Source organism: Marinobacterium sp. MBR-109 (genome assembly GCF_040547565.1).
Taxonomy (GTDB): Bacteria; Pseudomonadota; Gammaproteobacteria; order Pseudomonadales; family Balneatricaceae; genus Marinobacterium.
The window spans coordinates 224,947-282,617 of sequence record NZ_JBEPPZ010000003.1; the positions used below are offsets into that span (position 1 = coordinate 224,947).

At 58.2% G+C, this 57,671-nt stretch carries 49 protein-coding genes and 1 pseudogene (2 of these 50 only partly in view); 16 read left to right on the plus strand and 34 right to left on the minus strand.

The window, feature by feature from the left end:
* The 6 genes from dsr2 to ABIE60_RS06040 all read right to left on the minus strand — a co-directional run.
* On the minus strand, positions 1 to 2,036 hold the 5' portion of the coding sequence (dsr2, locus tag ABIE60_RS06015; RefSeq protein WP_354468538.1) for an anti-phage defense-associated sirtuin Dsr2. 1,894 nt of this gene lie to the left of the window's left edge; the window shows 2,036 of its 3,930 coding nt (coding positions 1-2,036); its start codon is at positions 2,034 to 2,036; the stop codon falls past the left edge of the window.
* A 449-nt stretch (positions 2,037 to 2,485) separates the two neighbouring features.
* Complete coding sequence (locus ABIE60_RS06020) at positions 2,486 to 2,842, minus strand: cupin domain-containing protein (protein WP_354468539.1); 357 nt, start codon at positions 2,840 to 2,842, stop codon at positions 2,486 to 2,488.
* A 48-nt stretch (positions 2,843 to 2,890) separates the two neighbouring features.
* Positions 2,891 to 4,264 carry a trimethylamine monooxygenase gene (locus tag ABIE60_RS06025; protein WP_354468540.1) on the minus strand — a complete coding sequence of 458 codons (1,374 nt, stop codon included), beginning with the start codon at positions 4,262 to 4,264 and terminating at the stop codon, positions 2,891 to 2,893.
* 121 nt (positions 4,265 to 4,385) lie between these two features.
* Positions 4,386 to 5,174 carry a PAS domain-containing protein gene (locus tag ABIE60_RS06030; protein WP_354468541.1) on the minus strand — a complete coding sequence of 263 codons (789 nt, stop codon included), beginning with the start codon at positions 5,172 to 5,174 and terminating at the stop codon, positions 4,386 to 4,388.
* Positions 5,168 to 5,866 (minus strand): response regulator, encoded by a 699-nt coding sequence (locus ABIE60_RS06035; RefSeq protein ID WP_354468542.1) that lies wholly within the window; start codon positions 5,864 to 5,866, stop codon positions 5,168 to 5,170. The genes ABIE60_RS06030 and ABIE60_RS06035 overlap by 7 nt, the downstream gene beginning before the upstream one ends.
* Positions 5,863 to 6,999, minus strand: a complete 1,137-nt coding sequence (locus ABIE60_RS06040; protein WP_354468543.1) for a sensor histidine kinase — start codon at positions 6,997 to 6,999, stop codon at positions 5,863 to 5,865. The genes ABIE60_RS06035 and ABIE60_RS06040 overlap by 4 nt, the downstream gene beginning before the upstream one ends.
* A 262-nt stretch (positions 7,000 to 7,261) precedes the next feature.
* Between ABIE60_RS06040 and ABIE60_RS06045 the strand changes: the two genes are divergently transcribed.
* The 7 genes and pseudogenes from ABIE60_RS06045 to ABIE60_RS06075 all read left to right on the plus strand — a co-directional run.
* Positions 7,262 to 9,580 carry a DUF1989 domain-containing protein gene (locus ABIE60_RS06045; RefSeq protein WP_354468544.1) on the plus strand — a complete coding sequence of 773 codons (2,319 nt, stop codon included), beginning with the start codon at positions 7,262 to 7,264 and terminating at the stop codon, positions 9,578 to 9,580.
* A 366-nt stretch (positions 9,581 to 9,946) separates the two neighbouring features.
* A complete protein-coding gene (locus ABIE60_RS06050; RefSeq protein WP_354468545.1) occupies positions 9,947 to 11,281 on the plus strand; it encodes an ammonium transporter in 1,335 nt (444 codons plus the stop codon).
* 88 nt (positions 11,282 to 11,369) lie between these two features.
* On the plus strand, positions 11,370 to 11,537 hold the full coding sequence (locus ABIE60_RS06055) for a hypothetical protein (protein ID WP_354468546.1): 168 nt from the start codon (positions 11,370 to 11,372) through the stop codon (positions 11,535 to 11,537).
* Positions 11,538 to 11,634: 97 nt separating this feature from the next.
* Positions 11,635 to 13,020 carry an ethanolamine ammonia-lyase subunit EutB gene (locus ABIE60_RS06060; RefSeq protein WP_354468547.1) on the plus strand — a complete coding sequence of 462 codons (1,386 nt, stop codon included), beginning with the start codon at positions 11,635 to 11,637 and terminating at the stop codon, positions 13,018 to 13,020.
* Positions 13,021 to 13,032: 12 nt separating this feature from the next.
* Entirely contained in the window at positions 13,033 to 13,848 is an 816-nt protein-coding gene (gene eutC / locus ABIE60_RS06065) for an ethanolamine ammonia-lyase subunit EutC (RefSeq protein WP_354468548.1), read from the plus strand.
* A gap of 182 nt (positions 13,849 to 14,030) precedes the next feature.
* On the plus strand, positions 14,031 to 15,017 hold the full coding sequence (gene acuI / locus ABIE60_RS06070; protein ID WP_354468549.1) for an acrylyl-CoA reductase (NADPH): 987 nt from the start codon (positions 14,031 to 14,033) through the stop codon (positions 15,015 to 15,017).
* 39 nt (positions 15,018 to 15,056) lie between these two features.
* Positions 15,057 to 15,224 (plus strand): annotated as a pseudogene (locus ABIE60_RS06075) (peroxidase-related enzyme); the annotation flags it as partial.
* A 119-nt stretch (positions 15,225 to 15,343) separates the two neighbouring features.
* On the opposite strand, the gene acuR reads toward ABIE60_RS06075, so the two are convergent.
* From acuR to ABIE60_RS06130, 11 genes are all read right to left on the minus strand, one after another.
* A complete protein-coding gene (acuR, locus tag ABIE60_RS06080; RefSeq protein ID WP_354468550.1) occupies positions 15,344 to 15,988 on the minus strand; it encodes an acrylate utilization transcriptional regulator AcuR in 645 nt (214 codons plus the stop codon).
* Between the two features lie 69 nt (positions 15,989 to 16,057).
* On the minus strand, positions 16,058 to 16,582 hold the full coding sequence (locus ABIE60_RS06085) for a gamma carbonic anhydrase family protein (protein WP_354468551.1): 525 nt from the start codon (positions 16,580 to 16,582) through the stop codon (positions 16,058 to 16,060).
* A 148-nt stretch (positions 16,583 to 16,730) separates the two neighbouring features.
* On the minus strand, positions 16,731 to 17,615 hold the full coding sequence (locus tag ABIE60_RS06090; RefSeq protein ID WP_354468552.1) for a transglutaminase family protein: 885 nt from the start codon (positions 17,613 to 17,615) through the stop codon (positions 16,731 to 16,733).
* Positions 17,612 to 20,167, minus strand: a complete 2,556-nt coding sequence (locus tag ABIE60_RS06095; protein WP_354468553.1) for a circularly permuted type 2 ATP-grasp protein — start codon at positions 20,165 to 20,167, stop codon at positions 17,612 to 17,614. Before ABIE60_RS06095 ends, ABIE60_RS06090 begins: the two co-directional genes overlap by 4 nt.
* 57 nt (positions 20,168 to 20,224) lie before the next feature.
* Positions 20,225 to 23,560 carry a transglutaminase family protein gene (locus ABIE60_RS06100; RefSeq protein ID WP_354468554.1) on the minus strand — a complete coding sequence of 1,112 codons (3,336 nt, stop codon included), beginning with the start codon at positions 23,558 to 23,560 and terminating at the stop codon, positions 20,225 to 20,227.
* A 22-nt stretch (positions 23,561 to 23,582) separates the two neighbouring features.
* Entirely contained in the window at positions 23,583 to 24,509 is a 927-nt protein-coding gene (locus tag ABIE60_RS06105) for an alpha-E domain-containing protein (RefSeq protein WP_354468555.1), read from the minus strand.
* 3 nt (positions 24,510 to 24,512) lie between these two features.
* Positions 24,513 to 25,967 (minus strand): circularly permuted type 2 ATP-grasp protein, encoded by a 1,455-nt coding sequence (locus ABIE60_RS06110; protein WP_354468556.1) that lies wholly within the window; start codon positions 25,965 to 25,967, stop codon positions 24,513 to 24,515.
* A 242-nt stretch (positions 25,968 to 26,209) separates the two neighbouring features.
* Positions 26,210 to 27,043: an aldo/keto reductase gene (locus ABIE60_RS06115; RefSeq protein ID WP_354468557.1), complete on the minus strand. Its 834-nt coding sequence runs from the start codon at positions 27,041 to 27,043 to the stop codon at positions 26,210 to 26,212.
* Between the two features lie 13 nt (positions 27,044 to 27,056).
* Positions 27,057 to 27,719, minus strand: coding sequence for an anthranilate synthase component II (locus tag ABIE60_RS06120; protein WP_354468558.1), 663 nt, complete (start codon positions 27,717 to 27,719; stop codon positions 27,057 to 27,059).
* Entirely contained in the window at positions 27,716 to 29,107 is a 1,392-nt protein-coding gene (locus ABIE60_RS06125; RefSeq protein ID WP_354468559.1) for an anthranilate synthase component I family protein, read from the minus strand. Before ABIE60_RS06125 ends, ABIE60_RS06120 begins: the two co-directional genes overlap by 4 nt.
* Positions 29,104 to 29,358 carry a Trp family transcriptional regulator gene (locus ABIE60_RS06130; protein ID WP_354468560.1) on the minus strand — a complete coding sequence of 85 codons (255 nt, stop codon included), beginning with the start codon at positions 29,356 to 29,358 and terminating at the stop codon, positions 29,104 to 29,106. Before ABIE60_RS06130 ends, ABIE60_RS06125 begins: the two co-directional genes overlap by 4 nt.
* Before the next feature lie 120 nt (positions 29,359 to 29,478).
* On the opposite strand from ABIE60_RS06130, the gene ABIE60_RS06135 reads away from it, so the two are divergent.
* The gene (locus tag ABIE60_RS06135; RefSeq protein WP_354468561.1) at positions 29,479 to 30,537 is read left to right on the plus strand and encodes a sensor domain-containing diguanylate cyclase; all 1,059 of its coding nucleotides are present in this window, start codon (positions 29,479 to 29,481) and stop codon (positions 30,535 to 30,537) included.
* Here ABIE60_RS06135 and ABIE60_RS06140 read toward each other — a convergent pair whose 3' ends face one another.
* Positions 30,538 to 31,338: an AraC family transcriptional regulator gene (locus tag ABIE60_RS06140; protein WP_354468562.1), complete on the minus strand. Its 801-nt coding sequence runs from the start codon at positions 31,336 to 31,338 to the stop codon at positions 30,538 to 30,540.
* Between the two features lie 98 nt (positions 31,339 to 31,436).
* On the opposite strand from ABIE60_RS06140, the gene ABIE60_RS06145 reads away from it, so the two are divergent.
* On the plus strand, positions 31,437 to 32,822 hold the full coding sequence (locus ABIE60_RS06145; protein ID WP_354468563.1) for an SLC13 family permease: 1,386 nt from the start codon (positions 31,437 to 31,439) through the stop codon (positions 32,820 to 32,822).
* On the opposite strand, the gene ABIE60_RS06150 is transcribed toward ABIE60_RS06145, so the two are convergent.
* Positions 32,819 to 33,478, minus strand: coding sequence for a DUF2238 domain-containing protein (locus ABIE60_RS06150; protein ID WP_354468564.1), 660 nt, complete (start codon positions 33,476 to 33,478; stop codon positions 32,819 to 32,821). The genes ABIE60_RS06145 and ABIE60_RS06150 overlap by 4 nt on opposite strands.
* Positions 33,479 to 33,568: 90 nt before the next feature.
* Between ABIE60_RS06150 and grxB the strand changes: the two genes are divergently transcribed.
* Positions 33,569 to 34,225, plus strand: a complete 657-nt coding sequence (gene grxB / locus ABIE60_RS06155; protein ID WP_354468565.1) for a glutaredoxin 2 — start codon at positions 33,569 to 33,571, stop codon at positions 34,223 to 34,225.
* A gap of 74 nt (positions 34,226 to 34,299) precedes the next feature.
* Here the strand turns inward: grxB and ABIE60_RS06160 are convergent, their stop codons facing one another.
* From ABIE60_RS06160 to ABIE60_RS06180, 5 genes are all read right to left on the minus strand, one after another.
* Entirely contained in the window at positions 34,300 to 36,477 is a 2,178-nt protein-coding gene (locus ABIE60_RS06160; protein WP_354468645.1) for a malate synthase G, read from the minus strand.
* Between the two features lie 334 nt (positions 36,478 to 36,811).
* A complete protein-coding gene (locus ABIE60_RS06165; protein ID WP_354468566.1) occupies positions 36,812 to 40,054 on the minus strand; it encodes a mechanosensitive ion channel domain-containing protein in 3,243 nt (1,080 codons plus the stop codon).
* 191 nt (positions 40,055 to 40,245) lie between these two features.
* The gene (gene serA, locus ABIE60_RS06170; RefSeq protein ID WP_354468567.1) at positions 40,246 to 41,478 is read right to left on the minus strand and encodes a phosphoglycerate dehydrogenase; all 1,233 of its coding nucleotides are present in this window, start codon (positions 41,476 to 41,478) and stop codon (positions 40,246 to 40,248) included.
* A 180-nt stretch (positions 41,479 to 41,658) separates the two neighbouring features.
* On the minus strand, positions 41,659 to 41,940 hold the full coding sequence (ppnP, locus tag ABIE60_RS06175; protein WP_354468568.1) for a pyrimidine/purine nucleoside phosphorylase: 282 nt from the start codon (positions 41,938 to 41,940) through the stop codon (positions 41,659 to 41,661).
* 75 nt (positions 41,941 to 42,015) lie between these two features.
* Positions 42,016 to 42,894, minus strand: a complete 879-nt coding sequence (locus ABIE60_RS06180) for a LysR family transcriptional regulator (protein WP_354468569.1) — start codon at positions 42,892 to 42,894, stop codon at positions 42,016 to 42,018.
* 96 nt (positions 42,895 to 42,990) lie between these two features.
* Here ABIE60_RS06180 and ABIE60_RS06185 point away from each other — a divergent pair, with 96 nt between their 5' ends.
* The 3 genes from ABIE60_RS06185 to ABIE60_RS06195 are packed head-to-tail and all read left to right on the plus strand — an operon-like array spanning position 42,991 to position 45,364.
* Positions 42,991 to 44,229, plus strand: a complete 1,239-nt coding sequence (locus ABIE60_RS06185; protein WP_354468570.1) for an MFS transporter — start codon at positions 42,991 to 42,993, stop codon at positions 44,227 to 44,229.
* Positions 44,226 to 44,894 (plus strand): fumarylacetoacetate hydrolase family protein, encoded by a 669-nt coding sequence (locus ABIE60_RS06190; RefSeq protein WP_354468571.1) that lies wholly within the window; start codon positions 44,226 to 44,228, stop codon positions 44,892 to 44,894. Before ABIE60_RS06185 ends, ABIE60_RS06190 begins: the two co-directional genes overlap by 4 nt.
* 56 nt (positions 44,895 to 44,950) lie before the next feature.
* Positions 44,951 to 45,364 carry a CopD family protein gene (locus ABIE60_RS06195; RefSeq protein ID WP_091827221.1) on the plus strand — a complete coding sequence of 138 codons (414 nt, stop codon included), beginning with the start codon at positions 44,951 to 44,953 and terminating at the stop codon, positions 45,362 to 45,364.
* Here ABIE60_RS06195 and ABIE60_RS06200 read toward each other — a convergent pair.
* From ABIE60_RS06200 to ABIE60_RS06240, 9 genes are all read right to left on the minus strand, one after another.
* Positions 45,351 to 46,394, minus strand: coding sequence for an acyltransferase family protein (locus ABIE60_RS06200; protein ID WP_354468572.1), 1,044 nt, complete (start codon positions 46,392 to 46,394; stop codon positions 45,351 to 45,353). The two genes, ABIE60_RS06195 and ABIE60_RS06200, sit on opposite strands and share 14 nt — an antisense overlap.
* A 32-nt stretch (positions 46,395 to 46,426) precedes the next feature.
* A complete protein-coding gene (locus ABIE60_RS06205) occupies positions 46,427 to 47,053 on the minus strand; it encodes a ubiquinone biosynthesis accessory factor UbiJ (RefSeq protein ID WP_354468573.1) in 627 nt (208 codons plus the stop codon).
* Positions 47,054 to 47,067: 14 nt separating this feature from the next.
* Positions 47,068 to 47,826: a bifunctional demethylmenaquinone methyltransferase/2-methoxy-6-polyprenyl-1,4-benzoquinol methylase UbiE gene (gene ubiE / locus ABIE60_RS06210; RefSeq protein WP_354468574.1), complete on the minus strand. Its 759-nt coding sequence runs from the start codon at positions 47,824 to 47,826 to the stop codon at positions 47,068 to 47,070.
* Positions 47,827 to 47,902: 76 nt separating this feature from the next.
* The gene (locus ABIE60_RS06215) at positions 47,903 to 48,283 is read right to left on the minus strand and encodes a gamma-butyrobetaine hydroxylase family protein (RefSeq protein WP_354468575.1); all 381 of its coding nucleotides are present in this window, start codon (positions 48,281 to 48,283) and stop codon (positions 47,903 to 47,905) included.
* Between the two features lie 47 nt (positions 48,284 to 48,330).
* Complete coding sequence (hslU, locus tag ABIE60_RS06220; protein WP_354468576.1) at positions 48,331 to 49,668, minus strand: ATP-dependent protease ATPase subunit HslU; 1,338 nt, start codon at positions 49,666 to 49,668, stop codon at positions 48,331 to 48,333.
* A gap of 2 nt (positions 49,669 to 49,670) precedes the next feature.
* Positions 49,671 to 50,210 (minus strand): ATP-dependent protease subunit HslV, encoded by a 540-nt coding sequence (hslV, locus tag ABIE60_RS06225; protein ID WP_206836964.1) that lies wholly within the window; start codon positions 50,208 to 50,210, stop codon positions 49,671 to 49,673.
* A gap of 77 nt (positions 50,211 to 50,287) precedes the next feature.
* A complete protein-coding gene (locus tag ABIE60_RS06230; RefSeq protein WP_354468577.1) occupies positions 50,288 to 50,908 on the minus strand; it encodes an SPOR domain-containing protein in 621 nt (206 codons plus the stop codon).
* A 2-nt stretch (positions 50,909 to 50,910) separates the two neighbouring features.
* Positions 50,911 to 52,668, minus strand: coding sequence for an arginine--tRNA ligase (argS, locus tag ABIE60_RS06235; protein ID WP_354468578.1), 1,758 nt, complete (start codon positions 52,666 to 52,668; stop codon positions 50,911 to 50,913).
* 81 nt (positions 52,669 to 52,749) lie between these two features.
* Positions 52,750 to 54,948 (minus strand): primosomal protein N', encoded by a 2,199-nt coding sequence (locus ABIE60_RS06240; protein WP_354468579.1) that lies wholly within the window; start codon positions 54,946 to 54,948, stop codon positions 52,750 to 52,752.
* Between the two features lie 256 nt (positions 54,949 to 55,204).
* On the opposite strand from ABIE60_RS06240, the gene rpmE reads away from it, so the two are divergent.
* The 3 genes from rpmE to ABIE60_RS06255 all read left to right on the plus strand — a co-directional run bounded on the left by rpmE (position 55,205) and on the right by ABIE60_RS06255 (position 57,569).
* A complete protein-coding gene (rpmE, locus tag ABIE60_RS06245) occupies positions 55,205 to 55,420 on the plus strand; it encodes a 50S ribosomal protein L31 (protein WP_091827249.1) in 216 nt (71 codons plus the stop codon).
* On the plus strand, positions 55,404 to 56,207 hold the full coding sequence (locus ABIE60_RS06250; RefSeq protein ID WP_354468580.1) for a thermonuclease family protein: 804 nt from the start codon (positions 55,404 to 55,406) through the stop codon (positions 56,205 to 56,207). Before rpmE ends, ABIE60_RS06250 begins: the two co-directional genes overlap by 17 nt.
* A 99-nt stretch (positions 56,208 to 56,306) precedes the next feature.
* On the plus strand, positions 56,307 to 57,569 hold the full coding sequence (locus tag ABIE60_RS06255) for a malic enzyme-like NAD(P)-binding protein (RefSeq protein WP_354468581.1): 1,263 nt from the start codon (positions 56,307 to 56,309) through the stop codon (positions 57,567 to 57,569).
* Between the two features lie 75 nt (positions 57,570 to 57,644).
* Here ABIE60_RS06255 and ABIE60_RS06260 read toward each other — a convergent pair whose 3' ends face one another.
* Positions 57,645 to 57,671 carry the final stretch of a penicillin-binding protein 1A gene (locus ABIE60_RS06260; protein ID WP_354468582.1) on the minus strand. The gene runs 2,418 nt beyond the window's last position, so 27 of the gene's 2,445 nt are visible here — the last part of the coding sequence; the start codon falls outside the window, past its right edge — the gene reads right to left on this strand; its stop codon occupies positions 57,645 to 57,647.

Consider the following 57,671-nt stretch of genomic DNA (forward strand, 5'->3'; position numbering starts at 1 on the left):
TGAACAGACGGTCTATCCAGCTTTAGCTCGTACAACTTTAGTTCATTCCACGGATCGCAGCGGAAGGCTTTGAGTTCATCCCAACGGGCATTTTGTTGCTGCAATTCATTCCATCGCTGATTGTTCCGAATAGTTCTAAGGTGCTGATTCCATTCTGCTTTTCTGTCATTCAGACGTCTTGCATACAGGTCTTTCCAGTCTTCAATAGAGCTATTAAACCTTTCAGGAGACATAATCGTGCTATTTTCTTGGCGATCTGTCTCTGACTTTTTCTTATCTTGATTCCATTTTTCTTCAAGATAATCCTTTATTAGTTTTTCTTCTTCAGCTGTTGCAACTTTATCAACAAACCAATCACTGGCATCCCTGATATAACGAAAGAGAAGCATTTGATATGATTCATCGGATATTGACCGATAGCCTGCTGAAGTGTGTTCGTCGTTACTCTTTTTGCGGGACTCTACCAGCGCTAAGCGAATTTGATCATCTGTACCATTTATTTGGCCAATTTCAGCAAGACCGGCAGCACGCTTGGCTACCCAGTAAGGCTGCGCTTCATTGGGCCGCCAGTTTTCAAGCTGCTGTTTGGCTTTGGGTAGATCCAAGGTAAAAATGCTGAAGAGAAAGCCTTCGTAATTCAGAAACTCCTTTTGTTCCGCTGAAAGATGGTCGGAAAAGGTCTTGAGTCGAATTTCTGCTTCCTTCCATTTATCGAGGTATCCTTCCTCGCGATAGAAACGCAACATTGCCAACGCGATGGCCAGCCATGCCTGCCGAAGGTCATTCCAAGGAAGATCTTGGAATTTATTTCCCCCAGGGTGTATTTGGCAGTTTGCGGGAGGATTTCTGTTTTGAAATGGCCAATACTTTTTGAGGAGTTTTTCGCAGAACTCTGCGATGTTGTTGAAGACCGGCAGTAGGCATTTTTCAAGCCGCCAGATTAGCTCGAAAGCGTATTGGATATCCAATCCTGGGGGGGATTTTTCAGTGTCTAGAAGGTAATTAGCCCATTTCTCCGTATATACCCACAAGTTCTCACGGTTGCCATGAGGCAGAATCAGCCAGCCGGGATAGACCTGCCGCTGCCTTCGCCATTCTTCCGTGATTTTCTGAACCTCTTCGATACGATCCTCGTCGTGGTTAGGATGCATCGTTTTGGGACTGTAGGGCCAGTCAAGGGCATCTGGTTTTTTAAGCCGTATATAATCGAAAAACCTGCTCAGCGCATTTTTGTGGTCGTGTTTATTGATCCCGTAGCAACACGAAAGGTCAACGACAATAACCCCACGCTGCGCCAGGAGTTGCAGCCTGGCGGACGACAGATCAAACACCCCGACCAGATAGATTTTCTGCGTCTTGTCTTTACCGAGATTGTCGCGAATCCAGCCGATCCACTGAAGAAAATTGGGGTCATCCCCGGAAAATCCAATCAGACAGAAAGTGTTTTCAAGAAGCGCCTGCTGAACGGTATTGACGAAAGGGGCATTGTCATGCGGATAGCGCCTGTAATCCTCTTCGGTGATGATAAAGGGACGCTCCGAGGGAAAACTGCCGTGGAGCTTCACAATTCTGGGTTTAATAGCGTAGGGGATATCCTCTTTGTTGACCACCGGCTCATATCTCCGGGTCACAACCTTGGCGCTGGACCGCTCAAGCAAGGTATCGTAATTGGTGGTGAACACATCCACCCACGGCAGCTCAAGCAACTCGACATGGAGGTCGGAAGGTTCAATGTTCAGATCAGGGATGTTGGAGCGTAGCAAATTCTCCAACGCGGGCCGACCGATGGCCGCCTGCACCTCCTCGGCCAGCCGCAAGACATTCAGATATTTTTGTTGGGCTGGATCAGGCATAACCCCATGCGCTTTCTGATAAAAGAGGTCACCCAGTTGGCTCCAATCGGGGAACCCATTACCCGCGTTCTTGCTGAAGCCTGCGCCGACCATTACAGCGGCTCGCTCTGCCCACAAACGCTCCGCGATTTCGTTCAAATAGGGACGGATCGAATCTGGCACATTAGCTTCCATTGCATTCATTACATCTTCCTTCTTCGGCTAAAATCTATGGACGCCCCATTTTGCTGTGCCCAGTATCCCACAGCAGCCTTTACATCAGGACTTGATAATGGATCTATTCCCAAATAGTTACCAGTGGCAATTGAACATGAACATGTGCCAAAACGAGCATAGGAAAAGACTGATGATAAATATACTGCATGAAATTATAGGGAGATGATGAGAGTTATCCGCAATGACTAGGGGCTACTCCTGGTCGGTAGCTACAGTCAGCCCTGATCCCTTCTAACGTCTGCTCTGTGCGCAAAGCAGACTGTTTGCCAATAGCCTGTGTGGTCGCATGGGATCAAAACTGGAAGCACAGGGCTCTCAGCCAACCGACATACAAAAGAAGAGTATTGAAGTGTGAGGGTGCCCGGCAGAGGTGTGTGGGCCTGCTGCCGGGCGGTCGGGCTTTAACAGGTGAGTGTTTACTTCAGCTTGATCGCGAAGTGCTTCACGATCGGGGCGGTAATTTCCCAGGTACCGACGAAGTCTTTCTCGATGACGAAGGCGTCGCCGGGGCCCACTTCGACGGGCTCGCCGCCGTCTGGTGTGATGATTGCCGCGCCTTCCATCAGGTGAATAAACTCCCAGCTCTCATATTTCGCATGCCAGGTGCCGGGGGTGGCTTCCCACCAGCCGCTGATCATGCTGCCGTCATCGGCAGTGTACTCGATCCAGGTGGTCATGGTGGGTTCGCCGGCAACGACTGTCCAGCCCGGCAGGGCATCGGTCATGGGGGTGGCCTGGCGGTTGGGCAAACGGGTAACGGGGGTGTTGCTCATTTCAGAATCCTCTATACGGTGCCGGCCAGGCCGGCACCGGGTGGGTAATCAGCTGGCCTTGCGCGAGGCTTCCTGCAACGGAGCGTCGGCCAGGTAGGCTTCCATTGAGTCGTCCAGTGCATCCAGCCAGGGGGTATGGTGCGGGGGCGCCATGGTGCCGGTCATCAGCGAACGGTAGGAGTGGTCGCGGAAGGTCATGATGTTGTCCTTCTTGTGCTGCTTCCACTCCAGGAAGGTGCGGTTCACGCCATCAATGTCGAACGTCGGGTAGTCGGTCTGTTCGATCAGGTGGAGGATGTAGGCACCCTGGTATTCGTACATCTCCTGGGCAGTTTCCAGCGCCAGCTCCCGCTCGCGCCACGCCAGACTGTCGGCGGTCATGTCCTCTTTGGCGGGCAGTGGGATGCGGCCGAGGATAATGTCACGCACAAACCAGGCCTGAGCATCGAACATGTTGAAGGAGTACCACTGATCCTGCATGCCGACGTAGAAGAACTGCGGGTTGTCCTCCCACACCACGCCCTTGTAGAGGTTCAGCGGCCAGAGGCGGTTGTCGGTTTTCAGGCGCAGGTCGTCGGCGAGGAAGGGGAAGTGGTGCAGGTAGCCGGTACATAGGATGATGGCGTCGATCTTCTTGCTGCTGCCATCCTTGAAGTAGGCGGTGTCCACATCGACGTGGGTCAGCGCAGGCTTTTCGTCCCAGTTGGCGGGCCATTTGAAACCCATTGGCGCTGTGCGGTAGCAGCTGGTAATCGAGCGGGCACCGTACTTGTAGCATTGGGAGCCGATATCTTCGGCTGAATAGCTGGCGCCGACGATGAGGATATCCTTGTCCTTGAATTCCAGTGCATCGCGGAAGTCATGGGCATGCAGGACGCGGCCACCAAATGTTTCGAAGCCTTCGTATTCCGGCATCTTCGGCGTGGAAAAGTGCCCACTGGCACAGACCACGTAGTCGAAGGTCTCGCTGTAGGTGGTGTCGGTATTGTGATCATGGACAGCGACTGTGAACAGGCCGGTGCTGTCGTCATAGGTGACGTTGCGCACCGGGGTGTTGAAGCGGATGTATTGGCGTACATCGGCCTTTTCAACACGTCCCTTTATGTAGTCCCAGAGCACTTCGCGCGGCGGATAGGAGGCGATCTGACGTCCGAAGTGCTCCTCGAAGGTATAGTCGGCAAACTCAAGGCATTCCTTGGGGCCGTTGGACCAGAGGTAACGGTACATGCTGCCGTGGACCGGCTCGCCGTTTTCGTCCAGGCCGGTGCGCCAGGTGTAGTTCCACATGCCGCCCCAGTCAGCCTGCTTCTCGAAGCAGACCAGCTCGGGGATGTCGGCGCCCTTGGCTTCGGCTGACTGGAAGGCTCGCAGTTGGGCCAGACCGCTGGGACCGGCACCGATGATGGCTACTCGCTTGTTCATGGTTATCTCCACAGAATCCTGTTGTCGGGATCAGAGTGGCCACATGAGCGTGACCCTTGATAACCAAATTACCCGCGTGAAGCGTTGGGAAAAATTCCCCGTTGAAGGTACTCCTGCCGGGTTAAATTCGGGGGTAGTCCGGTGGGGTAGTAAGGGCCACGACAATGCCTTCAACGCCCAGTATGGCGCCATTGTCGGCATACAGGCCGCATCCTTTTTCGCTGACCGGTATCAGCCGCCCGTCGGCGTGCTGCAGGCGATAGTGCAGTTCAAAATCACTGTGTCGGCTCAGTGCATCCTGTACCTGCTCCCAGACTGAAACTGCATCGTCCGGGTGAATCAGGTCGCCATAATTGAGGCAGGACTGGTTGGTCAGTACTTCAGGGGGATAACCGGTCAGTTCAAGGCTGCCTGCACTGACGTATTCCATGGTCCAGTGGCGGTTATTGCGCCCGCGGTAGAGCATGGCGGGCAAGTGTTGTAACAGTTGTTGCAGACTGCGCCAGTGGGCTTCACGTTGGCGTGCTTCGTCCATGCGGCTGCTGATATCGATCAGCGTGATGGTGCGGGGCCAGCCGGAGTCCTTGTTCAGGGATGACAGCTTCAGCTCATACCAGCAGCTTGTGCACTGTTCTGTCGTCAGCAGGCGCAGGCAGACCGACTGATCCAGCCTGAGCATGGCCTGTTGCCACAGCGCACGGTCGCTGGGGTGAAGATATTCATGAAACAGCATGCTGAGGCGGCCACGGCTCAAGTGCTTCCAGCGTTGATTGGCGGTCATGATTCGGCCGTTTTCGTCGATCACCAGTATGGCGGTATCAAGGCTGTCGAATATCCGCTCGGGGTCAAGCTCACTGTCGCGCAAAGAGGGGTGCGGTGATCGTATCAGGCTCAGTACTTGATTCAGCATGAGGACGCCTCCGGCAGGGGGTGGGCGTGTACCCAGGCCGCCAGCTCCAGTCGTGAATGCAGGTTCAGCTTGCGCAGCAGACTTTTGACATACACTTTGACGGTGCTGTCGCTGATGCCCATTTCACGTGCGATCAGCTTGTTGCTCAGGCCGCGAGAGATCCAGATCAGGGTCTGACGCTCACGGTCCGTGAGTATTTCGTGCCAATGCTCGTCTCCCGAGGGTGGGCCTGAAACCGATGTGCGCCCCGTTTCAGCGCTGCTCTCCTGCTGACGCAGCCCTTCTCGCAACAACAGCAGCATCTCGTCATCCAGCCCCAGCTGTCCGTTCAGGATCGCCTCCAGCCGCTCCAGTATCCGCGCGGGTTCGGTATCCTTGAGCAGATAGCCTTCGGCACCGAGGCGCAGGGCATCCATCAGATGAACCGGGTCATCCGAGGCGGTCAGCATCACCACCTTTACTGCGCTCTGGGCCTGCTTGATCTGTTGCAGCAACTCAAGCCCGCTGCTGTCCGGCATGTGCAGGTCCATCAGAATCAGGTCGGGCGGGGTCCGGCTGACCTGCTCCAGTACATTCTGCGGGCTGTTGAACTCGGCAACGACATTAAACCGGTCACTGTCCTGCAGCAGTTCGGCAACGCCACGTCGAAACAGGGGGTGGTCGTCCACCAGCATTACGTTTACGCCTGTCATGGGCAAAGTTCCTCGGCAATCAATTCGATACAGGTGCCATTACCTGGTGTTGATGTCAGTTGGAAGCGAGCGCCAATGCGGCGTGCTCGTTCTTCCATAATGCCAAGCCCAAAACTGTCGGCGCTGCGCTGCGCGGGCAGCCCCTGCCCATCATCTTCGATGCGGACATGAAAGCCGTTGCCGTTATGCGGCAGGAGCTGAATGCAAATTCTGTGGGCGTGAGCATGCCGTACGGCGTTACTGAGTGCTTCGCGCACAATCAGCAGCAGTTCAACTGCAACGGGCTCGGGCAGGCTGGCTCCGGACAGACGGTTATCGAGTTCGAACATCAGGCTGGAGTGTTGCTCAAACTCTGCAATGGCGCGCAGCAGTTCCTGTTCAAGGCTGTGCTGAAGACGAATCCGGGCGCTGCTGATCAGTTCTCGGGTCTGGCGATAGGCCTGGCGGGTTTGGCAGCGAATATCCTGCAGCCGTGCCTGCAGCTGCTCTGGGGCAAGCTGCTCCGCCTGCTGCTCCAGACGTCCGGTTTGCAGGCAGAGGTAGCACAACTGCTGCGCGACCGAGTCATGCAGACTGGCCGCCAGTGTCTGCTGTATCTCCTGGCGCAGAGCGGTCTGCTGCTGTTCATGTGCCAGCCGAATATCCAGCCCTTCTCGCACGGCCTGTCCCATATCGCGCAGCAATTGTCGCCAGCACTCCATCGAAACCGGTTCGGGGCAGGGCGAGAGCAGCCAGAGCTGAAGACCGCTGTGGCCATCGGGTACGCGCAAGCCCATCACAGACTCCCTTGCCAGCGTGTCTTCCGGCTGCAACTGGTAACGGTTGCCGCGTGTGGCCAGGTCCAGTTGGTACTGCAACCGGGCGATTTCCAGTGTCGATGCCGAGCTGCCTGTGCCGTGCAGATTCCACGGGGTGTCAGGTGCCGTGCGCCAGGCGAGCCAGATGGGCATGGCGAGACCGGAAGCCAGCACGGCCTGACTGAGCAGGTCGGGTACGGTCTCTTCAAGGCTTGAGCAACGGATCAGCGTCAGACTGAGTCTGTGCAATAACTCCCGTTGCGGGTAATACCGCGAGGGCTCGGCTCGGGTGTCCACCTGCAAGCGTCCGAACCAGCGTGCAAAACTGACTGTCACGCCATCCTCCTGTTCGAATTGGGTGTTAACTGCAAGGAAAATGCAGGGATCATGCCAGCATGTTGAGGACTACCTCCGCAGGGGTAGCTCCTTTGATGAATTGATCATTAATTACTGTAAGTAAAGAATTTTTACTGAAAATAGATGTGGTCGTGCCGGCCTGTCCGGTTGTAAAAGAGGCCACACAACAGGGCATGGCGATTCCGTGTGCACCGGATAGTGGCGCGGGCCATGCGGATGACAGTTGCTGAGGGTGAACAGTATGAACACGCAATTATACGACCTGGTTGCAGGCGCTCCACCTGCTTCGCTTGGCAGGCGAGTGGCACCGCAACAGGCGATACGGGTCACGCTACTGCCGGGTGAACAGATGCAGATTGACAGTCCGGATGGGGAGCAGTGCTGTGAGCTGATCATGCTGGATGACAGTCGACACGCTCCCTGTGACCGGCTGGATCTGGCGCTGGCGGCAGCGGGTGCGCCGGTGATGCAGGCGCAACTGCAGCAGAACAGCGCTTCGGCCAGGCGTTTGCGTTCGCAGCTTAAGGGCTGGGGGGTTGCCGACGAACAGCTGCAGCAGGCGCTGCATCTGGATGCCGATCAGCTGCCCTGCATGATCTCGGCCACTGGGGAAACCGGTCCAATCAACCTGATTCTGGTGGCACCCGGCACTGACATGTTGCCGGAGCAGCAAGAGCCGTCGACCGAGCTGAATGTGTCACTCTGGCTGTTGCCGGATCGGGTACCCGAACTGCCGGACCCATTGGCAGAGACGCTGCAGGATATTCATATTCCCCACAGCAGTGCGCGCGTTTATCGGGTGAGGGCGGGTGAATGGATCCAGATCATCGATGTGGCGGGCAAGCAGTGCTCTGACTTCATCGCCTTCGATGCCGAGGCGCTGGAAAGAGGCGAAGAGGTCACTCTGGATGCGGTGGCGACGCGGACCCTGGCGGGACATGCCTTGCCACAGCCGGGTCTCTATTCGCGTTTTGCCGATAATCGCCTGCAGCCGATGCTTGAGCTGGTGCAGGACACGGTCGGACGGCATGACAGTTTTTTGCTGGCCTGTACGCCCAAGTATTACGAGGACAGTGGTTACTTCGGTCATGTCAGCTGTACGGATAACTTCAACCGTGCATTGAAGGACTATGGCGTGGCACCGCGTTCCGGCTGGCCCGCGATCAATTTCTTCTTCAACACAACAGTGCAACCCTGCGGCACCATGGGCATGGACGAGCCCTGGTCTCGTCCCGGTGACTACGTGTTGCTGCGGGCCAATCGCGACCTGATCTGTGCATCCTCGGCCTGCCCTGATGACATCGACCCGGCCAACGGCTGGACCCCTACCGACATTCATGTCCGCGTGTATGCGGCAGACAATACATTTGAACGTGCCATCGCCCACCGCGTGGTGCCTGAGGAGTTACCACGCATGACTCGACAGACCGCTTTTCACAGCCGTACTTCACAACTGACCAAACAGTTTGCCGAATATCGAGGCTACTGGGTGCCCACCGAGTTTGAAGGCTGGGGTGCCCGTGCCGAATATCTGGCCTGTCGCGAGTCCGTCGCCGTCATGGATCTGTCGCCCCTGCGCAAGTTTGAAGTCGTTGGCCCCGATGCCGAAGCCTTGCTGCAGTATGCCCTGACCCGCAATGTGCGCCGGCTCGCGGTGGGTGAAATCGTCTACTCGGCGGCCTGTTTTGAAACCGGTGGCATGGTGGATGATGGCACGCTGTTTCGCATGGGCGAGCAGGCATTTCGCTGGGTGTGCGGCGATGCCTGGAGCGGTACCTGGTTACGCGAACTGGCAGCGCAGCGCGGAGATCGGGTCAGTATTCGTGAGTCCACCGATCAGCTGCACAATCTGGCGCTGCAGGGGCCTCAAAGCCGCGCGTTGTTGTCTGAGCTGATCTGGCAGCCTGAAACCCGCACGTCGGTCAGTGAATTGAAGTGGTTCCACTTCACCATTGGGCGTCTGGGCGGGCCTGAAGGCATTCCGCTGATGGTATCCCGTACCGGCTATACCGGTGAATTGGGGTTTGAAGTCTGGTGCCATCCCGACAACGGTCCTGCGCTGTGGGATGCCATCTGGGACGCAGGGAAGTCCTATGGCCTGGCGCCGCTCGGCTTTGATGCACTGGACATGCTGCGAATTGAGGCGGGCCTGATCTTTGCCGAACACGAATTCTGTAACCAGACCAACCCCTATGAAGCGGGAATCGGGTTTACCGTGCCGATGAAAACCAAGGAGGAAGATTTCAGTGGACGGGCCGCCCTGCAGCGTCAGGCACCGGAAAGTCGGCAGAGGCTGGTCGGTCTGGTGCTGGATGGCAATGAGCCGGTGCATCATGGCGATCTGGTATACGACGGTCGCATGCCGGTTGGTCAGATAACCAGCGCAACGGCCTCGCCCCTGCTGGGCAAGATGATCGCCCTGTGTCGAGTGCAGCCGGCCTGGGCCGAGCCCGGTACCCGGCTTGAGGTGGGGCAGCTGGATGGATTGCAGAAGCGGTTGCCGGCTCAGATCCAGGCTCTGCCTTTCCATGATCCGGAGCGGATCAGGGTCAGGAGTTGAGAGTTTATTTCACTCTGCAGGAACGGCGTCCCAAGGGACGCTTTTTTTATGACTGGTTGTTTGGTGAACAATACAGGTGCACGCAGATGCAAAAAGGCTCATCTATAAAGCACGCGTGTATTTATGACCTGTGGATAACTTTAATTAGAGTTGTTGTTATTAATAAAGTTCAAAATAAAATTACAATGTAAAACATACAGATACGATTTATTTGCGGTTTTTAACAGGGTGTATTCAACGAGTTGGCACATGCATTGCTTTTTCTTATCAGGAAATAAATATCACTGAAGAGCAAGGATGCTCTGATCTTTTTGCTGCGATGCAGCATGAAGAAGGTGGATCTTTTGCACAGATGAGGACAAGCCCATGACTGTGGAAACCGTGGAGTCGCTCAAAGCGACCTTCGAAATGCATCAAGCGATGAATGTGGAAGTGTTCTACTGGTGGTGCACCGCCATCATGTTCATGATTCACGCCGGATTCCTCGCATACGAAATCGGCGCATCGCGCGTCAAGAATGCCCTGACGTCAGGGATGAAAAACATACTGACCCTGTCAGTCATCATTACAACCTTCTACTTCTTCGGCTGGTGGATCTACAACGCCTTCCCGAACGGCCTGATTCCGATCGATGCTTCTGCGGCGTTGCCCTGGAGTCTGAGCATGGGGCCTGATGTTCAGGATATGGGGACCGGTATCTTCTTCGCCGCGTTTGCACTTTTTGGTGCCACGACCGGCTCCATTCTGTCGGGTGCGGTGATCGAGCGTATCCGCCTGAGTGCCTTCCTGATTCTGGCGGCCATTCTCGGCTCCGCCGTCTGGATTCTGGCCGGCGCCTGGGGCTGGCACCCGGAAGGCTGGCTGCTGACCAAGCTGGGGTATCACGATGTGGGTGCATCCGGTGTGGTACATGCGGTGGCCGGCTTCTTCGCACTGGGTGTGTTGATGAACCTGGGCGCGCGCGTCGGCAAGTTCCAGAATGGTGTCGCGATGTATATCCCGCCACACAGCCTGCCGATGTCCCTGATCGGTCTGATGATGATCATCGTCGGTTTCTTTGGCTTTTTGGGTGGCTGCATCATCTTCAATGGTGGCGAAACCGGCTGGACCACGATCTATGGTAACCCGACCAACCTGTCGGCTTTCGGCTTTAACACCTTGATGGGCTTTGCCGGTGGTGTCATCGGTGCCTACCTGACCTCGCGTGAGCCATTCTGGACCATGTCCGGTGGCCTGGCCGGGATCATCACCGTGGCAGCGGGTCTGGATCTCTACTACCCGGGCCTGGCCTTTGTGATTGCCGCCAGTGGTGGTGCGCTGATGCCGGTGGTGGGTCGCATGATCGAAAAGATGGGTGTTGATGATGCCGTAGGTGCGGTTGCGGTGCATGGTTTCTGCGGCTTCTACGGTGTCGTGATGGTGGGCGTGTTCGCTTCGTCCTACCCGAACGTGGGCGATTTGCCGGACATCACGCTGAGCGGACAGCTGATCGGGGCCATCGTCATGGCGTTGACCGGCTTCATTCCGGGCTGGGGCATCTCCTATGTGTTGAAGAAACTGAATGCCCTGCGTGTACCGCCTCAGGTAGAGGTGCTCGGTCTGGATCTGGTCGAAATCCCGGCCAAGCCCTACCCGGAGTCGCTGCCGGCACAGGCGATTATTGAGAATACGCTGGAGCCGGGTCAGGAAAAACTGGTCTGAGCTTCATCTGAATCGGCGCTGCCCGGCAGCGCCTCGTTAAATTCAACATGACCCCAAAACGGGTGCACAATGCACCAAGGAGCACGATATGTTTTCAAGTCCCATTACCAGCTGGGAAAACGTAGCCGCCTATTTCACCTTCTCGGACAGCCCGACCGGCATTGCGATCAGTCTGGCTGCTGCTGTCGGTGTTTATCTGTTTCTGAACGCAAGCATCATGAAGCATGAGAAGGCATCCTTCGACAAGCATCTGTAAAACGTACCGGGATGGCCGCTGGCCATCCCGTTTCCCTTCCAGTATCTGTGCCACACTTCTTACACCTGTCGATCAGACCAGCTGCAGGGTGAAATGAATGAGCGATCACATCGACATCGGCCAGACCCGTTACCGCTTCAACGACCTGAAAACCCTGATGGCCAAGGCGACGCCCCTGCGCTCCGGCGATTGTCTGGCCGGCGTTGCGGCCGAGAACGCGACCGAGCGAGTGGCGGCCCAGCGCTGTCTGGCTGAAGTACCGCTGAAACGTTTTCTCAATGAGGCACTGATCCCCTATGAGCGGGACGAAGTGACCCGGCTGATTCTCGACAGCCATGATGCCGCAGCCTTTGCGCCGGTTGCCCACCTGACGGTGGGCGATTTCCGAGACTGGCTGCTGTCTGACCATGCCAGCCGCGATACGCTGCGGGCACTGGCACCTGGCCTGACACCTGAAATGGTGGCCGCCGTGTCCAAGATCATGCGGATACAGGACCTGATTCTGGTGGCGCGGAAAACCGAGGTGGTGACCCGCTTTCGCAACACCATCGGCCTGAGCGGCAGAATGTCCACGCGGCTGCAGCCCAATCACCCCACCGATGACCCGGCCGGTGTCGCCGCCAGCGTGCTGGACGGTCTGCTTTATGCCAATGGCGATGCGGTGATCGGCATCAACCCGGCCACCGACAATTACCATGCGGTGACTCGGCTGATGCAGCTGCTCGATGAGGTGATCCAGCGCTACGAAATCCCGACCCAATCCTGCGTGCTGACCCACGTCACCACCCATCTGGAAGCGATCAACCGGGGCGCGCCGGTAGACCTGGTGTTCCAGTCGATCGCAGGTACTCAGGCGGCCAACGATAGCTTCGGCATCAACCTGTCGATTCTGGACGAGGCGCACAGGGCGGCGCTGGAGCTGGGTCGCGGCACGGTGGGCCAGAACGTCATGTATTTCGAAACCGGGCAGGGCAGTGCACTGTCGGCCAATGCCCATCATGGCGTTGACCAGCAAACCTGCGAAGCCCGCGCCTATGCCGTGGCGCGCCGTTTTGATCCGCTGCTGGTGAACACTGTGGTCGGCTTTATCGGCCCCGAGTATCTGTATGACGGCAAGCAGATTATCCGCGCCGGTCTGGAGGATCACTTCTGCGGCAAATTGCTGGGCCTGCCGATGGGCTGTGACATCTGCTACACCAACCACGCCGAAGCGGATCAGGATGACATGGACATGCTGCTGACCCAGCTGGGCGTGGCCGGGATCAACTTCATCATGGGGATTCCCGGCTCCGATGACATCATGCTCAACTACCAGACCACCTCCTTTCACGATGCCCTTTATGTGCGTGAGGTGCTGAACAAGCCGCCGGCGCCTGAGTTTGCCGCCTGGCTGGAGAAGATGGGCATTTTCGGTGCGGACAAGCGGCTGGCCAGCGGCTCGACACTGCCGGCGGCCTTTGCACATCTTCAGGGCAGGTTATAAGGAGCCCGGGCCGTGGACAACAAACCTGTGGATAAAGATCGGATCGTCATTGCCAACAGCTGGGCCAGCCTGCGCCGCCATACCGATGCCCGCATCGGACTCGGCCGCAGCGGCATCAGTCAGCCCACCACGTCTCAACTTGAGTTCCAGCAGGCCCATGCCCGTGCCCGGGATGCCGTGCATATACCGCTGGATGTGAAACAGCTGCAGTCTGAATTGATGCAAGCCGGGCTGCAGAGCCTGTTGCTGCACAGTCAGGCGGAGGATCGCGCAACCTACCTGCAGCGGCCGGACAAGGGGCGGCGGCTGGATGCGGATTCGGCAGCGCGGCTGAAACAGGTGAGCGAGCAGCAGCCATCGATGGATGCCAGCATTGTGATCGCCGATGGCCTCTCTTCCACCGCCGTGCAGCGTCATGCTGCCCGTGTTGCGGCCGAGATTGACCGGCGCCTGGCCGCTGCAGGATTGAGTCGCACTCAGGTGTGTATCGTGCAACAGGGGCGCGTCGCCGTGGGTGACGAAGTGGGCGAGTTGCTGGACAGTCGTGTGGTCATTTTGCTGGTAGGCGAACGCCCGGGACTCAGCTCGCCGGACAGTCTGGGCATCTACTACACCTATCACCCACGCGTGGGCCTGACCGATGCCGCCCGCAACTGTATCTCCAATATCCGCCCGGCCGGCATCTCGCCGGAGGATGCGGCGGAACGTCTGCTGTGGCTGGTCAGGGAATCACTCAAACGAAAACTCTCCGGTGTCGAGCTAAAGGACGAATCCGGTGACGCCGAGGCTCTGGAAGGAGAAGGCCGGCGCAATTTTCTGCTGGAGTAGGCCGCGAGAGAAGGCACCGGTGCAGGTGGACAGGTGGTGCCTGTGCAGCTCGAGGTCGGAAAAAAAGTACGGCTTTAGACTAAACTGCTGGACAGATGCGTGCTTTTACGGCATTAATTAGACAGTCGTCTAATAAATTCATTGCACCGGTTCCCGGCGCCCGTCTCTCAGCAGGAGGACTCATGTTCAAGGCTATCGTACTCGACAAAGTGGATGATCAGCAGACCGTGGCATTCAAGGATCTGGATGAGTCACAGCTGCCCGAGGGAGACGTGACCATTCGTGTCGCGTATTCCACCATGAACTACAAGGACGCACTGGCATTGACTGGCAGTGCGCCCATCGCCAAAAGTTACCCGATGGTGCCGGGGATCGACTTTGCCGGGGTCGTGGAAAGCTCAGACAATCCGCAGTTCAAGCCGGGTGATCAGGTGGTGCTGAACGGCTGGGGTGTGGGCGAAAAACACTGGGGTGGTCTGGCCGAGAAGGTCCGCGTACCGGGCGATTGGCTGGTGCCGCTGCAGGAACCCTTCACCCCGCGTCAGGCGATGGGGCTGGGCACTGCAGGCTATACCGCCATGCTCTGTGTGCTGGCGCTGGAAAAACAGGGCGTGAAACCTGAAGACGGCCCGGTTCTGGTCACCGGTGCCGCCGGTGGCGTCGGCAGTGTTGCGGTCGCCGTATTGGCCAAACTGGGATATGAAGTGGCCGCCATGACCGGTCGCCCTGAAGAAGCGGAATTCCTCAAGATGCTGGGCGCGTCCAGTATTGTTGATCGTGCCGAGTACAGCGAGAAAGGACGTCCCCTGGCTAAAGAGCAGTGGGCCGGTGCGGTTGATGTGGCGGGTGGCCAGGTACTGGCCAACGTCTGCGCAGCGATGAAATACCGCGGTGTTGTCACCGCCTGTGGTCTGGCAGCCGGTATGGGCTTCCCGTCGACAGTGGCACCTTTCATTTTGCGCGGTGTGACGTTGGTCGGTGTCGACAGCGTGATGGCACCCAAGGCTGACCGTCTGGAAGCCTGGCAGCGTCTGGCAACCGATCTGGATATCAACAAGCTGGAACAGCTGATCACCGAAGTGCCGTTTGAACAGGTGCTTGATCAGGCACCGCTGATGATGAAAGGGCAGATTCGCGGCCGTATCGTGGTGCCGGTGTCCGGCGAATAATGATCAGGGATCTGATTCCCGACAATCAGGAGAGTCGCAATGAGTGAGGTAACGCAGCACGCCATCAGCCGTTTTCCGGTGCCTGAGCTGGCCGATATGCCGGAGGATATCCGTGAGCGGATTCTGGCGGTGCAGGAAAAGGCCGGTTTTGTGCCCAATGTATTCTTGGTGCTGGCACACCGACCGGAGGAGTTTCGTGCCTTCTTTGGCCTCTCCAACCGCATGGCGAATGTGACCAGCATGCGTCCGAATGACGAGTTTTACAGCCTCGGTCGTCAGCCGCGCTGACTCAGCCAGTCAGGGGTGCCAGGGGCGCCCCTTGTCGTTCACTGTTGCAGCCGTTGGAAGAAGCCTTCGGCAAAAATTTCCAGCGGCTGTGTTGAGGCATCCAGTTTGGCTCTGAGCACGGCACCTTCCCAACCGATCCAGAACCAGGCGGCCAGACGCTCGCAGTCCAGGTCGGCGGCGATCTCTCCCCGAGCCTGACCATCACGCAGACAGCGGGCAGTACGCTGTTGCCAGTCTTCGAAAACGGCCCTCAACTGCTGGCGGAATGACTCCGGCAACAGGCTCATCTCCTGACCCAGGTTACCGATCAGACAGCCACGCCGAAACGCATGGCGGGCCATCCCCTGACCGGCATCATCAATAAAATTGCGCAATCGCTGCAGGGGGGCAATGTCGGAATTGAGCAGGAAACGATCCAGCTTGCGGGCGAAGTACTCGGCGTAGGCCTCGATCAGCGCCTGGCCAAAGTCCTCCTTGCTCTTGAAATAGTGATAGAACGAGCCCTTGGGCACGTTAACCGAACGCAGAATCGGGTCGATGCCAACGGCGGAGTAGCCTTTTTCGGTCAGGATCGCGAGACCGGCCTGAATCAGGGCCTGTCGGGTTTCGGCGAAGGGACGTGCGCTGTCCTTGGGTGGACGACCACGGCGGCGCACGGGCTTGTCGGGATGGCTGGGTTGCATGGCATCTCACTGTTCATGGATGCGGAAATTATCTGCAGTATTAGACTGAGTGTCTAGTTTTAACCGGCTTCAGTCTATCCGTTTCAGCTTGCTCGGGTACTCGTTCGCCTTGCCGACATAGGACTGGGCGTTGGCACGCAGCGCCTTAATGGCATCCTCGCCCAGGGTCTTCACCACCTTGGCTGGGCTGCCCAGAATCAGTGAGTTATCGGGAAACTCCTTGCCTTCGGTCACCAATGCCCCCGCGCCTACCAGACAGTTCTTGCCGATTTTGGCACCGTTCAGAATCACGGCCTGAATGCCGATCAGGGAATTCTCCCCCACGCTGCAGCCATGCAACATTGCCTGATGGCCGATGGTCACCCCTTTGCCCACTTCCAGCGGAAAGCCGGGGTCGGTATGCAGTACGGCACCGTCCTGCACGTTACTGCCGGTACCGATATGGATGGGTTCGTTGTCAGCTCGCAGTACGGCCTGGGGCCAGACGCTGGCGCCGGGAGCCAGTTTTACCTGGCCAATGAGGGTTGCCTGTTCGTGGATGTAAGCGCTGTCGTCCACATCGGGACGTTGGCCGTCATATTCGTAAATTGCCATGGAACTCTCTTGTTATTCACGGAGGCTATCATCATAGCCAGCGCATCAAGCGACGACCAGACGCTCCTGTGGATGAATAAACGGCTGGCGTGGCAGATGACGAAGCGGATATGGACTGGCCCGTCTGGGCCAGGGTGTTGCCGATTAATCAACCAGGCAGCCGGGCGACATCCACCGAGACCTCCAGCGTTTGACTGCCACCGCCATCAAAGATGATGCCGCGCAGTGGCGTGACATCGGCATAGTCGCGGCCCCAGGCGGTGACGATATGTTGCCCGGCTGGCATGTTGTTATTGGTGGGGTCGAACTCGAACCAGCCATCACCCGGTGAATACACGGCAAACCAGGCGTGAGAGGCATCAGCGCCCACCAGCTTTTTCTGTCCCGGAGGCGGCAGGGTTTCCAGATAACCGCTGATATAGCGCGCCGGATAACCCAGTGCCCGCAGGCAGCCAATTGCCAGATGTGCAAAGTCCTGACACACACCTCGCTTGTGCTTGAGCACATCGTGCAACGGGGTGGCGATGGTTGAAAACTCTGGATCGTAGGTAAAATCTTCGAAGATGCGTTGGGTCAAGTCACGTACCGCCGACAGCAGCGTTCTGTCGGGCGTAAAACTGGGGGTGGCATATTCGCGCAACTGTTGGCTGGCACGGATCATCGGTGAGTCGAGCAGATATTCCCGTGCCAGCAGGGTCGCCTCATCCTTGTCGGCTTCAATGTTGGCGAGGGCTTCGGTGATGCTGCAGCCCAGATCCAGTGCGTTTTCCGGCTGTCCCGGCGTGACATCGATGCGGCTGGTAATGTCGATTTCCAGTGATCGATGCGGTTCCTGCAGCATGAAATAACAATAGCGGTTGCCGAAGTAATCGGTACGCTCACTCAGCCAGTCTGCGCGTGGCGAAATGTTCACCAAACTGTCCAGGCAGCGTTGAGAGGGCGTATCACGCGGCAACAGGTGAGCCTTGTTAAAACACTGGCTCACCGGATTTTCGTATTCGTAGCGGGTAATGTGGCGGATACGGTAGATCATTCGTCGTCACTCCAGCTGGTATTGACCAGCTGCTGCGGATTGCGCTGATGCTCGAAGTAATGGCCCGCAATCAGGGTCGCGGTCTCGTTCAGCAGGGTGTAGAGCTGACAGAGCAATTGATCCAGTGCCGTGCGCCCACCCTCGGCATCCAGTTCGGCCAGCTGCTCGGCCCGGCACAGCTGCAGCAGAGTGCGGGCTTCAAGCAGCAGGCGGCGCTCTTCGCTCAGCAGCGAAGTGGAGGCGCCGCCCTGCAGTTCATAGAGATGCTGGGTCAGTTGGTCCAACTGATACTGCAGCGAGCGTGGATTGCTGCGGTCGAGCAGCAGCAGCACGAGTGCGTTGCGCAACTCGGGCTGGCTGCGATACCGACGACGGTAGGTGACCAGTACTTCGCCACACATCAGGGCAGCTTCCAGCAACTGCTCTTCAGCATCATCGTCCAGGGCAGGCACCAGCAAGGCACGGAACAGCAGTGTGCTTTGCAGGGTGCGTTCGAGACGGCGTCCCATTTCGAGGAAGCGCCAGCCAAAGCCGCGTATCATGCTCTCCTGAGTCAGCCCGGACAGTGCCAGCAGGCTGGTAATCAGGGGGTCGAGTGCTTCCTCGGGTACTGAAAGGCTGTCAGGCTGCAATTGTGCGGGCAGCTCTGTGATGGTGTCACGCAGGTCGCTCAATACTCGGTGGGTGTCACCGGACAGCATTTCTCGCGCCTCTTCCGTGCAGTTCAGCATGGCAAGCAGGTTGGCACTGACACTGCCGAAGCGGCTGCTGTCCAGAATGACGTTCAGCAGCTCGGCCTCGGGGTCCAGAAACGCTGGCGAGTCAAGTTGCTTGAAGCCGGGTTGCGTTCCGGTGACTTCAGTGACACTGCACAACAGTTGGCGTCGAACGCTGTCCGGTAATGTATTAACACTGTTCAGCTGCATGAAGGTTGTTCGCAGCAGTCGAGTTGAGTATTCGGCACGTTCGGAATAACGGCCCATCCAGAACAGGTTTTCCACCACGCGGCTGGGGAGGTTACTGCTTTGCTCGCCTGTCAGCAGCGGCGTTTGCTGCTCGCGCAGGGTGGTCAGGCGTTGAGGCTCAGACGCCAGCACCCAGGTGTCCTTGCTGGTGGCGCCGAGCTGATTGCTGACCATCATCTGTTTGTCAGAGCTGGATACGCGCGTCAGCCCGCCGGACATCACCGTGTAGGACCCCTCATCGGCGACGCTGAACCCCCTCAGCACCGTAGGGCAGGGCCTTAGTTCGCCCTTCTGCAATGAGGGCGACGTCGAAGGCAGGTTCGCTTCCTGTGCGACCCAGGCGGTTGGGTTGAGGGTCAGTTCACGCCTCAACTGCGTCAGGCCCTTGGCATCAATATGACCGCCAAAGATGCTGTGTTGACCCGGTCTGCGGTTGGTACTTTTGATAATCAGCGTGTTCAGGTTGGCCAGAACATATTCCCGGTCGGCAGGATCGCCCAGCCACCAGGTGGTCACGCTGGGCAGTGTCAGTTGATGGCCCAGGAAAAACTCGCTGATCTGCGGTATGTATTTGAGCAGGGCGGGGTTTTCCAGCACGCCAGTGCCGAGAGGGTTGGCAATGACCACATTACCGGCACGGGTCGCTTCCAGGAGGCCGGGGACACCCAGATGGGAGTCTCCACGCAGCTCTACGGGGTCACACCAGATGTCATCGACACGGCGCAGAATGACATCGACGCGGTGCAGGCCGTCGAGGGATTTCATCCAGACGAAACCGTCCCGTACGATCAGGTCTCCACCCTGTACCAGCGAATAGCCCAGGTAGTTGGCAAGATAGGTGTGTTCGAAGTACGTTTCGCTGTAGGCGCCGGGGGTGAGTATGACGACCCGGGGGGTGCCGCCGTTGGGCGACAGGCTGTTGAGCTTGCGTCTGAGTGCCTGGAAAAAGAGGGCCAGCCTGTGCACCTGGCTGTCGCGGATCAGGCTCGGCAGAATGCGTGACATGACCATGCGGTTTTCCAGCGCGTAGCCAGCTCCGCTGGGTGCCTGCGTGCGGTCTGCAACCACCTGTACCTGACCGTCTGGGCCGCGCACCATATCGACCGCATGCAGGATCAGCTGCTGTTCACCCGGTAAGGCAAGCCCCTCACAGGCGCGCAAGAAACCGCTGTGCGAGAGGATCAGTTCAGGCGGCAATATCCGGCTGCGGATCAGTTCGCGAGGGCCATACAGGTCACGCAGAATCAGGTCGAACAGCTCGGCACGTTCGCTCAGACCCGCTTCAATACGGCTCCACTCTTCGCTGTCGATCAGCAGTGGAACGGGATCGAGCCCCCAGACACGGCTTTTTTGCAGCTGGCCAACCATATTGTAGTTGGCGCCGTCATCGCGCAGGATTCGCTGCGCCTTGTGCTGGCGATACTGCAACCCGCGACTGCCCAGTTGATTCAGAGAGTCAAGAAGGTACTTCCAGTGCGGGCGTACAGTACCATCGGCCCCACAAGCTTCGTCATAACGCCCGTTACGGGGCTGGTACAGGAGCGGTATTTCACTCTCCGGTATCGCTGTCAGGTTGTCGGTTGCCACTTTGGCGGGGCCTCTGGCTGAAGGTCAGCGGGGATCATAGGTGATTTCTTGAGCAGTTCAAGTGCCGCGCCGCAGATCAAGCGTCCAAGGGTACTCAGCCAGTATAGCTTCCACTGGCGGTGCCATCGGTCGCGGTGCCTCCTGATGCGGGAAAAACTCCCGCAACGCACCGTAAAAGGGCGGAGGTGTGACCGGCCCCGGCGTATGCCCGTAGTCGTGGAAACGGTTGACCCGACGCGCCTCGGCTTCAAAGGCGTTGATCGGCTGACTGTCGTAGCTGCGACCTCCCGGATGAGTGACATGATAGGTACAGCCGCCAATGGAGTGGCCGTTCCAGGTGTCGATCAGGTCGAACGTCAGAGGTGCCTGTACACCGATGGTCGGATGCAGGGCCGAGGGCGGATTCCAGGCGCGATAGCGAATGCCCGCGACATATTCGCCATGCACCCCGGTGGCTCTCAATGGTACACGTCGGCCATTGCAGGCCAACAGGTAGCGTCCCTCGGTCAAGCCGCTCAGCCGGACCTGCAAACGTTCGACTGAAGAGTCCACATAGCGGGCGGTACCAAAGCTGGCCACTTCCTCACCCAACACATGCCACGGCTCGATCGCCCAGCGCAGTTCAAGCTCCATATCATCGATCTGAACGCGACCGTAATGTGGAAAACGGAACTCTTCGAACGGGGCCAGCCACTCCAGCTGGAACGGCAAACCATGGGCTTGCAGATCATTCACCACATCGCGCAGGTCGGACCAGACATAGTGCGGCAGCATGAAGCGATCATGCAGCTCGGTACCCCAGCGGACCAGTGGTTTGTGGTAAGGCGCTTTCCAGAAGCGTGCGACCAGCGCTCGCAACAACAGTACCTGTACCAGCGACATCTGCGGATGGGGGGGCATTTCGAAGCCACGAAACTCCAGAATCCCCTGGCGACCTGAAGCGCTGCCGGGAGAATAGAGTTTATCGATGCAGAACTCGGAGCGGTGCGTGTTGCCGGTGATATCCACCAGCAGGTTGCGCATCAGCCGATCCACCAGCCAGGGTTGATCGACGAGTCCGTCCGGCATCTGCTCGAAGGCGATCTCCAGCTCGTACAGCGCTTCATCGCGCCCTTCATCCACACGCGGTGCCTGACTGGTCGGACCGATAAACATGCCCGAAAACAGATAGGACAGGCTTGGGTGGTGCTGCCAGTAGGTGACCAGCGAACGCAGCAGATCCGGGCGGCGCAGCAGCGGGCTGTCGGCGGGTGTAACGCCGCCCAGCGTGATGTGGTTGCCGCCGCCGGTACCTCCATGGCGACCATCGAGCATGAATTTCTCTGTGCCCAGACGTGCCAGTCGCGCCTCTTCATAGAGAGTGGTGGTGTTATCGACCAGCTCCTGCCAGCTGGAGGCGGGATGAATGTTGACCTCAATGACACCCGGATCCGGCGTGATCAACAGTTTTTGTATACGGGGGTCTCGCGGTGGCTCATATCCTTCGATGACCACGGGGAGTTTCAGTTCGCCAGCCGTCCGCTCAATCATGTTGATCAGGTCGACATAATGTTCAAGCTGCTTGATCGGCGGAAGGAACAGGTACAGGCGGCCCTCGCGAGGTTCAATGGAGAGGGCTGTGCGCAGCACTTCGGTCATGACGGTTTCGTCCTGATCGGCGGGACTGTCACGCGATGCCTGCGCCATGTCGGCGAAAGGACGATAACCGGGCAGCGGTTTCTTATCCGCAAAGGGGTCGGCGTCAGGTTCGATATGGCGCTTGTCTTCACTGACGACAGGCAGGCTGTTCAGAGGCAGACGAAAGCCCAGCGGTGAGTCGCCGGGTATCAGTGTCAGCCGTTCGCTGCGCAGTTCCCAGGGAGTCGAGCGCCAGCACTGGCGGGCATCGTTCCAGCCCAGCGGCAGTACCATACCGGTGGGCGTATCCAAGCCACGACTGAGCAGGCGTGCCAGACGCTTACGTTCCATGTCGTCCTTGAGGTCGAACGTTTTCGGGTCCACGTTGGCGGGCAGTTGTTGCTCTTGCCACAGGTAGTAGAGGCTGTCTTCGAACGCCTCAATCAGGTAACGCGAAGGCAGGCCCAGATTCCGGCACAGGGTGCGCATGAAGTTGCGTGCCTCTTCCAGCCCGTGACCGTAATCCTTGTCGATGCGGGCCAACAGTTCCCTGTCCTGCCAAAGGGGCTCACCATCGGTGCGCCAGAAACAGCCCAGCGCCCAACGGGGGACTTCCTCGCCGGGATACCATTTTCCCTGACCGTAGTGCAGCAGGCCATTAGGGGCAAAACGTTCACGCAGACGCAACAGCAGATCCTTGGCAAGGCTGAGTTTGTCTTCACCCAAGGCGTCTATGCTCCACTGTGCCGAGTCCATATCATCGATGGATACAAAGGTGGGTTCACCGCCCATGGTCAAACGGACATCACCCTCCTCCAGTTCTTTGTCGATCATTTTGCCCAGTGCGTCGATGCAGGTCCATTGCGCATCACTGTAGGGTTTGGTGACGCGTGGGTCTTCATGGATGCGGGTGACGGTATTGCTGTAGCTGAACTCAGTCTCGCATTTACTGGTGAAACCGGTCATCGGCGCGGCCGACTCGGGGGATGGGGTACAGGCGAGCGGGATATGGCCTTCACCCGCAAACAGTCCCGAGGTCGGATCCAGCCCGATCCAGCCTGCACCGGGAATATACACCTCACACCAGGCGTGCAGATCGGTAAAGTCCTCGGCTGCGCCCGAGGGGCCGTCCAGTGCCTCCTGATCCTGCTTGAGCTGTACCAGATAGCCGGAGGCAAAGCGGGCAGCGAGGCCCAGGTGGCGCAGAATCTGTACCAGTAGCCAACTGGTGTCGCGGCATGAACCCTTCTTCAGTGTCAGGGTTTCTTCACAGGTCTGCACGCCCGGTTCCAGTCGCACGCCATAGCCGATGGCTTGTTGCAGACGCTGGTTTAGCTCGACCAGAAAGTCGTTTATCAAGGTCTTGCCACGAGGAACGCCCTCGATCCAGGCCTTGAGTAATGGGCCGGATTCGGTAATTTCCAGATAGGGCTGCAACTCCTTCTTCACGTCTGCTTTATAGCTGAAGGGGTAATGTTCGGCATACTCCTCAACGAAGAAATCGAACGGATTGATCACCGTCATATCGGCAATCACCTCGACCTCGACTTTCAGTGACGTCGCCTTCTCCGGGAATACCAGCCGGGCGATGTGATTGCCGAACGGGTCCTGCTGCCAATTGATGAAATGAGTGTCGGGCTCAATCTTGAGGCTATAGCCGTGTATATGGGTTCGGCTATGCGGTGCCGGGCGTAGCCGTAACAGGTGCGGCGACAGCTCTACCGGGCGATCGAAGTGGTACTCGGTGACATGGTTGATCGCGATGCGGATGGTCACAATTCAAGCCTCTCGTGGCAATTCATGCGGGAAACCAGGTCTGGGAGATTCGGTTACTGAGCTGGCTGAGCTGGATTTGAAGATCATTAAGGTATTCGCGGAAATCGCGTCCCAAATCTGTTTCATGTTCAATGGGGTGACGTTTGGGTTCGATTTCCTTGATCTGTTCGACGACCTGCTCACCGTGCGGCAGTTTACCTGACGAAATTTTCAGCTGTGTCAGGCAGGATGCGACGCTGCGGGGGAAGTGCGGATCCTCCAGCAGGTAACAGGCCACATCGGGGCCGGTGACCGACATGCGTACGCTGCGGCGATAGTTCATGTAGGCACTGGCGGAACGCAGTACATTGCCCCACACCACCTGGCGCAGGTTGACGCTGGAATCGCCGTTGGCTGCCATCAGGGCAGCGGCACCGGCATCCAGAATGCGCGTAGTCATGTCAGCCCGCTCCAGATCACGCCCCAGCTTGACGAACTGCCAGGGAGCATCATGACTCATGGTGCCGGCGAGCATGCCGAACAGCATCTGGCAGCGGCTTACAATCTGATCGAGAAATTCGTAACGTTTGCTGCGGTTGATGCCCAGGCGGATGTTGTTCTGGGCATACAGATAGAGTTCGTTGATCTGTTCCCAGCTTTCTACCGGCAGCACGTCGCGGCTGGTGCGGATGTTCTCGCGCAGCATACGCAGCGCGGACAGCATGGAGCCCGGGTTGGTGTCGTCGGCCAGGATGAACTTGACCACATTGTGTTCGTCACGAATGCGATAGCGTTCACTGAACAGATCGCTGGCGCTGTTGAGTTCTACCAGTGAGTACCAGCTGATATTGACCTCACGCGGCAGGTCGAACAGCAGCTTGTCGTACACACTGACCAGACGAGCCGTGTTTTCAACACGTTCCAGATAACGGGCGGCCCAGTAAAGACGTTCGGCAACTTTTGACAGCATGGCTTATTCCTCCCCACCATCGACAATCCAGGTGTCCTTGCTTCCTCCACCCTGGGAGGAGTTCACTACCAGTGAGCCCTTTTTCATTGCGACACGGGTCAGGCCGCCGGTGGTGACATAGGTGTCGCGCCCTTGCAGGATGAAGGGGCGCAGATCGAGGTGGCGCGGCTCCAGGTTACCGTTTTCAACCAGTGTTGGTGCAGTTGACAGTGCCAGCGTTGGCTGAGCGATATAGTTGCGCGGGTTGTCTTGAATCAGCCTGGCGAACTGTGCCTGCTCTTTTTTGGTGGAGTGTGGGCCGACCAGCATACCGTAGCCGCCGGACTCGTTGGCCGGCTTGACCACCAGCTTGTCCAGATTGGCGAGCACATACTCGCGCTGTTCCGGGTCATCGCAGAGAAAGGTTTCGACATTCTTGAGAATCGGCTCTTCGTTCAGGTAGTAACGGATGATTTCGGGCACGTAGGCATACACCACCTTGTCATCAGCCACACCGGCGCCTGGTGCATTGGCCAGTGCGACCTTGCCTTTCTGCCAGGCGCGCATCAGGCCGGGTACGCCCAGTACCGAATCCTTTACGAACACATCCGGGTCCAGGAACAGATCGTCGATGCGTCGGTAGATGACATCCACTCGCTCCGGGCCACTGATGGTTTTCATGTAGACACAGTCATCATCGTCCACCATGAGATCGGAGCCTTCCACCAGCTCGACCCCCATCTGCTGGGCCAGAAAGGCGTGCTCGAAGTAGGCCGAGTTGAATATGCCGGGCGTCAGTACCACGATGACAGGCTTGCGGATATCGCGCGGGGACAGGGATGCAAGCATGTCGAACAGGCTCGCGCAGTAACCGTCAACGGGCAGGATATCGTCCTTCTCGAACAGCTCGGGCAAGACGCGCTTGGTGATGGCACGGTTTTCCAGCATGTAGGAGACACCGGACGGAACGCGCAGGTTGTCTTCCAGCACATAGAACTCGCCGTCACCGTCACGCACCAGATCGGTACCGCAGATATGCGCCCACACCCCAAGCGGGGGTGTTACCCCGATACATTCGGGGCGGAAGTTTTTTGATTCAGTGATGATCTCGGCCGGGATGATACCGTCCTTGAGCACCTGCTGCTCATGGTACAGATCGTGGATAAACAGGTTCAGTGCTTTAAGGCGCTGCTCCAGCCCGGCAGCGGTGGTACGCCACTGCTTCGCCGAGATGGTGCGCGGCACGATATCGAAAGGCCAGGCACGGTCGATATTCCCTTCCTCGGTGTAAACCGTAAAGCTGACCCCCATCTCCTGAATGGTGGCTTCAGCCATCTGACGCCGGGATTCGATCTCTCCAGGAGGAAGAGACTCAAGATAGTGGATCAGCTGCCGTGCAGGGGTTCGAATACTGCCGTCGCGGCATACCAGTTCATCAAAAAACCCATTCGGGTCATACGATTTCCAATCCATCGTCATAGCCTGACCTGCCTATCATGCGGTAGCGGCGCACTTTGATGGTGCCGGCGTGCGCGCGGTATGTGCACCTTTGGTGCTCTATCGGCATGGAGCGTCAGCGATGCCCTGTAAAAGTGCAGCTGTCGATCTGTTAGCCGTTGCCTCTTGGGCATGCAGCAATTAACAGGCCAAAAGCGAAAGGCTGATACGAAGGTCGTGAGAAGAGGTACCGCCTCCTGGGCCGGAGGCGGTGTGAGCGGGGGTTAGTGACCGAACTGATCCGCATCCAGCATATCCGGGTCGTCCCGGCCAAGCTGATCCAGAGCGGCGATCTCTTCGGTATTGAGGCTGAAATCGAACACGTTCAGGTTTTCCGCCATACGCTGCGGATTGGCTGACTTGGGAGCAGTGGCAAAGCCTTGCTGTACCGCCCAGCGCAACACGATCTGAGCCGGGGTGCGCTGGTGCCGCTCGGCAATGGCTTTAATCACAGGGTCGGCCAGCATGGCGTTGCCACAGCCCAGCGGGCGCCAGCATTCGGTCACGATACCCTGGTTGTTGTGCAGCGCGATCAGGTCATCACGACGGTGATAGGGATCAAGCTGAATCTGGTTCAGGTGTGGGGTCAGACCCAGATCAAGCAGTCGCTGCAGGTGAGCCGGCTTGAAGTTGGAGGTGCCGATGGCACGTACCAGTCCCCGGTCCAGCAGATTTATCAGTCCCAGATAGGCTTCCACGAAACGGTCCTGCTCCGGGTTGGGCCAGTGGATCAGCAGCAGGTCGATATAGTCCAGTTCCAGCCGCTTCAGACTCGCTTCGCAGGCGGCTTTGGCGCCGTCAAAACCGTGCCACTCGCGGTTGAATTTGGTGGTTACGAATACCTGATCACGCGGCACAGAGGCGTTGCGAATGCCCAGACCAACGCCGCACTCATTCTGGTAGTTCTCGGCAGTATCGATCAGGCGGTAGCCCAGCTCCAGTGCAGTGGTGACGGCACTGGCAGCTTCGGCATCATTCATTGGCCAGGTGCCGAGGCCCAGTTGGGGCATCTCGACACCGTTGGCCAGTGTCAGGGTCGGGGCAGGCTGTACGCTCATCGTTTATTTTCTCTCAGGCCTGAAACAGGAAGTTGGCGATCAGCTCCTTGCCGCCTTCGGTGGCGAAGGATTCCGGGTGGAACTGAATGCCGTGGATCGGGTGCTGTTTGTGCTTCACGCCCATGATCTCGAAGTCGCCGCCCTGATGGATGCGAGCATGATCGGTAAAGCTGTCGACAGGCAGGTTGCCGACCACGGCGGTTACGTCCAGACACTCCGGCAGGCTTTCCGGCTCCGCCATCAGCGAGTGATAGCGCATGATCTCAAGCATGTCCGGCGTGTTGGCGAACACGCCTTCCGCGGTGTGGCTGATCGGGCTGATCTTGCCGTGCATCGGCAGCGGCGCCTTGATCACCTTGCCGCCGAACACATGCACGATGCCCTGCATGCCGAGGCACACGCCCAGCAACGGAATCTGCGGCCCCAGCTCACGGATTACCTCGGCACAGACGCCAAAGTAGGCCGGGTCTTCCGGTGAGCCCGGCCCCGGCGAGATGATGATGCGGTCCGGCGCGGCCGCACGCAGATCGGCCAGTGTCACCTCATCGTTGCGTTTGACCACAATGTCGAAGCTGTCCAGACGGCCCTTATGTTGTTCGGTGCTCAGAATCTCGCCGATGTACTGGTAGAGGTTGTAGGTGAAGGAGTCATAGTTATCGATGATATAGACCTTCATGCCTGACCCTCCGCGATAAACTGGTCCAGAACCTTCTTGGTGCCGGCAAACTTGCGCCGGATCTCTTCGTATTCGTCTTCCGGGTTGGAGTCGTAGACGTTGCCGCCGCAGGTCTGCACGTAGGCGTTTTCGCCGTTGGCGAATACGGTGCGGATCGGGATGGCGAAGGTGCAGTCCCCGTTGAACGAGAAGTGGCCCACCGCGCCGCCGTAGGGGCCGCGACCATCCGATTCCAGATCGTCGATGATCTTCATCGCCTCGATCTTGGGTGCGCCGGTCAACGTGCCGGCGGGGAAATTGCTCGCCAAAGCGGAGAACATGTCGTGATCTTCCGCGATAATGCCGACAATCTCACTTGAAATGTGCTGTACGTGGCTGAAGCGCTTGATATCCATCAGGCTGCGGACCTTTACGGTACCGAAGCGGGCCACGCGACCGATGTCGTTGCGGTGCAGGTCGACGATCATGTTGTGCTCGGCGATCTCTTTCGGATCGTTGAGCAGGGTGCGAGCGTACTGAGTGTCTTCCACCTCGTTGGCGCCGCGCTTGGTAGTACCGGCCAGCGGGAAGGTCTCCATCTCGCCCTGGCGCAGGCGGAACAGCAGCTCGGGGCTGGCACCGATCAGCTTCTGCTCGCCGAACTTGACGTAGTACATCTGTGGCGAGGGGTTCACCTCACGCAGCTGTTCGTACAGGTTGATGCTGTCGCCCTCAAGGCGAAATCGCTTTTTGAACCCCACCTCGCACTGGAACACTTTGCCGTCGATGATGTCCTGCTTCACTTTCATGACCGCGGCGGCGTGCTCGTCCTGGGTCATGGTTTCACCCAGGGGTGTCACCTTGAGCGAGCCGTTTTCCACCATCGGCTCAGCCAGAATCTGCTCGATCATTTCCAGCCGGCTGTCATCGTAGTGGAAATAGATCACTTCGCCGGTCATTTTGTCGAGAATCAACCCGTCCTTGAACACGCCGAAGCGGAACACATCAAACATGTCGCTGTGCTGCAGATTGAGGCTCGGCTCAAAGTAGTTCATACAGTCGTAGCCGATATAGCCGGTCAGGCCGCCGGCATACTTCCGCGAGATGATGTTCTGCGGCACGATCTCGCGCAGCAGGTAGTAGGGGTTGTCACTGGCGTAGCTGTGTACTTCACCGTCACGGCCCTGCACATGCAACTCGCCTTCGGTGGCCCAGAGGATCTGCTCCGGGTCGAAACCGATGATGGAGTGACGGGAGATGTGGCTCTCTTCTCCCAGCGACTCCAGCATGAAGCAGTTGTCGAAGCGTTTCTCGATCTTCTTGAACAGGCCAAAGAAGTCGATGTCCGCCGCCAGCGTCACATAATGTGGCTTGCGCGGCAGCGTGATGCGGGCCGGTTTCTGGCTCATGGTAGCCTCTGTTGCTGTTTTATCTTGAGGGCGCGTGCTCCGCGCGTAACGGTGGCGATGCCGACACCGAGCTGCTTGGCGATCTCTCGCTGGGGCACACCGGCTTCCAGCATGCGCAGAATCTGCAGCCGGTTGATCACCTCGGTCAGCTCTGCCGGGGTCAGCAGATCGCGCAGCGCCTCTTCCAGTGCTTCACGATCCTGCATGTCCAGCAGATGGTCGAGCAGCTCATTCAAATGGGTTGTATTCATGTACTAGTACGTTATCACAATCCGGGTAGGGGTCAATCGGAATTTGTGATTGCCTGATTTCTGACCATGGGTCATGCTGTGAATACGTTGTTCCTTACAATTTCAGGTTTTTCAATACCCATGCACACTCTGAAACCCGTCATCACCTACCGGCACGGCAGTGTGGCCGATGCTGACCTGACATTGAACTGTATTCTGGACTTGATCGTCGAGGGTACCTGGGACTGGAACGGGAAAACCGGTGAGGTGCTGCGCAGTCCCGGCTGGTTTCGGATGCTGGGGTATGCAGAAGGCAGTTTCAAGCGTGATGTATTTACATGGGAAAACATCATTCATCCGGATGACTATGCCCGTGTGATGGAGAACTTCGAGCGTTACACATCCGGCAAGGCCGGTGAGTACTGTATCGACTACCGCTGCAAAAAGGTGGATGGGAGCTACCTGTGGATTACGGATCGCGCTGTGGTGGTTGAGTATGATCAGGAGGGTCGCGTCTCAAGAATGATCGGTGCTCATCAGGATATCCACGAGCGCAAGCTCGCTCAGCAGGAATTGATAGAGCAGAACCGATTACTGAAAGCCGGTAATGTGACGCTCGAGCGGCAACTGAGCAGAAAGGCGGAAGAGCTGGAAATACGGAACAGTGAGCTTCAGCAAAAAATTGCTGAAGTTGAGCGGATCTCCAATACGGACTCACTGACCGGCATTGCCAATCGCAAAAAGTTCGAGGAGGAACTGATCAGGGAGAAGGCCCGCTCTGACCGTTACCACCATCCGTTGTCGATGGCGATCTTAGATATTGACCACTTCAAGCGGGTGAACGATACCCGTGGGCATAAAACCGGTGACATTGTATTGAAAAACCTGGCGGACTTTGTTGCAGCCAACATTCGTGAGATCGACTTTTTTGCCCGCTGGGGTGGAGAGGAGTTTGTGCTGATTTTCCCTGATGTCACGCTGGAAGGTGCGGTTCGTGCAACCGACAAGCTGCGCCAGCTTATCAGTGAGCACGAGATGATGCCCGGTTTGAAGATGACCTGCAGTTTCGGTGTGACCCAGTATCAGCCGGGAGACAATATCGAGCAGCTGTTTGCCAGAATCGACAATGCCCTCTATCGAGCCAAGCATGAGGGGCGTAACCGCGTGGTGAAGCTGGATTGTCAGCAGGAAAAGCCCTGATCATACCCCTCTGAAATACTGTCCCGGTGATTTCCCCAGCGCCTTCCTGAACATCGCTACAAAAGCGCTCGGGCTGCGGTAGCCCAGCTCCAGCGCCACGTTCATGACCGAATCACCCCGCCCCAAACGGTCCACAGCTTCATGCAGCAACAGCTGGCGGCGCCACTGCTGAAAGGTCATGCCTGTTTCGCGAATGAACAGCCGCCGCAGGGTACGCTCGCTGGCGCCGACCCTGGTGGCCCAGTCCGTGAGACGGGTATCGGCCTCAGGCTGGTCGATCATGTGCTGCATCACGCGTTGCAAGCGGCGGTCACTGGACAGTGGCAGGTGTAGTCGTGACGGTTCCAGCGCCTCAAGCTGGTCAAGGATGACAGCGCAGATACGGCTGGCTGCACTGTCCGGAGGGTAATCCTCGCCGAAATCGGCTACACGCAGGATCAGTTCGCGCAGTAGGGGTGAAACCTCGACCACACTGCACTGGTCGGGGAAGCGGTGAAGACAGGAGGGATCAATAAACAGATGACGAAGCTCCGAGGTAACTTCCGGGTTTACCGAGTGGCGGATTCCGCCGGGTATCCATACGGCCTGAGAGGGTGGCACGATCCAGCTACCACTGTCGGTATAAACCTTGATCACGCCAGAGGCGGCATAGGCGAGCTGACCACGGGGATGGCTGTGAAAATCGAACTCAAAGTTGCTCAGGATCAGGTCATGCAGGCCGAGTATCGGTCGAGCCGGGTCGATGATCATGCCCAGTTTTGATCGAAAACGCTTGGGTGCAAGAGTGGGGTGCAGGCTCATATGTCCGATATTCTACATTGGTTGTCAATTTGTCGACTTAAACCCTAGCGCTTCTCTGGCACAATCACCAGAATCCAGTCACCGGATAGAGAGCTCACATGACCATCCCTCTGAAACGCTCACAACTGATTGCACTGATCCTGATCCCCCTGCTGTCAGCTCTGCTGCTGCTTACACCGGTTGCGGAGCTGTTTACCGGCCAGCAACAGCTGTCGGCTCTGCTTATCATGGCGGGTATGGTGCTGTTTGCCACCGGTGCGTTGCCGGAATTCGTCAGTGCTCTGCTGGTATTGGTATTGGCAATGCTGCTGTCGTTGGCACCAGCGGAAGTCGTATTTTCGGGCCTTACCTCGACAGCATGCTGGCTGATTTTTTCGGGGCTGGTGATCGGTATCGCGATAGCGGAAACCGGGCTGGCACGGCGCATCTCGGATCGTTTCACACGTTATTTGGACAGCAGTTATGCACAGCTGATTACCGGCATTGTCTTCATGGGAGTGCTGCTGGGGTTTGTGATGCCCTCGTCAGTGGGGCGCGTGGTGCTTTTCATCCCGATTGCGTTGGCGATCGCTGAAAATTGTGGTTTTTCCAGAGGCAGCAAGGGCCATTATGGCGTGTTGCTGGCGGCGGCCTTTGGCTGTCACCTGCCCACCTTTGCGATTCTGCCGGCCAATATTCCGAACATGATCATGATCGGTTCAGCCGAAAGTATCCACGGCTGGACGCCGATGTTCACCGAGTATCTGTTGTTGCATTTCCCGGTGCTGGGTCTGTTGAAGGCGGTGCTGCTGATCGGGGTGATCCTGTTGCTGTATCCGGATACCCCTCGGCGTGCGGCACCCATCAGCCGTAACGGAGGGTTCAGCTTCAGAGAAAGCCGACTGATGTTGATCATGCTGACAACACTCGGGTTCTGGCTGACGGATTCCATACACCACATCTCGGCAGCATGGATCGGGCTGGCGGCGGCCACGGTTCTGTTGCTGCCCGGCGTGGGAATGGTGTCGCCCAAAAGTTTCAATGACAAGGTGAATATCAGCTCGATTCTGGTTGTGGCCGGGCTGTTGGGCATTGCCAGCCTGATCAACTACAGCCAGATCAGTCAGGTGGTGGGGGAACGGGTACTTGACTGGTTGCCGCTGGAGCCGGGCCGTGATGCGGTCAACTTTTTCTCGCTGTCGCTGGCGGCGATGCTGACCGGGGTGGTGGCGACCCTTGCGGGTGTACCCGCCACGCTGACCCCACTGGCCGGGCAGATCAGTCAGATGACGGGCTTCAGCCTGGAAGCGGTGCTGATGACTCAGGTGTTCGGCTTTTCCACCATCGTGTTCACCTATCAATCGGTGCCGCTGATGATGGCGATGCCGCTGGCGGGGATCTCAATCGGGCATGCCGCTCGGCTGTGTCTGATTCTGGCCGCGCTGACGGTGGTGGTTCTGCTGCCGCTGGATTATCTCTGGTGGCAGCTGCTGGGCTGGATCTAGCGTCGGAACAGCTGCGGATTGCGGGCGACGAAGGCGTCGATCCAGCGTTCAAGCAGCGATTTCTGGCCCGGATTTTTCAAATAGCGCCAGCCCAGTATGGAAATCACCAGTGCGCCGACAGCATCCACGATCAGGTCCCACATGGTGTCGGTCAATCCGGAAGGGTCCCCCAGCATTGGTTTCTGCATGTTCATGCCGAGCAGGGAGTCCATGGCAAACTCGAAAATTTCCCAGAGCGCGCCCATGCCGAGGGCAAACATGAAGGCAAAAAAGGCGACAAAGCCGGGCTTCATATGGACATGGATGTCATCAATCTCATTCATGATGTGCACCAGCAGAAAGCCGACAATGCCCAGCAGAAAGCCCGACAGCGTATGCAACATCATGTCCCACCACCAGAAGCGGGTGTAGTAGTCACGAATCTCACCCAAAAACAGGGATGCAAATACAAAGCAGATCGCGGCCAATTGCAGATCCGGCGGGATGTGAATTCTGAAACGGCGCTCAAACACCAGCGGCACAAGCGTGATCAGAATGATCATGCTGCTGAGAAAGGCGGTAAACCAGCGCTGGCTCCAGACCGCCAGCACAGCCTCCAGCAACAGTATCAGTTGCAGCACCAGTGTGATTCTTTGATGGGTGATACGAATTCTCATTGGGTTGTCGTTAGGCTCCCTTATCAGGTCATTGGCTTCGGGCTCTGATGCTGTCAGCATAACGTTTTTGTGTAGCCATGGAGATAGCCCGTGTCACGATTGTATGTCTATGACCACTGCCCCTTCTGTATTCGCACCCTTCTGGTGGCGCACTACAGACAGGTCAGCGATCTTGAGCAGGTGGTATTGCTCAATGATGATGAGGCGAGCTGCCAGCGTCTTATCGGCAGGAAGATGGTGCCGATCTTTGAGCATCAGGGTGTGGCCATAGGTGAGAGCATGGATATTGCCAAGCTGCTGGATGAACTGGGGGACGGGCCCAAGGCGCTGCGCCCGCTGCAACTGGCTGAGGCGATCCAGCCGCGGCTGCAGCCGGTTCAGGCGCACAGTTGGGCGTTGACCTTTCCCCGAGTGACCCAGATCGGCATGAAAACCTTCGCCACCGAATCGGCGCGGGACTACTTCCGTCACAACAAGGAAGCGATGTTGGGGGGCAGCTTTGAGCAGGCTCTGGCCGATACCGAAACGCATAAGGCTGTCATTGAGCGTGTGCTGGCGGAACTTCCGCCGTTGACGCTGCCGTCGGAGCAAGGCAACACCTTGAGCTGGAACGATGTCATGAACTTTCCGCCGTTGCAGTATCTCACTATGGTGCAAGGTCTGACGTTCCCGCCACGGCTGCAACAGTGGTTGCAGGAAGTCGCCGAGCTGGGGGGTGTAGAGCTGTATTTTGATCGTGCGATATGAGGCTGGGGACGGATATAAAAACCCCGCGGGCGTAAACCGGCGGGGTTTTCGTTTACGGACTCAGCGCTGGGGCATCAGCCGGCCTGTTTGGCCTTCAGCTCCAGACGACGACGGTGCAGCACCGGCTCGGTGTAGCCGCTGGGCTGTTCACAACCCTTGAGCACCAGTTCGCAGGCAGCCTGGAAGGCGATGCTGTCATCGAAGTTGGGCGCCATCGGCTGATACAGGGCATCACCGGCGTTCTGACGATCCACGACCGCAGCCATGCGCTGCAGGGTTTCCATCACCTGCTCTTCAGTGCAAATGCCGTGGTGTAGCCAGTTGGCAATGTGCTGGCTGGATATACGCAGGGTTGCGCGGTCTTCCATCAGGCCCACATCGTTGATGTCCGGTACCTTGGAGCAGCCTACGCCCTGATCGACCCAGCGTACCACGTAGCCGAGGATGCCCTGGGCGTTGTTGTCCAGTTCCTGCTGGATCTCTTCGGCACTCCAGTTCGGATTCTGCGCCACCGGGATGGTCAGGATATCGTCCAGGCTGGCGCGGGTGCGGTTCTTCAGCTCCTGCTGGCGGGCAAACACATCCACCTTGTGGTAGTGCAGTGCGTGCAGCGCAGCGGCGGTCGGCGACGGAACCCAGGCGGTGTTGGCACCGGCCAGCGGGTGGCCTATCTTCTGTTCCAGCATACCGGCCATCAGGTCCGGCATCGCCCACATCCCCTTGCCGATCTGGGCGCGGCCGCTGAGGCCACAGGCCAGGCCGTTGTCGACGTTCCAGTCTTCGTAAGCCTTGATCCAGGCGGCGGCTTTCATCTCGCCCTTGCGAACCATCGGGCCGGCTTCCATGGAGGTGTGGATCTCGTCGCCGGTGCGGTCGAGGAAACCGGTATTGATGAACACCACGCGCTCTTTCGCGGCCCGGATGCATTCTTTCAGGTTAACGGTGGTACGGCGCTCTTCGTCCATGATGCCCATCTTCATGGTGAAGCGGGGCAGGTCGAGGGCGTCTTCCACACGGCCGAACAGCTCGTCTGCAAAGGCTACTTCTTCCGGGCCGTGCATCTTCGGCTTCACGATGTAGATGGAGCCGGTGGTGGCGTTGCGGAACGGGCCGTTGCCCTTGATATCGTGCAGCGAAATCAGGGTAGTGACCACGCCGTCCATGATGCCCTCAGGGATCTCGTTGCTGTCGCGGTCGATGATGGCCGGGTTGGTCATCAGGTGGCCCACGTTGCGCACGAACATCAGACTCCGGCCCTTCAACGCCAGGCTGCCGCCATTTGCAGCGGTGTATTCGCGGTCCGGGTTCATGCGGCGGGTGAAAGTTTTGTCACCCTTCTGGATCTCTTCCGTCAGGGTACCCTGCATCAGGCCCAGCCAGTTGCGATAGGCCAGTACCTTGTCTTCAGCATCCACGGCGGCAACGGAGTCTTCGCAGTCCATGATGGTGGTCAGCGCCGCTTCCATCAGGATGTCTTTTACACCGGCGGCATCGGACTTGCCAATCTGGCTGTCGCGGTCGATCTGGATCTCAAAGTGCAGACCGTTGTGCTGGATCAGAATGGCGGTCGGGTTGCTGGCGCTGCCGTTGTAGCCGATCAGCTGGGCGCTGTCTTCCAGCCCGGTTTCACCACCATCACGCAGCACGACACACAGCTGGCCGTTCTGAATGCTGTAGCCGGCCGAATCCTTGTGCGAGGCGCCCTTGAGCGGGGCACTCTGATCAAGGAAGTCACGACCGAAGGCGATCACCTTGGCGCCACGAGCGGGGTTGTAGCCCTGCCCCTTCTCGGCACCATTCGTTTCCGGTATGGCATCGGTGCCGTACAGGGCGTCATACAGACTGCCCCAGCGGGCATTGGCCGCGTTCAGTGCGTAGCGGGCGTTCATCACCGGGACGACCAGCTGGGGGCCGGCCATGGTGGCCATTTCCGGGTCCACGTTCTCGGTGGAGGCGGTGAAGTCTTCACCTTCCGGCAGCAGGTAGCCGATCTCCTGCAGGAAAGATTTGTAGGCATCAAAGCTGAAGCGATCACCGCGATTGTCGCGGTGCCAGGCATCGATCTGTGCCTGCAGGGCGTCACGTTTGGCCAGCAGCTCACGGTTGCGCGGTGCGAGGTCGTGCACGATGCTGTCGAAGCGGCTCCAGAACTGCTCCACCTCGACGCCGGTGCCCGGCAGTGCTTCAGTGTTGATGAAATCGTAAAGCTCTTTGGCGACCTGCAGGCCACCGACCTGTACCCGTTGGCTCATCTTCTTGCCCCAATTGATTGAATCATCTGCGCCGGTGCAAGCCGGCAGCAGCAGGAATAACTGTCCATCAAAGGATTGTGCATTGCGAAAATAGCGCAAAAAAACGCGCCTGTCCCGCGTTTGCGCCTAAAGTATGAAGAAGTGGCTCAATGGTGGGGTTTTAGTGAAAGATCGCGGGTTGTTGACAGTTTTTCGTGAATATTTGGTTGTTTTTTTACAAGATGGTCAGTGTGTATTCCGGGATGTGTGCATCTGCACTGTATCGGCCCCGGCTTGTCGTAAATTTAAAACAACCGGCCCGAAGGCCGGCTGATACACTCGTTTTAGCTGCAGCTCAGGCGGTTTCGGGGCCCTGTGCCGGTTTAACGCGGTGCAGATGGACATCCAGCTGCGGGAAAGCGATTTCGATATCGTGTTCATTGAAGGTTTTGTTGATCGCCTTGTTGAGTTCATCCGTGACCGGGATGCGATCGGACATAGTGCTGACAAATACACGCAGATCGATCTGCAGGCTGCTGTCGGCAAACTCTCTGAAATAAGCATCGGGTTCGGGATCGTCCAGCACGCGCGGGTTGGCGCGCGCGACATCCAGCAGCAGACGTTCAGCCAGCTCGGCGTCGCTGCCGTAGGCGATACCCACCGTGATCACGACCCGTGTTATGGCATCGCTGAGTGACCAGTTGATCAGCTGATTGGTGATGAACGTCTTGTTGGGGATGATCACCTCCTTGCGGTCCCAGTCGGTAATGGTGGTGGCGCGTATTTGGATACGTGACACGGTACCCGTGACATTGCCCAGCGTGACGGTATCCCCGATCCGGACCGGCTTTTCAAACAGGATGATCAGGCCCGAAACGAAGTTGGCCACAATCTCTTGCAGGCCAAAGCCAAGGCCTACCCCCAGGGCTGCAATCAGCCATTGCAGTTTGCCCCATTCCAGCCCGAACTGGCTGATGGCAACCAGCACCCCAACCAGAATCAGGGTGTATTTCAGCAAGGTGGTGATGGCGTAGCTGGTACCGGGTGTCAGGTCGAGATGGCGCAGGGCCAGCAGTTCCAGCAGCCCCGGCAGGTTTTGGGCGGCCATAATGCTGATCCATAGCACCAGCAACCCCAGGATAAGATCACGCAGCGTGACATGGGTGAGTATCTGCTCCGCTCCCTGCTGAGAGAGGCTGCTCCAGAGCTGTACACTTTCCAGTACTTGCAGTGTCGGCAGGAAATCGCCCAGCGTCAGCCACAGCATGATGCCCAGAAACAGCAGGGTAAGGCTTTTCAGCAGTATTCGAGACTGGTCGGAGATGGTCTGCAGATCGAGATAGTTTTCCTTCAGCGGCGTAGAGTTGTCTTCGCTGTTTTCACGAGCTGCCACCCGTTCTGCTCTGCGAGCGCGGGCGCGACTGAACGCCAAACGGCGTTCGGCAATCAGCAGCCAGCGCAGGCCAAGCTTGAACACCAGAAAGGCGCCCAACACTTGCAGAATCACTACCAGCAGAATCAGCATGAAGAACAGAGCGGTCAAAATATAGCCCCAGACACCGAGCAGGAACATGGCGATGTTGAACAAAATCAACATCGCGATCCAGAGGTGGGCGCTCTGCCACCAGCGTCGGCCCTGTGTCATCTGATTCAGCTCATGGCTGACACGCCAGATGCCGCGCCAGAACAGAATCAGGGAAAGTGTCAGCAGCAGGAAGATCAGCCGCCCCAGCCCGGTTTGCAGTTCGGGAGAATTGTAGCTGTCGATCAGCAGCCACAGGCTCAGTAACGGGGTGCCAAACCAGAACAGCAGATGCAGCTGCCGTTTCAGGCGTTTGGCAAGCGCTTCGGGGGTTGCAAAATGACCGCAGAAGAGACCGTCGGGTACGCGTAGCCATTGCAGTATGGTGCCATACAGTAACAAGCTGGTTGCCCAGAACAGCATCAGCTGTTGCAGTGCAAAGTGATCGGAATGTGCTGGATTGAGGCTGTGCTCGCGCAACAGAGTCAACAGCAGCGGCAAGGGGGCTGCAATCAGAGGGGCGAGCAGACACAGACGCAAGGTGCGGGCAAAACGGTCATGCACTACATTGCCCAGCTCGCGTACCCAGCGGGCCCGATGCTGGCGCTGATAGCGCTGCAGCCAGAATGCCACCAGCAAGCTCACGACGAACATGATCACGCTCAACCCCAGCTGCGGAGTGTCATTCCATACCGAGGTTTGCAACATGGACTTGAGCTGCTGGGACAGCAGACTGAAGCCGGAGACAACCTGTCCCGGCCAGGAGGCGGATATGGGTGTGACCACCGGCAGCCACAGCAACTGGCGTGCAATCAGGCCTCGAGCCTGTGAAATACGGTCATTGAGCTGTTCCTGGACGGTGAGAAGCTGTGACAGCTCGCCGATCAGCTGTTGTCGACGCTCCTGTATCCGACTGAGCAGATTTTCCTGACTGGCCTGCAGCTGCGCCAGCTGTTGCTGTTGTGCAGCGGACAGGGAAGCGTGTTCGGTGTTGGTCTGTGCATCCTGTTGTGCCCGCAAGCGATTGAAGTCAAGGCTGCCAAGGCGTAACGAATTCAGCATCTGCCGTGTGGACAGTGTGTCGACCGGGCGTGACAGCGACTGAGTGAAGCGGCGCAGCTCATAGCTGGCGCTGTAGCTGTCCAGCTCCAGCTGTTGCTGGACGGTTTTGAGGCTTTGGCTGACCAGGTTCAACTCCTGCTCCAGCGCATTGCGGCTGCGGGTAGCGGCGGCACTGCGCTCGTTGAGCTGTCCCAGCTGCTCGGTCAGTTCGCGATTGCGCTCGATCAACTCCCGTATTGGCCCGGGCTGTGTGGCTTCGGCACCCGCCTGAATCAGGTTGCTCAGGGTGCTTTGCAGTTCATCCTGTCGTTTCTGTTCCAGCAGCTGCTGCATCTGCGTCAGCTGTTCGCTCTCGGCGGTCAGCAGCTGCTGCAAGTGACGCAGCTCCAGCCGGGCGCGTTCGCTTTCACCCGGCAGTGCCAGCAGCTCCAGCTCCAGCGCCTGTATCTGGCTGTTGTGACGTTCCTGCAGTGCATTTCTCAGTTGCAAACGTGCATCGGTCAGCTGGCGGTCGCCGTCACCGGGAAAATCGGGAATGCGAGGTGTTGTCTGTTTCAGGTCTGCCAGCTGCTCACGCAGGGACACCAGTTTCTGCTCATTGAGTTCGGTCTGCTGCAACAGCTGGTCACGGCGCTGCTCCAGCTGCAACAGGGCGGCGCGCTTGAGGGTCAGGCGCTGCTCAAGACTGGCGGTATCGAGAGCCTGCAATGACTGCATGTCGATCGGTGTCAGGGGGCGTTCCAGTTGGCGCTGCTGCTCTTCCAGTGCAGCGGGTTGACGTTCCAGCTGCTTCTGCAGGGACTCGGCACGTTGCTGATACTGCTGCTGGTCCTTGATGGCGGTGAGGGTGCGCTGATACAGATCGCGCAACGGGGATTGGCTGCTGTCATCCGGGCTGAGCTGCTCAATCTGTCTTTCCAGCTGCGTTACCAGCTCTGGTGTTGCCGCCGAAAGAGAGGTGGTCAGCCCCAACAGAAGAAACACTATCAGCGTCAGCAGTCTTGATCGGATCATCCAGGAGGTCCGCACAGGGTATAGGAACAGAAAGGCACAATGCCCTTTCGAGCATTCTAGCGCGACTCAGTGAATTCTAGCTGACTGTGACACGGTTTGGTGTGGCTGGAAAGATGACCGCAGTTGGGTGCGGCACAAACGCAAAAGGCAGGCCTCAGGCCTGCCTTTTCAAAAGTGCACCGGGAAGGCGATCAGAACAGACGGCGGCAGCGAATGGTACCGTTGACCTGCTGCAGTTTTTCCAGTGCCAGCTTGGAGTAATCGGCATCCACATCGATCACCACGTAGCCGACCTTGTCGTTGGTCTGCAGATACTGGCCAGAGATGTTGATGCCGTTTTCGGAGAACACCGTGTTGATCTGGCTCAAAACGCCAGGGATGTTCTCGTGTACGTGCAGCAGACGGTGCTTGTTCGGGTGCTCCGGCAGCGCCACTTCCGGGAAGTTAACGGAGGTGATGGAAGAGCCGTTGTCGCTGTATTTGATCAGCTTTTCGGCCACTTCATAACCGATGTTTTCCTGCGCTTCCATGGTGGAGCCACCCACATGCGGGGTCAGGATCACGTTGTCGAACTCACGCAGCGGGCTGATGAACTCATCATTGTTGGTGCGCGGCTCAACCGGGAACACATCGATGGCGGCCCCCAGCAGTTTGCCGGATTTGAGCGCTTCACACAGGGCGTCGATATCGACCACGGTTCCGCGTGCGGCGTTGATGAAGATTGCATCCTGCTTGATCTGGTCAAACTGGGTGGCACCCATCATGTTCTTGGTTGACGGCAGCTCAGGTACGTGCAGGGTGACGATGTCACACATGCCCAGCAGTTCAGGCATTGAGCTGACCTGTTTGGCGTTGCCCAGCGGCAGCTTGGTGACGACATCATAGAAGTAGACATCCATGCCCAGGCCTTCGGCCAGTACGCTCAGCTGGGAGCCGATGCTGCCATAGCCGACGATACCCAACTTCTTGCCACGGATTTCGTAGGAGTTCTTCGCACTTTTCTGCCATTCGCCACGGTGAGCCTTGGCGTTCTTCTCGGCCACGCCGCGCAGCAGAATGATCGCCTCGGCCAGCACCAGCTCGGCAACGGAGCGGGTGTTGGAGTAGGGCGCGTTGAATACGGCAATACCGCCTTCAGTAGCTGCCTGCAGGTCGACCTGGTTGGTACCGATGCAGAAGCAACCCACAGCGACCAGCTTCTCGGCTGATTCGAACACCTTGCGGGTCAGCTGGGTGCGGGAGCGGATGCCGACAAAATGGGCGTCGCGCACCTTCTCGATCAGCTCTTCTTCGGGCAGTGATCCGGTGTGGAATTCGATGTTGGTGTAGCCCTGCGCGTTCAGCGTGTCGATCGCGGACTGGTGCACGCCTTCCAGCAACAGAATCCGGATCTTGCTCTTATCCAGAGAAGTAGTTTTGCTCATCGTCTGTGACTCATGCTGCAGCTGGGCGGAAACTCGTCCAGCCAGGAAAATTAAAGCGGGGATTCTAGCACAAACCTGAACCGCTTGTGTGCCGAGACAGAGCGTTGCGAGCGGGAAAAATATTCAGCCGTGCTTGAATTAAAATGCAGCAGGGAGCCGGGCAGGCCGGCTCCGGCGCGCTCAGCTGTAGTAGCAGAGGTAGGCGGTCGGGGCTTTGACCTGCAGATCGAAGGAGTCGCCGGCGGTGATGTTGAAGTCGGTGCCGGCCGGGAATGAGGTCCACTCTTCGCTGCCCGGCAGGCGTACGATCAGTTCGCCGGCGGTCACGATCATGCGCTCGTTCTGGCTGGTACCGAAGGTGTATTCACCTGCGGCCATCACACCGGAGGTGGCGGGGCCTTCAGGGGTCTCAAATGCGATGGAGACGACCTTGCCGTCGAAGTAGCTGTTGGTGCTGAGCATGTGCTCTCCTTAAAACAGAGGCCATTAGGCCGGGATAATGGGACAGCATCATAATCCTGACGGCAGCAGCTGTCATCAGCCGTTGCCGGCCTGCTCCAGTACGAAATCGACAAAGGTGCGGTTGGCACGTGACAGCAGATGACCCTTACGCCAGGCCAAAGACAGATCAAGCCAGACCGGCTGCTCAAAGGGCAGGGCGATCAGCTGTGGGTCGTCGGCTACCACCATCTCCAGCAGGGTGGTGATGCCAAAGCCGTGGCTGACGATCTGCTTGATCAGCGGAATCAGGTTGGTTTCAAAACCGATATGGGGACTGACACCGGCCTCGGTACTGAGCCGGTCGATCACTTCACGGTGAAAATAGCCCTCCTTGAACAGCACCAGTTCCTCGGCGAAGAAGGCGTCATAGCTGATACTGTCACTGCCGGCTAAATTGTGATCCACCGGCAGTACCGCCATCATCTGGGCCTGCAAAAAGCTGTGGGTTTCCAGATCATCCGGAGGGGTGTCCGCCACGATCACCCCCATATCGATCTCGCCGCAGTGAATCATCTGCTGCAGCTGTCGCGTACCGGCTTCCACCACCTCCAGCCGCAGCTGCGGGTAGCGATGGCGAAAGGCCATCAGAATGGGCGGGAAGTAATAGGACCCCAGCATACCGGGCACACCGACGCGCACTTCACCGCGTTCCAGCGCATGCAGCTCATGCATCTCGCGCTCGGCATCCTGTACTGCCCGCAGAATTGAGTGGGCGTGGCGCAGCAGTACCTGGCCTTCATCGGTGAGGCTGACACGGCGTTCATTGCGATGAAACAGCTGCAGTTGCAGCGACTGTTCCAGCTTGCGAATCGCCATGCTGACAGCGGGCTGTGCAATATGCAGCTGTTCAGCGGCGGCGCTGAAACCACCCTGTTCAACAACGGCGACAAAGTAGCGCAGACTGCGGATATCCATATAAGAAATTCTTATGCAATTAATAATAACTATATATTTTATTGATCATAGCCCGGCTGTTAGTGTGGCACCAGTTTTCACCACCGGGAGTGTTACATGATCGAGTCCGGCAACCCCCTGTTCTGGCGTGCCACGCTGGCGCTCTGCCTGGGGTCGTTCATGATTTTTGCCAATGTGTATGTGACTCAGCCGTTGCTGCCGATACTGGCGCAGGCGTTTGATGTATCGCCGCTGGCAGCCGGCTGGACTTTCACCGTCACCACGCTGACGCTCGGGCTTTCACTGCTTTTCTGGGGGCCGTTATCGGATGCTCTGGGGCGACGCTGGATCATGCTGTTGACCATGAGCGGTGCCACGCTGCTGACACTGCTGCTGTCGTTTACCGAGGATTACACCAGCATGCTGGTGCTGCGCGCGGTGCAGGGGATGCTGCTGGCGGGTCTGCCGGCCATCGCCATCGCCTGGATGGGAGATGAGTTCAGCCATAAGGCGATGTTGCTGGCGGTCGGGCTGTATATCGGCGGCAACAGTCTGGGCGGGATCAGTGGCCGTCTTATCGGCGGCTTTGTGGGTGACTGGCTGGGCTGGTCGGATGCGTTTCTGGTGATGACACTGCTGAGCATCATCTGCCTGCTGCTGTTTGCCCTGCTGCTGCCGCAGTCTCGGCATTTTGAGCCACGCCCCTTGCGCCCACGCCAAATGGTGGCCGATCTGGGCGGGCATCTGCGCAACCCTTTACTGTTGCTGGCGTACCTGATCGGCGGCTTCAATTTCTTCATCTTCGTGAATCAGTACAGCTATATCACCTTTGTGTTGGCCGATGCGCCCTATCATCTGCCGGCAAGCCTGCTGGGCATGCTGTTTCTGACCTATCTGAGCGGTACGTTCGGCTCTTCCATATCGGGCAAGGCCGGACAACGCTGGTCGCAGCCAGCCTGCATGGCCAGCGGTATTCTGATTCTGATGCTGGGATCGCTGCTGACGCTGTTTGATTCCCTGTTGCTGATTGTGCTGGGCCTGCTGGTCAACAGCTTCGGCTTTTTCTTTGCCCATTCAAGCGCCAGCAGCTGGGTCAGTCAGAATGCACGGCGCGCCCGCGCCAGTGCCTCATCTCTCTATCTGCTGTTTTACTACTGCGGCGCCAGCGCCGGCGGTTTTTACCTGAACCCCTTTTGGGAGTGGCTGGGCTGGCCCGGGGTTATTCTGGGCTCATGGCTGGTACTGCTGCTGACCTTCGGGCTCAGTATATGGCTGCGAGCATTGAAGCAGACGATCGAGGCGGGGCGTGATTCTGCTAAAATTGCGTTAGATATCCAGCCGGAGCAGACGAAATGAGTTATCAACATCGCAACGCCGATGCCAGCCTGATTGAGTTACCCACAGGCAAGGTGGTGTGTGTCGGGCGCAACTATGCCGACCATGCCAAAGAGCTGAACAATCCGGTCCCAACCGAGCCGATTCTGTTTATCAAGCCGGCCACCTCACTGGTGCCGCTCGAGGAGCCTTTCGATATTCCTGCCGGTCTGGGTGCCGTGCATTTCGAGACCGAGCTGGCGGTGCTGATTGGCGAAACCCTGGCACAGGCGGATGAGCAGCGCGCGCAGCGGGCGATTGCCGGTATCGGTGTAGGGCTGGATCTGACCCTGCGTGAAGTACAGGATCAACTGAAACAGAAAGGGCATCCCTGGGAGAAATCAAAGGCATTTGATGGTGCCTGTCCACTGTCCGCCTTTCTGTCGCCGGCAACAGCCGGTGATCTGACCGATGTACAGATCCGTTTAAGCGTCAACGGTGAAGTGCGTCAGGATGGCAACAGCGCCCGGATGCTCACGCCGGTGCTGAAGCTGCTGAGCTACATCAGCCAGTGGTTTACGCTGCAGCCGGGCGATGTGGTGCTGACCGGTACGCCGGCAGGGGTCGGGCCGGTACGACCGGGTGATGAGCTGCGGGTGGAACTGGTCGATCTTTTACGGGTCGATACCCGGGTCAACAACCACTGATACAGCCCACGCAGGGCATATGCCGCGATATTGGCAGATTCAATCAAGGAGGCTTCATGCTCTGGTACAAAATGCTTCATATACTGGCAATGACCAGCTGGATGGCCGGTATTTTCTATCTGCCGCGCATCTTTGTGCACTACGTCGAGGGCCGAGAGGCCGGTCAGGATGTATCCCGGCTTGAGATCATGGCACGCAAGCTCTATGGCTTTATGACCATCATGGCCGTATTTACGCTGGGGCTGGGGCTCTGGCTTTGGCTGGGGTATGGCTGGAGTGGTGGCTGGTTGCACGCGAAACTGCTGTTTGTCGGTTTTCTGATCGGCTACCACTTCTGGTGTCGTGCCTATCTGAAACAGATGCAGCGCGGTGAGCTAAAGCGCAGCGGACGTTATTTCAGACTCTATAACGAACTGCCGCTGCTGATCTTTATTCCCATTCTGATCTTTGTGGTGGTCAAGCCTTTCTGATCATTTTCGCCCCTGCATGGGGGCGAAAACGTCTTCTGAACCAGTGCAGAGCCGGTTGTTCGATCACCCGATTAATCAGCATGGCCAATCCAACGGCCGCGACCAGCGCCAGTATAATCCCCACCCAGCCGGGCAGTCCTGCACGGTAGGCGGCAGAGATGATGCCGTAACCGATGTTCTGATGAACCAGATACAGGCTGTAGGAAAGTCGTCCCAGCCAAAGCAGGGGAGCACGACACAGCCAGTCCAGCCGCCCAATTACGGCCATCATGAAAATGCCGTAGCCGGCAAACACCAGCAGGTTGAACGGTGCCTTGTAGCTGAGCAGGCTGTGCCCTATCGCCACCGCCAGCAGCGCCTGCTCGGCCAGGTCCGGGCGGCCGTGACGGTACCAGCGGTAGATCAGCATGCCGCTGATGAACAGCGGAGCATAGCGAGTGAACAGCAGATCCTTGAGGATGAACGCCAGGCTGTCAGGTATCTGTTTCCATGTCAGTACCGCTGCATAGCTGATCAGCACCCAGCCCCATAACACCGGACGAATACGCTTCCAGTCACGTACTCCGTAGTGCAGCAGTGCGATCCAGACGTAAAAGGTGGCCTCGATCACAAGGCTCCAGTAGGCACCGTCCACATGCTCAAGGCCCAGGTACTCATGCAGCAGGGTAGTGTTGAGCAAGGCTGTGCCGAGGCTCACGGCTCTGTCTTCTGGCCCCAGCCAGTGAACGCTGGCAAAGGTAAGTGCTATGCCTGCCCAGAGTGCCGGCAGCAGTCGAAAGGCCCGTGCCATGGCAAACAGATGTGGGGCCGGGGTGCGCTCCAGGGTCATGAATATGACAAAACCGCTGAGCATGAAGAACAGATGTACCCCGTAGCGACCGGCTTCAACCAGTGCCCAGGGGGTAAAGTCATGCTCATACAGGCGGTCATACCAGTAGATGTAGTGGAACAGCACCACGGCAAGCGCGGCGAGTCCGCGCAGTGCATCCAGCGCGTTCAGGCGGTCAGAATCGGCTACTGCCCTGTTCATGCAAGGGGTCTCGGGGAGAGCATTGGGGCGGGTCAGTCTTTGGCTGAGGCCCGCAGCCGTTCAAGTCGGCTGATACGGGCGTCCAGTCGATCGGTGGCGGCGCGCAAGGCATCGCCCTCGTCCTGTGCGATTTCGATCTCGACTCGTGTGGGCAGCAATCGGGCTTCTTCGTGCAGATACTCTTCCAGGCTGTGCATGAGGCTTGAGCCCGTGCGCTGCAGCTGCTGACCGGTATTGCGCATCAATTGTGCCAGCGGGTGTGCCGCCGTATCGCCGATCAGGTTGCCGAGCCAGGCTTCCCAATCGATTTGGCTATCGGCCAGAATTTGCTGCAGCTTGTGCGCCAGGGCGCTGTCGCCCTCGATGCGAACGCCTTGCCCGAACAGAACCGCATTGCAGGCCGAGGGCAGGCGCATCAGGTTAAGTGCCGAGCCGTGCAGAGTAACATCGGCTGCCGTGGCACTTTGCCCCAGCAGGTCGATGCCCTGTTCGTGAGGCAGCAGATAGAGCTGAAATTCGGGAGCGGTGCAATGAACGGCGATTTCACGGCCTGACAGGGTTGCCAGTCGCTGCAGGGTAACCGGGTCCTGAGCCAGAATCCGGTTGAGACTTTCTTCTGCCAGTGTCAGCAGGGTTGCGCCGATCATCCCCGTTACCATGCAGAGACCTCCGCTCAGGGCTTGATGCCGGTATGCAGCGCGACCACGCCGCCGGTCATGTTCTGGTAGCGACAGTTGACGAAGCCGGCCTGCTCCATCATCCCCTTGAGCGTTTCCTGATCCGGATGTTTGCGGATCGATTCGGCCAGATAGCGGTAGCTGTCGGCGTCACCAGCCACCACTTTGCCGATCTGCGGCAGGATGTTGAAGGAATAGAAGTCATACAACTTGGTAAAGGCCGGGTTATTGGTTTTGGAAAATTCCAGAATCATCAGCTTGCCGCCGGGCTTGAGTACCCGCAGCATCGAGGCGATCGCCGCATTCTGATCGGTTACGTTACGCAGACCAAAGGCGATGGTGATAACGTCAAAGGTGTTGTCTTCAAACGGCAGGCATTCGGCGTTGGCCTGAACATATTCCACGTTACCGCCCACGCCGGAATTCAGCAGCTTGTCGCGGCCCACCTTCAGCATGGAATCGTTGATGTCGGCCAGTACGACCTTGCCCTCATGGCCCACCATGCGGGCAAACTTGCGGGTCAGGTCGCCGGTTCCGCCGGCGATATCGAGCACCTTGTGGCCACGGCGCACACCGCTCTGGTCGATGGTGATGCGCTTCCACAGACGGTGAACGCCGCCGGACATCAGGTCATTCATCAGGTCATACTTGCCTGCAACCGAGTGAAATACATCGGCCACGCGTTTTACCTTCTCTTCGACCGGTACATCCTGGTAGCCGAAGTGAGTGGTCTTGTTTTCTTTTTGCTCTGACATGCTGTTCTGTCCGACTTCTGCTCTGATGGGGTCATTCTACTCCGCGCGTCGGCGTTTGTCGCACAGGTTGCGGCGACTAGCCGCGCGCGATTAGACCGTTGTCGCGGGAGGCGCCGGCAGCCTTGAGCTGATCCAGGTAGCGCTGCCAGTAGTCGGCCTGATTATGGGCCAGGTCATGCAGATATTCCCAGGTGTACAGCCCGGAGTCGTGACCGTCATCAAACGTGATTTTCAGCGCATAGTTGCCGGCGGGCTCAACACCCTTGATACCAACATGCTTTTTGCCGGTCTGCAGTACACCGTTGCCGATACCGTGGCCGCGCACTTCGGCAGAGGGCGAGTGTACCCGCAGGAACTCAGCGGTGAGTTCAAAGGTACCATCGGCATAGACCAGCTCCAGAGTGCGGGACTTGAGGTGCAGGCGGATATCGGAGGGCAGGGGAACCTGTGTGGTCATGGTGTGGCTCCGGTACGCCGGGGCACTGAGCCCCGGCCGGGTTGTCATCAGAGGATGTAGTGACTCAGATCCTCGTCCTGGCTCAGTTCGCCAAGCTGTTGATCCACATACGCGGCATCGATCAGAACGGTTTCACCCGATTTGTCGGAGGCCATGTAGGACAGCTCATCCAGCAGTCGTTCCATCATGGTGTGCAGACGACGCGCACCGATATTCTCGGTTTTTTCGTTGACCTGGAACGCCAGTTCCGCAATGCGGGCAATGCCGTCTTCACTGAAATCGATGCTGACACCTTCGGTGGCCAGCAGCGCCCTGTACTGCTCGGTCAATGATGCCTTGGGTTCGGTGAGAATGCGACGGAAGTCCTCAGGCGTCAGTGCGTTCAGTTCGACGCGGATCGGCAGGCGGCCCTGCAGCTCGGGGATCAGGTCTGACGGGCGCGCCAGATGGAAGGCACCGGAGGCGATAAACAGAATATGGTCGGTTTTCACCATGCCGTATTTGGTGCTGACGGTGCAGCCCTCGATCAGCGGCAACAGGTCGCGCTGTACGCCTTCGCGTGAGACGTCACCACTGCCGTTGTCGGAGCGCTTGCACACCTTGTCGATCTCGTCGAGGAACACGATACCGTTCTGCTCCACCATCTCGACCGCTTTCTGCTTGGTCTCCTCTTCCTTGACCAGTGCCGCGGCTTCCTCGTCGGTGAGCAGCTTGAACGCTTCCTTGACCTTCAGGCGGCGGCTTTTCTTGCGCTCCTGCCCCAGGTTGGAAAACATGTTCTGCAGCTGGCTGGTCATCTCCTCCATGCCCGGAGGTGCCATAATCTCGACGCCCACCTGCGGCTGAGCCACTTCGACATCGATCTCCTTGTCGTCCAGCTGGCCTTCACGCAGTTTCTTGCGGAATACCTGGCGGGTGGCGCTGTCGGTCTTGCTCGGCTGCGGCTCGTCACCGAAGCCGGTCGGGCGGGCTGGCGGCAGCAGGGCATCCAGAATGCGCTCTTCGGCGGCTTCCTCGGCACGGAAGCGCACCTGCTCCATCGCCTGTTCACGCACCATCTTCACGGCCATCTCGGTCAGGTCGCGCACGATGGTTTCCACATCACGGCCCACGTAGCCGACTTCGGTGAACTTGGTGGCTTCGACCTTGATAAAGGGGGCATTGGCCAGTTTGGCCAGACGGCGGGCGATTTCGGTCTTGCCCACGCCGGTGGGGCCGATCATCAGGATGTTTTTCGGTGTCACTTCCGGCCGCAGTTCTTCATTCAGCTGCATGCGGCGCCAGCGGTTGCGCAGCGCGATGGCGACAGAGCGCTTGGCATCGTCCTGACCAATGATGTGGCGGTTAAGCTCATGCACGATCTCGCGCGGGGTCATGTTGGACATATTCACTTCTCCTCGCGGCTGTTCGCCAGTTGTTCGATGGTCAGGTTGTCATTGGTGAAGACGCAGATGCCGGCCGCAATGTGCAGGCTTTTTTCAACAATCTCACGAGCGCTCAGGTCGGTGTTGTCGACCAGTGCGCGAGCGGCGGCGAGGGCGAAGTTGCCACCGGATCCGATGGCGATAACACCATCCTCCGGCTCGATCACGTCACCGTTGCCGGAGATCAGGTAGGTTTTTTCATGATTGGCGACCAGCATCAGTGCTTCCAGCCGGCGCAGAACCCGGTCGGAACGCCATTCGCGCGCCAGATGAATCACGGCGTTAACAATATTGCCCTGGTGCTTGTCCAGTTGCTGCTCGAACAGGTCGCGCAGGGTGATGGCATCGGCAGTGCCCCCGGCAAAGCCGGTGATGACCTTGTGCTTGGCCAGCATGTTGACCTTGCGGGCACTGCCTTTCATTACGGTATTGCCAAGCGAAACCTGACCGTCACCGCCGACCACAACCTGATCGCCACGGCGTACTGATACTATCGTTGTCATAACAGAAAAAATCCTTCAGCCCGATAATTGAAAGAGATATGGATGCATGCGGGCGGATTTCAAGGGGGAAGCCCGGATCAGTCGATCCGGACTTCCATGGGAATGATGCGCAGCTTGCCGAGCCGGTTGCTGGCCTGATTCATGGCAGTACGGTTATCAAACGGCCCGATGCGCACTCGATACCAGGTGCCATTGCTGCCTTCGCTGCGGTCGGTACGCACACCCGGCAGACCTTCAAGGATCAGCCGGGCCCGCATCCGCTCGGCATCGGCCGGGTCGCGGAAGGAGCCGGCCTGGAGCATATAACGATGCTCCATGATGGCGTCTTTGGGTGTGGACTTGTAGGCCTCAACCTTGGGCGCCACAATTTCAGCCTTGGGCAGTTTCTCGTAAAACTCGAAACGGCTTTCCTTCGGCTCGACCACTGGTATTGGCTCAGTTTTTACGGCCGGCTTGACGGGTGCCGGCTGCACCGCTTTTGCCGTCGGTTCGGTTGCCGGTGCGGTAGCATCCGGAGGCGTATTCAGCAGGAAGTACAGCAGATAAGCCAGACCGGTTACCACCGCCAGAGTGACCAGCGTCAGGCCCAGGGGCAGACGTCGAGGCGGGGGAGCACGTCGCGGTGCCGACTGACGTGCCGGCTTGCGACTGGCACTGCTGCCGCTGCGACGTTTCTGGCCGTAGTCCTGTTTTGCCATGCTTACATCTGCTCCGGTGCGGATACGCCCAGCAGCTTCAGGCCGTTGGAAAGCGTCTGACGCACGGCAACACTCAGCGTCAGACGGGCGTTGCGCAGCTCGGTGTCATCGATGATCAGCTTGTGGCCGTTGTACCAGGTGTGGAAGTCACCCGCCAGATCACGCAGGTAGTTGGCCAATACGTGGGGCTCGAAGTTGATCGCGGCGTGCTGCAGGGTTTCCGGGTACTTGCCCAGCTGCATGACAAGGTCCTTTTCGGTTTCGCTCTCCAGTCGCTCCAGCGCGGCCAAGCCGGCGGCCTGATCCCAGGCCATGCCTTCGCTTTCCAGCTTGCGCAGTACCGAGCAGACACGGGCATGGGCGTACTGAATGTAGTACACCGGGTTGTCCTTGGATTCGGATTTGGCCAGTTCCAGATCGAAATCCATGTGCTGATCGGCCTTGCGGGTTACATAGAAGAAGCGGCAGGCATCGTTGCCCACTTCATTGCGCAGCTCGCGCAGGGTCACGAAAGAGCCGGAGCGGGTCGACATCTGTACACGCTCGCTGCCACGGTAGAGGATGGCGAACTGCACCAGTTTGACCACCAGCTTTTCGGGATCGTATCCCAGCGCCTGAATGGCCGCCTTGACGCGGGTGATGTAGCCGTGATGATCGGCGCCCCAGATATTGACCACCTGATCAAAGCCGCGCTCGAACTTGTTCATGTGGTAGGCGATATCGGACGCGAAGTAGGTGGTCTGACCATTGGCGCGCTTGACCACGCGGTCCTTGTCGTCGCCGAAATCGGTGGAGCGGAACCAGAGGTTGCCCTCCTGCTCATACAGATAGCCCCGCGCTTCCAGTTGCTCCAGTGCGCGTTCAACATCGCCGCTGTGGGTCAGAGATCGCTCGGAGAACCAGACCTGATAATCAACACCGAATTCGGACAGATCCTCACGAATATCACCCAGAATGGCGTCAAGACCGGCGTTGAAGACATGCTCGTAGTCATCAGCCAGCATCTGCTGGGCGCGCTCGATCAGGGCATCGATATGCAGTTCCTTGTCGCCACCGGCAGGCTCATCGGCAATGATGTCGAAGAACAGCTCGGCAACGGGGACGTTGAAGCGATCGCCATGTGCTTTCAACAGATCATGGGCGATATCGCGGATGTAGAAGCCCTGGTAGCCGTTGCTGGGGAAGGTCAGTTCCTGATCGTTCAGTTCCAGATAGCGCAGCCAGACGCTGACCGCGAGGATGTTCATCTGGCGACCGGCATCGTTGACATAGTATTCGCGTTCAACCTCGATACCTGCCGCTTCCAGCAGGTCGGCTACGGTGGCACCGTAGGCCGCGCCGCGCCCGTGGCCTACGTGCAGCGGGCCGGTTGGGTTGGCGGACACAAACTCCACCTGCATGCGCGGGCCTGAGTCGGGAGTACCGCGACCGAACGCGTCGCCCTGCGCAAGAATGTCACCCACGACGGTGAAGATGGATGCCTGGCTGACAAAGAAGTTAATGAACCCCGGGCCTGCAATCTCGGTTTTCTCTACATTGGAGGAGGTCGGCAGGGCGTCACAGATCTGCTGTGCCAGCTCACGCGGGTTGCGTCGGGCGGGCTTGGCCAGAGTCAGGGCGATGTTGCTGGCGAAGTCACCGTGCGACTTGTCGCGGGTGTTCTCCACCTGAATGCTCGGAGCGATATCGGCCGGCAGGGTGCCGTCAGCTTTCAGGGAGGCAAGTGCCGTTTCGATCAACTGGGCAATCTGTTCTTTCATTGGGGTACTCTGGCTGGATTCGAAGATCAGAATGATGCAATAAACCGAGTATTATACGGCCTCGCTGTGGTCAATTGCCAATCAGTAACTGTCAATGGGATCTACGTCGATACTCCAGCGTATCCGGCGTGCCTCAGGGTGCTCCTGCATCATCGAACTGAGCAGGGGCAGTACATGTTGCAGCGCGGGACGGTGCGGGCTTTGCAACAGCATCTGGGCGCGGAACAGACCTGCACGCTTTTCCATTACCGCAGGGAAGGGGCCGATGCACTGCACGCCCTGGGGCAGCAGCTGTTGCTGTTGAGCGAGTTCACGCAAGCTGATCAGAAAGCTCTCGGCCAGCCCCTGTCGGTTGGCTTCGGCACGGAGCAGGGCGTGATGGGAAAAGGGCGGCAGATAACCGGCATGCCGCAGCTGTAATTCCTCGCTGGCAAAGGCCTCATAGCCGGCGTGTACCAGCGTGTTGAGCATCGGATGCTCCGCATGCAGGGTTTGCAGCAGCACTTCACCGGGGTGATCAGCACGACCGGCACGACCGGCGACCTGCAGAATCAACTGGGCCGTTTTTTCCATGCCGCGAAAGTCCGCACTGAACAGGCCAGCATCCGCATCCAGCACTGCCACCAGCGTTACCCTGGGGAAATGATGCCCTTTGGCCAGCATCTGGGTACCCACGAGAATACAGGGAGCGCCACTGTGCACCTGCTGCATGATTCGTTCCAGCGCGTGCTTGCGCTGAGTGCTGTCGCGATCGACCCGCAATACGGGGGTGTCAGGAAAGTGTGCCTGCAGGCGGTCTTCTACCCTCTCGGTGCCGCTGCCGGCGGGTCGCAGCTGGTTGCTGCCGCACTGAGCGCAAGAGCGTGGAATGGGTGTCTGACGATCGCAGTGATGGCAATGCAGGTGGGGGGGCTGACGGTGCAGGGTCATGCGCGCATCGCAGCGGGTACAGTCGACCGGAGTACCACAGTCGTGGCAGATCAACGCCGGTGAGAAGCCGCGTCGGTTCAGGAACAGCAACACCTGAGTGCCCTGATCAAGATGTGATCGGATCTGGCTGATCAACGCTGCCGAGAGACCGGCGTCCAGCGTCTGCTGTCGAATGTCCAGCAGTTTGAATACGGGAGGGGTGGCATTGCCGGCGCGATGGGTCAGGTGCAGATGCTGATAGCGACCACTGCGTGCATTCTGCAGGCTCTCCAGTGACGGAGTGGCGCTGCCCAGTACAACGGGGATCTTGAGCTGATTGGCGCGGAAAATCGCCAGATCGCGGGCATGGTAGCGAAATCCGTCCTGCTGCTTGAACGAGCTGTCATGCTCTTCGTCCACAATGATCAGGCCGGGACGGCTCAGGGGCGTGAAAATGGCTGAACGCGTACCGATCAGAATGCGGGCGCTGCCTTCATCTGCCCAGAGCCAGGCATCCAGGCGCTGGCGGTCGGTCATGCCGGAGTGCAGTGCCAGTACCGGCACCCGAAAACGTGCCTTGAAGCGGGACAGTGTCTGTGGCGTCAGGCCGATCTCGGGTACCAGTACCAGTGCCTGCTGGCCGCGCTCAAGGCAGGACTGAATCGCCTGCAGATAGACCTCGGTCTTGCCTGAGCCGGTGACGCCCTCAAGCAACAGAGGGCTGAAACCCTGTGCCGCTCGAATGGCCTCAACCGCCTGTGCCTGCTCATCATGCAGTGTCAGTGGTGCCTCACGGATAACTCCCTCAGTGAGATCGGCATGGCGCAGGTCGGGGTGGCGTTCGAGCGACTGTGCCAGCCCCTTCTGCTGCAGTGATTTGAGCAGCGCCGGGTCACCGCCCTCGGCACGCAGGGCGTCCGTGCTGATGCCGCCGGGATGCTCCAGCAGCAGCTGCAGCAACTCTCGCTGACGGAATGCACGTGTGCTGACAGCCTCCAGTGTTGCACCGGGTGCGGCGTGCCACAGTGTCTGGTGCGCAAAACGTGCAGGCTGTCCCTGGCGCAGCAGTACCGGCAGGGCCTGTTGCAGTGCATCGCCAAGAGGATGCTGATAGTAGCCGGCGGCCCAGCGTGTCAGCGCAAACAGGTCATCACTGAATACCGGAGTCTGATCCAGCACCTCGCTGACCGGTTTGAGCTTGTGGAGCGGGAACTCGCTGGTGTTCTCGATCGAGACCAGAATGCCAATCGCTTCGCGCCGACCGAACGGGACCCGTACCCGGCAACCCGGCTGGGCGCAGGCTCCGCTCAGGGGCGGTCGGTAGTCGAACAGCCGGTGCAGAGGCGTTGGAATGGCGACGCGGTAGATCAAGATCGGGGCCCTGTCAGTGAATGGTGTTGATCAGCAATGCTGTGGCCCCGAGTCTAGGGCTTTTGAGCGTTACAGGGAATGGTTGAACGGCGCGCGCGAATTGGCTTGCTCGCAGCGGGTGGGCTGCGTATAATTTCGCGCCTTAACTGTAAGCATCGCGGTGCTCTGTTATTGGAGCGCTGACTATTAAATGTGCGGTGCCTGGCGTCAATGAATACGACCGGGTGGCGGCACGCCAATTTTATCGAGGTTCAAGATGAAAGCTGGTATCCATCCGGAATACAACGAAGTTACCATCACCTGCTCTTGCGGCAACGTGATGAACACCCGCTCTACCATGGGTCAGGACATGCTGGTCGACGTGTGCAGCCAGTGCCACCCGTTCTACACCGGCAAGCAGAAGGAAGCGACTTCCGGCGGCCGTGTTGACCGTTTCAAGAAGCGTTTCGGTGGTCGTGGCTTCAAGTCTTAATCGACTGCGCCAGCGCACATCAAAAAAGGCACTCCATGTGGGTGCCTTTTTTGTATCCGCGTTTTGGCTTCTGTTGTCTCCTGCGGCCTGGGCGCAATGCCCGCTGCTGCCGGGTGGCTTTGATGCCGAAGTCGTGCACGTATACGACGGAGATACCGTCCGTCTGAAGTCAGGGCAGCGGGTGCGGCTGATCGGGATTGATACACCTGAAATCGGGCGCGACGGGCGCCCTGATCAGCCCGGTGCGCGTGAGGCGGGTCGTTGGCTTGAGCGGCGCGTAAAGGGTCAGCAGGTCTACCTCCTGCCCGGGGTTGAGCGTCAGGACCGCTATGGCCGGTTGCTGGCACACCTGTATTGGCGCGATGAGCTGATAGCGGAAAAAATGCTGCAGCAGGGGCTGGGCTTTGCTCTGGCCGTGGGTGCCAATACCCGCCTTGCCGAGTGCCTGTTCAGTGCGGAAGCCCCTGCGCGTATTGTTTCTGAAGGTGTGTGGCAGCGTGCACCCCGTGCTGCAATGGAAATTGATAAATCCGGTTTTGCACTGGTCAGTGGGCGTATCAGTCGAATCACTCAAGCCCGTGCCGGTTACTACATCGATCTGGATGATCATCTGGCCCTGTTTCTGCCGGAAGCGCTTGGGATGGATCATGCTCAGATGCAGGTGGGGAAGCGGATCGAAGCGCGTGGCTGGGTACAGGATCGCCTGCAACGGCAGAGCCGATTGCGCCATGGTCAACAGCGCTGGTTGCTCAGAATTACCGCAGAACAGCACCTGCAGGCCGACTGAAGTCTATATTCGCATCGCCTAAAGTGCGGTTGTTGTCTATATGGCTTTTATATATGATGCAAGACCGTCTATTTACAACCTTAGTTGGAAACAGCAACCATGTCTCAAGATTTCAAACAAGCCGCCCTCGATTACCACGAGTTTCCTCGTCCGGGTAAGATCAGTGTAGAGCTTACCACCTCCGCTGAGACTTCCCGCGACCTTTCTCTGGCCTACTCTCCGGGTGTGGCTGAGCCCGTGCGTGAAATCGCGAAGGATCCTGATGCGGCTTACCGTTACACCGCCAAAGGCAACCTGGTTGCTGTTATCTCCAACGGTACCGCGATCCTGGGTCTGGGTGACCTGGGGCCGCTGGCGTCCAAGCCGGTCATGGAAGGCAAGGCGCTGTTGTTCAAGCGTTTTGCCGGTATTGACTCCATCGATATCGAAGTCGATGCAGAAAGCCCGCAGGCGTTCATCGACACTGTTGCGCGTATTGCTGAAACATTCGGTGGCATCAACCTGGAAGATATCAAGGCGCCGGAGTGCTTCGAGATCGAGCGTGTTCTGATCGAACGCTGCAAGATTCCGGTCTTTCATGACGATCAGCACGGTACGGCCATCGTAACGGCTGCCGGCATGATCAACGCACTGGAGCTGGCCGGCAAGAAACTGGCCGATGCGCAGATCGTGTGTCTGGGTGCCGGTGCTGCTGCCAGTGCCTGCATGAAGCTGCTGATCAATATGGGCGCCAAGGTCGAAAACATCTACATGATCGACCGTAAGGGCGTTATTCACTCGGGTCGTGATGATCTGACTCCGGAAAAGGCCGCATTCGCGACCGAGACCGACAAGCGCACGCTGGAAGATGCCATCACCGGCGCTGACGTATTTGTAGGTCTGTCTGGTCCGGACCTGTTGTCACCGGAAAACCTGCTGAAGATGGCTGACAACCCGATCGTCTTCGCCTGTGCCAACCCTGATCCTGAAATCAAGCCGGATCTGGCACGCGCGACTCGCTCTGACGTGATCATGGCAACCGGTCGCTCCGACTATCCGAACCAGGTGAACAACGTGCTGGGCTTCCCGTTCATCTTCCGCGGTGCGCTGGATGTGCGTGCAACTGCCATCAATGAAGAGATGAAGGCGGCGGCCGTGCGTGCACTGGCTGATCTGGCCAAGCAGCCGGTTCCGCAGGAAGTGCTGAATGCCTACAACCTGATGGAGATGGAATTCGGCCGTGAGTATATCCTGCCGAAGGCGACTGACCCGCGTCTGCTGGGTGCAATCTCCAATGCGGTTGCCCAGGCAGCTGTCGACACAGGTGTTGCACGTCTGCCGATGCCCTCGCACTACCCGATTCAGAGCGTGAAAGACATCTGATCACGGACTGAAATACGGACATAAAAAAACCGCCAGCTGGCGGTTTTTTTATGTCCGGTGCAAGAGTTGATTATGCTAGTAGCCGAAAATGGCTTCGGTTGG

Bases quoted from the DNA above. Each gene is read 5' to 3' on its own strand.
- ABIE60_RS06020 (WP_354468539.1), bottom strand. From the start codon at position 2,842: ATGAGCAACACCCCCGTTACCCGTTTGCCCAACCGCCAGGCCACCCCC.
- ABIE60_RS06025 (WP_354468540.1), bottom strand. From the start codon at position 4,264: ATGAACAAGCGAGTAGCCATCATCGGTGCCGGTCCCAGCGGTCTGGCC.
- ABIE60_RS06030 (WP_354468541.1), bottom strand. From the start codon at position 5,174: ATGCTGAATCAAGTACTGAGCCTGATACGATCACCGCACCCCTCTTTG.
- ABIE60_RS06035 (WP_354468542.1), bottom strand. From the start codon at position 5,866: ATGACAGGCGTAAACGTAATGCTGGTGGACGACCACCCCCTGTTTCGA.
- ABIE60_RS06045 (WP_354468544.1), top strand. From the start codon at position 7,262: ATGAACACGCAATTATACGACCTGGTTGCAGGCGCTCCACCTGCTTCG.
- ABIE60_RS06050 (WP_354468545.1), top strand. From the start codon at position 9,947: ATGACTGTGGAAACCGTGGAGTCGCTCAAAGCGACCTTCGAAATGCAT.
- ABIE60_RS06055 (WP_354468546.1), top strand. From the start codon at position 11,370: ATGTTTTCAAGTCCCATTACCAGCTGGGAAAACGTAGCCGCCTATTTC.
- ABIE60_RS06060 (WP_354468547.1), top strand. From the start codon at position 11,635: ATGAGCGATCACATCGACATCGGCCAGACCCGTTACCGCTTCAACGAC.
- acuI (WP_354468549.1), top strand. From the start codon at position 14,031: ATGTTCAAGGCTATCGTACTCGACAAAGTGGATGATCAGCAGACCGTG.
- acuR (WP_354468550.1), bottom strand. From the start codon at position 15,988: ATGCAACCCAGCCATCCCGACAAGCCCGTGCGCCGCCGTGGTCGTCCA.
- ABIE60_RS06085 (WP_354468551.1), bottom strand. From the start codon at position 16,582: ATGGCAATTTACGAATATGACGGCCAACGTCCCGATGTGGACGACAGC.
- ABIE60_RS06090 (WP_354468552.1), bottom strand. From the start codon at position 17,615: ATGATCTACCGTATCCGCCACATTACCCGCTACGAATACGAAAATCCG.
- ABIE60_RS06105 (WP_354468555.1), bottom strand. From the start codon at position 24,509: ATGCTGTCAAAAGTTGCCGAACGTCTTTACTGGGCCGCCCGTTATCTG.
- ABIE60_RS06110 (WP_354468556.1), bottom strand. From the start codon at position 25,967: ATGACGATGGATTGGAAATCGTATGACCCGAATGGGTTTTTTGATGAA.
- ABIE60_RS06115 (WP_354468557.1), bottom strand. From the start codon at position 27,043: ATGAGCGTACAGCCTGCCCCGACCCTGACACTGGCCAACGGTGTCGAG.
- ABIE60_RS06120 (WP_354468558.1), bottom strand. From the start codon at position 27,719: ATGAAGGTCTATATCATCGATAACTATGACTCCTTCACCTACAACCTC.
- ABIE60_RS06125 (WP_354468559.1), bottom strand. From the start codon at position 29,107: ATGAGCCAGAAACCGGCCCGCATCACGCTGCCGCGCAAGCCACATTAT.
- ABIE60_RS06130 (WP_354468560.1), bottom strand. From the start codon at position 29,358: ATGAATACAACCCATTTGAATGAGCTGCTCGACCATCTGCTGGACATG.
- ABIE60_RS06135 (WP_354468561.1), top strand. From the start codon at position 29,479: ATGCACACTCTGAAACCCGTCATCACCTACCGGCACGGCAGTGTGGCC.
- ABIE60_RS06140 (WP_354468562.1), bottom strand. From the start codon at position 31,338: ATGAGCCTGCACCCCACTCTTGCACCCAAGCGTTTTCGATCAAAACTG.
- ABIE60_RS06145 (WP_354468563.1), top strand. From the start codon at position 31,437: ATGACCATCCCTCTGAAACGCTCACAACTGATTGCACTGATCCTGATC.
- ABIE60_RS06150 (WP_354468564.1), bottom strand. From the start codon at position 33,478: ATGAGAATTCGTATCACCCATCAAAGAATCACACTGGTGCTGCAACTG.
- ABIE60_RS06160 (WP_354468645.1), bottom strand. From the start codon at position 36,477: ATGAGCCAACGGGTACAGGTCGGTGGCCTGCAGGTCGCCAAAGAGCTT.
- ABIE60_RS06165 (WP_354468566.1), bottom strand. From the start codon at position 40,054: ATGATCCGATCAAGACTGCTGACGCTGATAGTGTTTCTTCTGTTGGGG.
- serA (WP_354468567.1), bottom strand. From the start codon at position 41,478: ATGAGCAAAACTACTTCTCTGGATAAGAGCAAGATCCGGATTCTGTTG.
- ppnP (WP_354468568.1), bottom strand. From the start codon at position 41,940: ATGCTCAGCACCAACAGCTACTTCGACGGCAAGGTCGTCTCCATCGCA.
- ABIE60_RS06180 (WP_354468569.1), bottom strand. From the start codon at position 42,894: ATGGATATCCGCAGTCTGCGCTACTTTGTCGCCGTTGTTGAACAGGGT.
- ABIE60_RS06185 (WP_354468570.1), top strand. From the start codon at position 42,991: ATGATCGAGTCCGGCAACCCCCTGTTCTGGCGTGCCACGCTGGCGCTC.
- ABIE60_RS06190 (WP_354468571.1), top strand. From the start codon at position 44,226: ATGAGTTATCAACATCGCAACGCCGATGCCAGCCTGATTGAGTTACCC.
- ABIE60_RS06195 (WP_091827221.1), top strand. From the start codon at position 44,951: ATGCTCTGGTACAAAATGCTTCATATACTGGCAATGACCAGCTGGATG.
- ABIE60_RS06200 (WP_354468572.1), bottom strand. From the start codon at position 46,394: ATGAACAGGGCAGTAGCCGATTCTGACCGCCTGAACGCGCTGGATGCA.
- ABIE60_RS06205 (WP_354468573.1), bottom strand. From the start codon at position 47,053: ATGGTAACGGGGATGATCGGCGCAACCCTGCTGACACTGGCAGAAGAA.
- ubiE (WP_354468574.1), bottom strand. From the start codon at position 47,826: ATGTCAGAGCAAAAAGAAAACAAGACCACTCACTTCGGCTACCAGGAT.
- ABIE60_RS06215 (WP_354468575.1), bottom strand. From the start codon at position 48,283: ATGACCACACAGGTTCCCCTGCCCTCCGATATCCGCCTGCACCTCAAG.
- hslU (WP_354468576.1), bottom strand. From the start codon at position 49,668: ATGTCCAACATGACCCCGCGCGAGATCGTGCATGAGCTTAACCGCCAC.
- hslV (WP_206836964.1), bottom strand. From the start codon at position 50,210: ATGACAACGATAGTATCAGTACGCCGTGGCGATCAGGTTGTGGTCGGC.
- ABIE60_RS06230 (WP_354468577.1), bottom strand. From the start codon at position 50,908: ATGGCAAAACAGGACTACGGCCAGAAACGTCGCAGCGGCAGCAGTGCC.
- argS (WP_354468578.1), bottom strand. From the start codon at position 52,668: ATGAAAGAACAGATTGCCCAGTTGATCGAAACGGCACTTGCCTCCCTG.
- rpmE (WP_091827249.1), top strand. From the start codon at position 55,205: ATGAAAGCTGGTATCCATCCGGAATACAACGAAGTTACCATCACCTGC.
- ABIE60_RS06255 (WP_354468581.1), top strand. From the start codon at position 56,307: ATGTCTCAAGATTTCAAACAAGCCGCCCTCGATTACCACGAGTTTCCT.